General features: G+C 66.3%; 42 protein-coding genes, 3 tRNA genes and 1 pseudogene. 23 read left to right on the plus strand and 23 right to left on the minus strand.

Features of this window, described 5'->3' with window-relative positions; all coding sequences use genetic code 11:
- Both E3T40_RS05635 and E3T40_RS05640 read right to left on the minus strand, forming a co-directional pair.
- Window positions 1-886 (minus strand): NlpC/P60 family protein (locus E3T40_RS05635; RefSeq protein ID WP_134542864.1); only part of this gene is annotated, 886 nt, incomplete at its 3' end.
- The gene (locus E3T40_RS05640) at window positions 879-2,291 is read right to left on the minus strand and encodes a M23 family metallopeptidase (protein WP_134542865.1); all 1,413 of its coding nucleotides are present in this window, start codon (window positions 2,289-2,291) and stop codon (window positions 879-881) included. The genes E3T40_RS05635 and E3T40_RS05640, both read right to left, overlap by 8 nt.
- 238 nt (window positions 2,292-2,529) lie before the next feature.
- Here E3T40_RS05640 and E3T40_RS05645 point away from each other — a divergent pair.
- The 4 genes from E3T40_RS05645 (at window position 2,530) to E3T40_RS05660 (ending at window position 3,891) form a co-directional block, all read left to right on the plus strand.
- A tRNA-Glu gene (locus E3T40_RS05645) sits at window positions 2,530-2,602 on the plus strand.
- Window positions 2,603-2,688: 86 nt separating this feature from the next.
- Window positions 2,689-2,762 (plus strand) — tRNA-Asp (locus tag E3T40_RS05650).
- Window positions 2,763-2,829: 67 nt separating this feature from the next.
- A tRNA-Phe gene (locus E3T40_RS05655) sits at window positions 2,830-2,902 on the plus strand.
- A gap of 404 nt (window positions 2,903-3,306) precedes the next feature.
- Entirely contained in the window at window positions 3,307-3,891 is a 585-nt protein-coding gene (locus E3T40_RS05660; RefSeq protein WP_134542866.1) for an acyltransferase, read from the plus strand.
- Window positions 3,892-3,901: 10 nt separating this feature from the next.
- Here E3T40_RS05660 and E3T40_RS05665 read toward each other — a convergent pair whose 3' ends face one another.
- Together E3T40_RS05665 and lhgO are read right to left on the minus strand one after the other, a co-directional pair.
- Window positions 3,902-4,780 carry a neutral zinc metallopeptidase gene (locus E3T40_RS05665; protein WP_134542867.1) on the minus strand — a complete coding sequence of 293 codons (879 nt, stop codon included), beginning with the start codon at window positions 4,778-4,780 and terminating at the stop codon, window positions 3,902-3,904.
- A 74-nt stretch (window positions 4,781-4,854) separates the two neighbouring features.
- The gene (lhgO, locus tag E3T40_RS05670) at window positions 4,855-5,994 is read right to left on the minus strand and encodes an L-2-hydroxyglutarate oxidase (RefSeq protein ID WP_241981681.1); all 1,140 of its coding nucleotides are present in this window, start codon (window positions 5,992-5,994) and stop codon (window positions 4,855-4,857) included.
- 640 nt (window positions 5,995-6,634) lie between these two features.
- Between lhgO and E3T40_RS05675 the strand changes: the two genes are divergently transcribed.
- The 4 genes from E3T40_RS05675 (at window position 6,635) to E3T40_RS05685 (ending at window position 12,156) form a co-directional block, all read left to right on the plus strand.
- On the plus strand, window positions 6,635-8,071 hold the full coding sequence (locus tag E3T40_RS05675) for a sugar transferase (RefSeq protein ID WP_134542869.1): 1,437 nt from the start codon (window positions 6,635-6,637) through the stop codon (window positions 8,069-8,071).
- The gene (locus tag E3T40_RS05680) at window positions 8,071-8,736 is read left to right on the plus strand and encodes an acyltransferase (RefSeq protein WP_134542870.1); all 666 of its coding nucleotides are present in this window, start codon (window positions 8,071-8,073) and stop codon (window positions 8,734-8,736) included. The genes E3T40_RS05675 and E3T40_RS05680 overlap by 1 nt, the downstream gene beginning before the upstream one ends.
- On the plus strand, window positions 8,733-9,443 hold the full coding sequence (locus E3T40_RS16320) for a hypothetical protein (protein WP_166786587.1): 711 nt from the start codon (window positions 8,733-8,735) through the stop codon (window positions 9,441-9,443). Before E3T40_RS05680 ends, E3T40_RS16320 begins: the two co-directional genes overlap by 4 nt.
- 106 nt (window positions 9,444-9,549) lie before the next feature.
- On the plus strand, window positions 9,550-12,156 hold the full coding sequence (locus E3T40_RS05685) for a WecB/TagA/CpsF family glycosyltransferase (protein ID WP_166786588.1): 2,607 nt from the start codon (window positions 9,550-9,552) through the stop codon (window positions 12,154-12,156).
- Between the two features lie 4 nt (window positions 12,157-12,160).
- On the opposite strand, the gene E3T40_RS05690 is transcribed toward E3T40_RS05685, so the two are convergent.
- Window positions 12,161-12,832, minus strand: coding sequence for a hypothetical protein (locus E3T40_RS05690; RefSeq protein WP_104170513.1), 672 nt, complete (start codon window positions 12,830-12,832; stop codon window positions 12,161-12,163).
- Window positions 12,833-12,924: 92 nt separating this feature from the next.
- Between E3T40_RS05690 and E3T40_RS05695 the strand changes: the two genes are divergently transcribed.
- The 4 genes from E3T40_RS05695 (at window position 12,925) to E3T40_RS05710 (ending at window position 17,499) form a co-directional block, all read left to right on the plus strand.
- Window positions 12,925-14,277, plus strand: coding sequence for a hypothetical protein (locus E3T40_RS05695; RefSeq protein ID WP_166786589.1), 1,353 nt, complete (start codon window positions 12,925-12,927; stop codon window positions 14,275-14,277).
- Between the two features lie 101 nt (window positions 14,278-14,378).
- Window positions 14,379-15,257 (plus strand): glycosyltransferase, encoded by an 879-nt coding sequence (locus E3T40_RS05700; RefSeq protein ID WP_104170515.1) that lies wholly within the window; start codon window positions 14,379-14,381, stop codon window positions 15,255-15,257.
- A gap of 56 nt (window positions 15,258-15,313) precedes the next feature.
- The gene (locus tag E3T40_RS05705; protein WP_104170516.1) at window positions 15,314-16,135 is read left to right on the plus strand and encodes a hypothetical protein; all 822 of its coding nucleotides are present in this window, start codon (window positions 15,314-15,316) and stop codon (window positions 16,133-16,135) included.
- A gap of 2 nt (window positions 16,136-16,137) precedes the next feature.
- Window positions 16,138-17,499, plus strand: coding sequence for an O-antigen ligase (locus tag E3T40_RS05710; RefSeq protein WP_134542873.1), 1,362 nt, complete (start codon window positions 16,138-16,140; stop codon window positions 17,497-17,499).
- Window positions 17,500-17,536: 37 nt separating this feature from the next.
- Here E3T40_RS05710 and E3T40_RS05715 read toward each other — a convergent pair whose 3' ends face one another.
- The 9 genes from E3T40_RS05715 to E3T40_RS05755 form a co-directional block, all read right to left on the minus strand.
- The gene (locus E3T40_RS05715) at window positions 17,537-18,679 is read right to left on the minus strand and encodes a glycosyltransferase (protein WP_104170518.1); all 1,143 of its coding nucleotides are present in this window, start codon (window positions 18,677-18,679) and stop codon (window positions 17,537-17,539) included.
- Window positions 18,676-19,947, minus strand: a complete 1,272-nt coding sequence (locus E3T40_RS05720; RefSeq protein ID WP_104170519.1) for a glycosyltransferase — start codon at window positions 19,945-19,947, stop codon at window positions 18,676-18,678. The genes E3T40_RS05715 and E3T40_RS05720 overlap by 4 nt, the downstream gene beginning before the upstream one ends.
- Complete coding sequence (locus E3T40_RS05725) at window positions 19,944-21,428, minus strand: oligosaccharide flippase family protein (protein WP_104170560.1); 1,485 nt, start codon at window positions 21,426-21,428, stop codon at window positions 19,944-19,946. Before E3T40_RS05725 ends, E3T40_RS05720 begins: the two co-directional genes overlap by 4 nt.
- Window positions 21,429-21,433: 5 nt before the next feature.
- A complete protein-coding gene (locus E3T40_RS05730; RefSeq protein WP_134542874.1) occupies window positions 21,434-22,573 on the minus strand; it encodes a DegT/DnrJ/EryC1/StrS aminotransferase family protein in 1,140 nt (379 codons plus the stop codon).
- Window positions 22,570-23,322 carry a NeuD/PglB/VioB family sugar acetyltransferase gene (locus E3T40_RS05735; RefSeq protein ID WP_134542875.1) on the minus strand — a complete coding sequence of 251 codons (753 nt, stop codon included), beginning with the start codon at window positions 23,320-23,322 and terminating at the stop codon, window positions 22,570-22,572. Before E3T40_RS05735 ends, E3T40_RS05730 begins: the two co-directional genes overlap by 4 nt.
- The gene (locus tag E3T40_RS05740) at window positions 23,315-24,463 is read right to left on the minus strand and encodes a DegT/DnrJ/EryC1/StrS aminotransferase family protein (RefSeq protein ID WP_134542876.1); all 1,149 of its coding nucleotides are present in this window, start codon (window positions 24,461-24,463) and stop codon (window positions 23,315-23,317) included. Before E3T40_RS05740 ends, E3T40_RS05735 begins: the two co-directional genes overlap by 8 nt.
- Complete coding sequence (locus E3T40_RS05745) at window positions 24,460-25,458, minus strand: NAD-dependent epimerase/dehydratase family protein (protein WP_104170523.1); 999 nt, start codon at window positions 25,456-25,458, stop codon at window positions 24,460-24,462. The genes E3T40_RS05740 and E3T40_RS05745 overlap by 4 nt, the downstream gene beginning before the upstream one ends.
- The gene (locus tag E3T40_RS05750; protein WP_104170524.1) at window positions 25,455-26,552 is read right to left on the minus strand and encodes a Gfo/Idh/MocA family protein; all 1,098 of its coding nucleotides are present in this window, start codon (window positions 26,550-26,552) and stop codon (window positions 25,455-25,457) included. Before E3T40_RS05750 ends, E3T40_RS05745 begins: the two co-directional genes overlap by 4 nt.
- Before the next feature lie 66 nt (window positions 26,553-26,618).
- A complete protein-coding gene (locus tag E3T40_RS05755; protein WP_166786590.1) occupies window positions 26,619-31,100 on the minus strand; it encodes a DUF4082 domain-containing protein in 4,482 nt (1,493 codons plus the stop codon).
- A 514-nt stretch (window positions 31,101-31,614) separates the two neighbouring features.
- On the opposite strand from E3T40_RS05755, the gene E3T40_RS05760 reads away from it, so the two are divergent.
- The 3 genes from E3T40_RS05760 to E3T40_RS05770 all read left to right on the plus strand — a co-directional run bounded on the left by E3T40_RS05760 (window position 31,615) and on the right by E3T40_RS05770 (window position 35,362).
- Window positions 31,615-33,171 (plus strand): sugar transferase, encoded by a 1,557-nt coding sequence (locus tag E3T40_RS05760; RefSeq protein WP_233199263.1) that lies wholly within the window; start codon window positions 31,615-31,617, stop codon window positions 33,169-33,171.
- Between the two features lie 26 nt (window positions 33,172-33,197).
- Window positions 33,198-33,656 (plus strand): adenylyltransferase/cytidyltransferase family protein, encoded by a 459-nt coding sequence (locus E3T40_RS05765; protein WP_233199264.1) that lies wholly within the window; start codon window positions 33,198-33,200, stop codon window positions 33,654-33,656.
- 437 nt (window positions 33,657-34,093) lie between these two features.
- Window positions 34,094-35,362, plus strand: coding sequence for a family 16 glycosylhydrolase (locus E3T40_RS05770; protein ID WP_158252144.1), 1,269 nt, complete (start codon window positions 34,094-34,096; stop codon window positions 35,360-35,362).
- 48 nt (window positions 35,363-35,410) lie between these two features.
- Here the strand turns inward: E3T40_RS05770 and E3T40_RS05775 are convergent, their stop codons facing one another.
- The 3 genes from E3T40_RS05775 to E3T40_RS05785 all read right to left on the minus strand — a co-directional run bounded on the left by E3T40_RS05775 (window position 35,411) and on the right by E3T40_RS05785 (window position 38,586).
- A complete protein-coding gene (locus E3T40_RS05775; protein ID WP_198411939.1) occupies window positions 35,411-36,325 on the minus strand; it encodes a glycosyltransferase in 915 nt (304 codons plus the stop codon).
- A gap of 26 nt (window positions 36,326-36,351) precedes the next feature.
- The gene (locus tag E3T40_RS05780) at window positions 36,352-37,254 is read right to left on the minus strand and encodes a glycosyltransferase family 2 protein (RefSeq protein WP_233199265.1); all 903 of its coding nucleotides are present in this window, start codon (window positions 37,252-37,254) and stop codon (window positions 36,352-36,354) included.
- A 66-nt stretch (window positions 37,255-37,320) separates the two neighbouring features.
- A complete protein-coding gene (locus E3T40_RS05785) occupies window positions 37,321-38,586 on the minus strand; it encodes an O-antigen ligase (RefSeq protein WP_158252145.1) in 1,266 nt (421 codons plus the stop codon).
- A 207-nt stretch (window positions 38,587-38,793) separates the two neighbouring features.
- Between E3T40_RS05785 and E3T40_RS05790 the strand changes: the two genes are divergently transcribed.
- The 8 genes and pseudogenes from E3T40_RS05790 (at window position 38,794) to E3T40_RS05820 (ending at window position 50,339) form a co-directional block, all read left to right on the plus strand.
- Window positions 38,794-40,320 carry a hypothetical protein gene (locus tag E3T40_RS05790; protein ID WP_104170531.1) on the plus strand — a complete coding sequence of 509 codons (1,527 nt, stop codon included), beginning with the start codon at window positions 38,794-38,796 and terminating at the stop codon, window positions 40,318-40,320.
- Entirely contained in the window at window positions 40,317-41,084 is a 768-nt protein-coding gene (locus E3T40_RS05795; RefSeq protein WP_134542878.1) for a WecB/TagA/CpsF family glycosyltransferase, read from the plus strand. Before E3T40_RS05790 ends, E3T40_RS05795 begins: the two co-directional genes overlap by 4 nt.
- A 68-nt stretch (window positions 41,085-41,152) precedes the next feature.
- A complete protein-coding gene (locus E3T40_RS05800) occupies window positions 41,153-42,604 on the plus strand; it encodes a polysaccharide biosynthesis C-terminal domain-containing protein (RefSeq protein ID WP_166786591.1) in 1,452 nt (483 codons plus the stop codon).
- A 297-nt stretch (window positions 42,605-42,901) separates the two neighbouring features.
- Entirely contained in the window at window positions 42,902-43,531 is a 630-nt protein-coding gene (locus E3T40_RS05805) for a hypothetical protein (protein ID WP_146069079.1), read from the plus strand.
- A gap of 168 nt (window positions 43,532-43,699) precedes the next feature.
- Window positions 43,700-46,420: a fibrinogen-like YCDxxxxGGGW domain-containing protein gene (locus E3T40_RS05810; RefSeq protein WP_134542881.1), complete on the plus strand. Its 2,721-nt coding sequence runs from the start codon at window positions 43,700-43,702 to the stop codon at window positions 46,418-46,420.
- Between the two features lie 167 nt (window positions 46,421-46,587).
- A complete protein-coding gene (locus tag E3T40_RS05815; protein ID WP_233199266.1) occupies window positions 46,588-47,247 on the plus strand; it encodes a CDP-alcohol phosphatidyltransferase family protein in 660 nt (219 codons plus the stop codon).
- 278 nt (window positions 47,248-47,525) lie between these two features.
- A pseudogene (locus E3T40_RS17535) lies at window positions 47,526-47,768 on the plus strand (fibrinogen-like YCDxxxxGGGW domain-containing protein); the annotation flags it as partial.
- Window positions 47,769-47,894: 126 nt separating this feature from the next.
- A complete protein-coding gene (locus tag E3T40_RS05820; protein ID WP_166786592.1) occupies window positions 47,895-50,339 on the plus strand; it encodes a hypothetical protein in 2,445 nt (814 codons plus the stop codon).
- 66 nt (window positions 50,340-50,405) lie between these two features.
- Here E3T40_RS05820 and pip read toward each other — a convergent pair whose 3' ends face one another.
- From pip to E3T40_RS05850, 6 genes are all read right to left on the minus strand, one after another.
- A complete protein-coding gene (pip, locus tag E3T40_RS05825) occupies window positions 50,406-51,362 on the minus strand; it encodes a prolyl aminopeptidase (protein WP_104102525.1) in 957 nt (318 codons plus the stop codon).
- Between the two features lie 10 nt (window positions 51,363-51,372).
- The gene (locus E3T40_RS05830) at window positions 51,373-52,044 is read right to left on the minus strand and encodes a response regulator transcription factor (RefSeq protein ID WP_134542883.1); all 672 of its coding nucleotides are present in this window, start codon (window positions 52,042-52,044) and stop codon (window positions 51,373-51,375) included.
- On the minus strand, window positions 52,041-53,318 hold the full coding sequence (locus tag E3T40_RS05835; protein WP_233193987.1) for a sensor histidine kinase: 1,278 nt from the start codon (window positions 53,316-53,318) through the stop codon (window positions 52,041-52,043). The genes E3T40_RS05830 and E3T40_RS05835 overlap by 4 nt, the downstream gene beginning before the upstream one ends.
- Before the next feature lie 10 nt (window positions 53,319-53,328).
- A complete protein-coding gene (locus E3T40_RS05840; protein WP_134542884.1) occupies window positions 53,329-54,210 on the minus strand; it encodes an ABC transporter permease in 882 nt (293 codons plus the stop codon).
- Window positions 54,207-55,139, minus strand: a complete 933-nt coding sequence (locus tag E3T40_RS05845; RefSeq protein WP_134542885.1) for an ABC transporter ATP-binding protein — start codon at window positions 55,137-55,139, stop codon at window positions 54,207-54,209. The genes E3T40_RS05840 and E3T40_RS05845 overlap by 4 nt, the downstream gene beginning before the upstream one ends.
- 200 nt (window positions 55,140-55,339) lie before the next feature.
- Window positions 55,340-57,517 (minus strand): acyl-CoA dehydrogenase, encoded by a 2,178-nt coding sequence (locus E3T40_RS05850; RefSeq protein WP_134542886.1) that lies wholly within the window; start codon window positions 57,515-57,517, stop codon window positions 55,340-55,342.
- Window positions 57,518-57,671: the final 154 nt, after the last annotated feature.

Genomic DNA, 57,671 nt, shown 5'->3' on the forward strand with positions numbered 1-57,671 from the left:
CGGGCTGGGCCGCCGGCTGCCGGGGCGTGCTCTTGCCGCCCGCGGCCTTCTGGGCGTCGGCTGCGGTCTTTTGGGCGGCCGCCGCCTGCGCCCGGGCGAGGGCCGCCGTCGCCGCCTCGGCATCTTGACCGGCTCGGTAGGCGCGTTCGGCCTCGGCCGTGGTGTCCTTCAACAGGGCCAGCTGCGCGAACAGCTCGGTGGAGCGCCGCTGCTCGGTCTCGTAGGCCGTCTCGGCGGCCTGCGCGGCCACATTCGCCGCCTCGTACCTGGTCAGCGATTCCGCGCTGAGCCGGGTGCGTTCCTCGGCAGCGGATGCCGCCTGCTCCCCGAGCGACTCGGAGGTGTTCTTATCCTGCAGTGCTTCGCGGTAGATCGTGTCCGACTGCTCACTCAGCTTGCTCGCGGTGCCGAGCCGTCCAAGCAACTCATCGGAGTTGTCGCCGTTGAGAAACAGGCTCAGCGACAGATCCTGGGCTCCGGTCTTCGCCAGGTGGGCTGCGATCAGGCCAGCCCGCAGCTTCGAGGTCGCGGCACGGGCCTCCGCCGTCTGGGCCTGCTTCGCCAGGCTCGCTTCACGGGCCGTGGCCGCTTCGAGGTCGTCCAGCGCGACCCGGTAGGCCTCCGCCGCGATCAGCGAGGCTTTGGTGGCCGCCGCCGCCGAGATCTGCAGGCCCTGGAGCAGCTCGGTGATCGATTCGATCTCGGCCTGCTTGGTGGCCTCGCTGAGCTTGGCCTTCGCCACGTCGTCCCAGCTGGGGTAGCCGGGCACGGCGAACGCCGCCGGCGCCGCGACGCCCACGGATGCCGAGACAGCTCCGAGGGCGACCGCCGCGAACAGACGGGAGGGCTTCTTGCGCCACCCCCGCCGGTCGGTGTCCCTAGCCAAGGGACGCGCCCCGGTCCGACATGAACGGAACCGGGTTGATCTGGCTGCCGTTGGTGCGCACCTCGAAGTGGAGGTGGCAGCCGCTGGCCGCACCGGTCTCCCCAACGCTGGCGATGTTCTCCCCCGCGGAGACGCTCTCGCCGTTGGAGACGAAGATGCCGCCCGAGCGGATGTGGGCATACCCGGTGGAGATGCCGTTGGCGTGCTGGATCAAAACGAAGTTGCCGTAGGTTCCGTAGAGACCGGCGTAGACGACGGTGCCGCTGCTGGCCGCGTAGATTCCCGAGCCGCAGCCGGCGCCGAGGTCCGTGCCGCTGTGGAAGCCCTTGCTGCAGCCCTCGTTGCCGCAGATCTGCGCACGCGGGCCGTAGCCGTCCGTGATGCGCCCGCCGGATGGAACCGCCCAGCCACCGCCGCCGACTGAGCCGCCGGAGCTGCCGGAGCTGCTGGACGAGCCTCCCCCGCTGCTCGGCCTCGCGGCCGCTGCAGCTGCGGCCGCTGCGGCCGCCCGCGCGCTGGCCGCGGCGCGCTCGACGCGCACCCGTTCCGCTTCGATGGCGGCCAGTCGCGCCCGCTCGACCACGCCGGCCTCGTAGCCGGCCGACGTAGTGGCCTGCGCATCCTGCATGAACGCCAGCTGGGCGTCGAGTTCGACTCTCTTCGCCTCCGACTCGGCCAGGGCATTGGCGGCCGCCTGCGCGGCGGCCTGCGCGGCGACGAGCGCTTCCTCGGCCGCGATGCGGAGCTTCTCGCGCTCGGCTTGGGCGACCTTGGCCTGGTCGCCCAGAGACTCGGCCACGTTGGTGGCGGTCTGCGCCTGCTCGTAGACGCTGCTGCTGCGTTCGACGAGCTTACTCATGCTGCCGAGCTTGGACAGGAGCGCATCGGCGTCTTCGCCGCGCCCCTCGCCGTCGAGAAAGAGGTTCACGCTCAGGTCGGTGCCGCCGGTGCGGTAGAGCTGGGCGGCAAGTTGGCCGGCCTGGCGAGTCGCGGTCGCCGCCACCGCGGAGCTCGCGGCGGACTGCGCCTCGAGGTCGGCGGCGCGCCGGCTGGCCTCGTCGAACTTCTCTTGCGCCGCCTGCAGTTCCGCTCCGCGGGCCTCGGATTCGGCTTGGGTCTGCGCCACCTGGGTCTGCAGGTCGGCGATCAGACCCTGGATCTGGCTGACCTGCGCCGAGGCGGCGGCCGTGTTGGACTTGGCGTTCTGCACGTCCTGCCACGTTGGATAGTCGATGGCCTGGGCCGGGCCGGCCGGACCGATGAGGGAAACAAAGAGGGAGAGCGCAGCGACGAAACCGGTCGCCAGGCTGACACGGTGGCGGCGACTGCGCCTGCTGCCCGCGGATCCGTCACCCCCCTTTCCCGCTCGTGCTTCCCGGCTGAAGGGAACTGCCGTGCGCTTCATTACTCCCCGATCGGGCTCGTTACACACATCTGCTACTGCTTGAGACCGGCTCAGAGTAACAACAACAGGGCAAAAACACCCCCCTTGAATCTAGCGGCCCGTCAAGCGAAACCTGGGAAATTCACAGGCTCAATGCCTGCGACACCCCCGGAAAGAACTCTTTTTGCTCGCGATTTGAGATTCCCGGGCGGTAGACCGTATGCTTATGCGTCGGAAGCCATGAGGTTTATGGCGTCTCGGCCCCATCGTTTAGCGGCCTAGGACGGCGCCCTTTCACGGCGTTAACACGGGTTCGAATCCCGTTGGGGCTACGCATCCTGCAGGTCTGGGATGTGCAAGAATAAGGAAGTACGAAAACAGCTAGACAAAGTTCGACTCTCGTTAGTTCTTCTTACGAGGCCCTGTAGCGCAGTTGGTTAGCGCGCCGCCCTGTCACGGCGGAGGTCGCCGGTTCAAGTCCGGTCAGGGTCGCACAGGCAACAGGCCCTTTCGAAAGAGAGGGTTTTTTTCCTTGGAGCGGCTTCTCGAAGCCACTTCTGGCCCTGTAGCTCAGTTGGTAGAGCGTTCGACTGAAAATCGAAAGGTCACCGGATCGACGCCGGTCGGGGCCACTGAAGGTCATTCCCAGGCTTCTACTGGGGTGGCCTTCTTTTTTTGCCTCGCAGCCCGGTATCCGTAGGCCGCCCGGGGAAGACTCCGGCTCGCAGCGCGTTCATCTCCCGAACCAAGCCCCCCCCCCCCCCNNACCCCCCCCCCCCCCCCCCGAAGAGGTCCTAGTAGCTCGCGTCCGAACGGGGGTACATTCCGTGCTGTGACACGCTGAGAAAACGTCAGATTGTTCGCAGATGTCGTGCGAGGATTCCCGGCAGCGGCGCACGCGGCAACCACCGCGGCAGCACTTCTTCGACCTGTAACCCGAACTGCAGGGAATCACCGTGAATACGCTTCTTTATCGTCGATTCCTCCGCCCCCTCGCGGCGCACCCGACCCTTTTCCTGCCGCCCGAGGGGCCGTGATGGGAGTCGCGGCGTCGGCCGAGATCGATCCAAGCGCCATCATCGGCCCCGGTTGCACGATCCGCCCGCTGGTGCAGGTGCGCGAATACGCGCGGTTGGGCCCCGAGTGCGTTCTCGCCCGCGGCGCCTATATCGGACCCGGCGTCGTGGTTGGGCGGCACTGTACGATCCAGGACTACGCGGTCATCTACGAGCCTTCCCTATTGGAGGACGGGGTTTTCGTGGGCGCCGCGGCGGTCTTCACCAATGACACGCATCCTCGGGCCATGAATCCCGACGGAACGCTCAGGGCCACCGACGACCGCGACCTCGTGGGGGTGACCGTGCGTACCGGCGCGTCGATCGGCGCCCACGCGGTCTGCATCGCCCCGCTCACGATCGGACGGTGGGCCATGGTGGCAGCCGGTGCGGTCGTCACCGAGAATGTCCCCGACTACGCCCTGGTGGTCGGCGTGCCGGCTCGGCGCACCGGCTGGGTCGGACGCAGCGGCCTGCCCCTGCGGGCCGAGGGAGACAACCGCTTCGTGTGTCCGGTCACCGGCGAAGATTACACCGAACACGACGGCATGCTCACGCGCAACTGACCCGCCCGCTCTACAGCACCGCGTCGGCCGGCACGAACGTGTCGCAGCTACCGGCGCCGTCGTCGAAGCCGGTCTGGAACCACCGCTGGCGCTGTTCGCTGGAGCCGTGGGTCCAGGCCTCCGGGTTGACCTGGCCCTGCATGGACTCCTGGATGCGGTCGTCGCCGATCGCGGATGCCGCACTGAGCGCATCTTGAATCTGTGCCGGGGTGATGGGCTTCAGGAAGGGCACTCCGCCGGTGTCGCGGGTGTCGGAGGCGGCCCCGGCCCAGGCGCCGGCGAAACAATCGGCCATAAGTTCGACGCGCACCGCGTTGGAGCCGGCCCCGGTCTGTCCATCCTGGGAGGCCGCGAGGGTTCCATCGAGATTCTGGATGTGGTGGCCCCATTCGTGCGCCACGACGTACATTTCGGCGAGCGGGCCGCCCGACGAGCCAAAGCGGGTGCGCAGGTCGCCGAAGAACGCGGTGTCGATGTAGATGGTCGCATCCGGCGGGCAGTAGAACGGCCCGGTGGCGCTGGTGGCCCCGCCGCACCCGGTTCCGACGCTGTCGGTGAACAGCGCAACCGGCGGCCGCTCGTATTCGGCTCCGCGGGCGGGCAGTTCCTCAGCCCAGAATACGTCGAGGGACGCCGCCGCGCCCTTGATCCGGCAGTCGACGTCTTCGTTCGCCTGGGCGCCGGTCGTGCACTCGGACAGATTCGACACGCTGCCGCTGTCGACGGGCTGCGTGCCGCCGCCGGCCAGGCCGCTCAGGTCGACACCCAGGAGCTGTGAGAGCAGAAAGAGGGCGATCGCACCCACGCCGCCGCCCACTGCGATTCCCGCGGTGCGGCCCCTTTTGCTGACCCGGCCGCCGCCGATGTTCGCGTTGTCGTTGAATGTCATGAGAAAAAGCTACCCGGTCAGCAATGAGAAATTCACCTGACCCGAGAGAGCGGCTCACGCTGGACTGAGCCGAGTCAGCGGCAAAGTCCCGCGATGTCCACAATGTATCGGGCAATCTCGAGCGCGCTCGTCGCTGCGGGTGACGGTGCGTTGAGGACATGCACCTGGTTGGCTGCCCGCTGGATCACGAAATCATCTGCCAGGGTGCCATCCCGACGCACCGCCTGGGCGCGCACACCGGCGCCGGCGCGCACGATGTCGTTTCTTTCGATGGTGGGTACCAGCTTCGCCAGACTGCGAGCGAATAGTCCCTTGGAGAGCGATCGGGCGACCTCGCGTGCGCCAGTTCCCACGTTTCGGCCCGCCATTCGTAGGAACCCCGGATAGCCGATCGAGTCGAAGGCATCGCGCAGGTCGATCGTTTTCCAGTCGTACCCCTCTCTCGCCAGAGCCAGCACGGCGTTCGGGCCCGCATGTACGGAGCCATCCATCATTCGGGTCAGGTGCACGCCGAGGAAGGGCAGCGACGGGTCTGGTACGGGGTAGACGAGGCCATTCACCAGACCTCGCTTCTCCGGTACGAGTTCGTAGTATTCGCCCCGGAACGGCACGATCCGCACGGACGGAGCGACGCCGGCAAGGGCGGCGATACGGTCAGCCTGTAGACCGGCGCAGTTGATAAGAAAATCGGACGCCACGTGGCCGGTTCCGTAGTCCACGACAACGCCTGCACTCGTCGCGTCGATACGCTCGACCCGTGCGCCTCGGATGAGTTCGGCACCCCGGCCAGCGGCCAGTTGCGCGAATGCGCTGCCGACTTGGGAGTAGTCGATGATTCCGGTCGACTCGACCCGCAGTGCCCGCAGCGCACTGACATTGGGCTCGAATTCCCGGGCTTCTTCCTCCGACACGATGCGCGCCGGGACCCCATTGGCCATCGCGCGCTGGTACAGGTGCTCCAACCGGGGAATCTCCTCCTTGGTGACGGCGACAATGAGTTTCCCGCAGAGTTCATGGGGGACGCCGTGCTCCCTCGCGAACTCGACCATCGACCGGTTACCGGCGGTGCACAGGGTTGCCTTGAGCGATCCCGGCGCGTAGTAAGGGCCGGCATGGATCACCCCGGAATTGTGTCCCGTTTGGTGAGCTGACCACGTGCTCTCTTTTTCGAGCAGCGTGACATTGGTGCCGCTCCGAGAGAGCCGTTCCGCCACGGCGAGCCCCAGTATGCCGCCGCCGATGACGGTTACTGACGCTCGCGCCATGGTGGCCCTCCTGGGTGCCCGGCCGCTTCGCGAATGCGTTGTTTTTATTGACGGGCTATTTCACAAGGAGGATAGCTCAGATGCCGGAGTCGTGAACAGACCCGTCGAACGGATCCACCGGTCCCGGTCCCCGTCGGATGACGCCGGCCCGGGAGCGGTAACCGCAACCGGCATCGGAATCGAAATCGGAGTATATTCCCTTCACCGGCACCTGAGGATTCATCATGTTGCTGGATCTTCCGGTCAATGGACATACCCGCCATAGTCCGGCAGGACCGATGTTAACCCGGCGTTACCGAGAGCACCTGGCACTGCCCGCACTGACCTGTAAACCCGAACTGCAGGGAATGACTGTGAACACCAACCTGACGCGTGTCGCCTTGTGGCGACTCCGCACCACCCCGTCCCGCTCCTACCGGACCCCCCGCACCCCGCCGCACCCCGCCGTTCTGCACGCACCCGCAATCAAGGTGAGTGAAAGATGAGCAGCCCGTGGCCAGAGTCGATGGCGGCGGGCAGCCTGCCCCTAAGGCGGTCTTCGAGGCTCCGTGCTGTCCCCGCGGCGATTGGTGCTAACTCGCCGCTCACGATGGATTCGCCGTCGGCAGGCCGAATTTGGGCCCAGCGTTACCGGAGGAAACTCCAGATCACCGACATCAGCATCATCGTGTCCGTCGTCACGTTTGCGTTGCTCGCCCACCTCGGTGCGCTGGACTTTGTCCGGGCACCCCTGCCCATCGATTCCTGGACGGTGCCCCTCGTCGTCATGACCACCTGGATCGTCACCCTGGGAATCTTCCACACCAGGGATTCGCGCATCATCGGTGTCGGCGCCACCGAGTACAAACACGTCATCAGCGCCAGTGTCGTCACCTTCGGCCTGCTGGCCATCGCTTTTCTCTTGCTCGACATCGACGCGGCGCGCGCCTACTTCCTCCTCGCCCTTCCCCTCGGCCTCACCGCGCTCACGCTCGCTCGCTGGCTCTGGCGCAAATGGCTGTTGAACCAACGGCGATTCGGCCACTACCTGTCCCGAGCCATCGTCGTCGGCAACCGCGACGACATCGAGTACGTGATCGGCCAGATGGACCAGCACTCCGGGGCCGCGTACTGCATCGTCGGCGCGGCCCTGGACACCGCGGGGGTGGGCGGTACCATTTCGGCGGGCAAGCACAAAGTTCCGATCGTCGCCGACTTCGCCCGGATCGCCCAAGCCACCATTGCGATGGGGATCGACACCGTCATCGTGGCTGGCCACCCTAGCGGTGGAAGCCACTACGTGCGCAACCTCGGGTGGGAACTGGAGGGCACTTCCGCCGAGCTCGTTCTCTCTAGCCGACTGACGGATGTCGCAGGCCCTCGCATTCACTTTCGCCCCGTCGAGGGTCTCCCCCTGATCCACGTTGAAATACCCCACTTCCAAGGCGGAAAGTACGTCCTCAAGCGCAGCGTGGATGTCATCGTGTCCGCCTTCGCGCTTCTCATGTTGCTCCCCCTGCTGGCCGTGATCGTAGCGCTCATCAAGCTCGACACGTCAGGTCCCGTTCTGTTTCTGCAGGAGCGCGTCGGACGCAACGGACACACCTTCCGGATACTCAAGTTCCGCTCGATGTCGAGTGACGCAGAAGCAAGGCTCGGTCTCCTCCGCGAACGCAACGAGGGCTCCGGACTCCTGTTCAAGATGCGGAATGACCCCCGGGTCACCCGGGTCGGACGGGTCATCCGCAAGTATTCCCTCGACGAGCTACCCCAGTTGTGGAACGTCTTGGTCGGAGACATGAGCCTCGTCGGTCCTCGACCGCCGCTACCCGCCGAGGTTCGCGGATACGACACGCATGTTCACCGTCGCCTCTACATCAAACCCGGCCTCACCGGACTCTGGCAGATCAGCGGACGCTCCGACCTCAGCTGGGAGGAGAGTGTGCGGCTCGATCTGTACTACGTCGAGAACTGGTCACTCACGGGCGACCTCATCATCCTCTGGCGAACCTTCCGTGTCGTCGTCAACCCGGTTGGAGCCTACTGATGGACATCGCACAAACGGCCGACGTCGACCCGAGCGCTGTGATCGGGGAGGGAAGCCAGGTCTGGCATCTGGCCCAGGTTCGAGAGTATGCCCGGCTCGGCCCGGGCTGCATCCTCGGGCGCGGCGCTTACATCGGGCCCGGCGTCATCCTCGGCAAGAACTGCAAGGTGCAGAACTACGCGCTCGTGTACGAGCCGGCCCTGCTAGAGGACGGCGTCTTTGTCGGCCCCGCAGCGGTCTTCACGAATGACGTCTCTCCTCGGGCCACGAACATCGACGGGACGAGGAAGAAGTCGGAAGACTGGGAGATGGTTGGCGTGACCGTGCGAACAGGCGCGTCCATCGGTGCCCACTCCGTCTGCGTCGCCCCCGTCACGATTGGCCGCTGGGCGATGGTTGCCGCTGGTGCCGTCGTGACCAAAGACGTACCCGAGTTCGCGCTGGTGGCCGGGGTTCCCGCGCGCCGCATCGGCTGGGTCGGCCGCAACGGCGTTCGTCTGCACGACGAGGGAGACCATCGATTCGCCTGCCCGGCTACGGGGGACGAGTTCATGGAAGACGAGGACGGGACACGACTCCGCCTGACCACCCTGGGCAAACACGCCGAGAGCTCCCTGGCCGATATCACTCCGCAGCCTCGCGTCACAGACGGAGCTTTTCCATGACGCGAAAACATGTGATCGCCGCCTCCGCGCTTGCCATCGCTGTCGTCGCCGTTGGCGCCGCTGTCGCGTTCAACAGCCCCGGCGAAACCGCGTCCTCCGGCGCCCAGACACAGGGTCCCGTCACGCCATCAGCGTCCGGGGCAGCGACACCGGGCGACACCTCCGCTCCCTCCACGAGCGAACCGCTCACGCCGAAAGGCTCAGCGGGCCCGGACCCGAACCCAGACCCAGACCCGGCCCCCAGCCTCAGCCTCAGCCCCACTGACCGCGGGTCCGGCTGGCCGACGCAGGCTCCCATCCCAGGCACGGATGACATCAGCATTTTACCTCCCTCCGAACCGCTCAAACCCCTCCTCACCGGTTCGCCACCCGAATCCGCCACAGCGAACGGATCAATGGTCCCTGGATTCCCGAGTGCCATTCCCGTCGCCCCGAAATCGGTCCTCGGAACCACATCCGTCTCCTCCAGCGACGGTATCGTGCAGGCCGGACTGGATGCGACGACCCCGGACAGCACCCAGGACGTGGTCACGTTCTACCAGACAGCCTTCGGGAAGCTGGGCCTCGCCGGCAGCTCGTCCGCCTCGGTGGGCGGCTCGACCGCAGTGTCATTCGCTCGCGGTGCCGACGCGATCACCCTCACAGTTACGGCGACACGGCAGGGATCGGAGTACACGGTCTTCGCTGTTTTCGGCTCGGCCGGTTAGCACGTCAACCAGAAGGGTTACCCATGTTCCCTCACCGCCAGCACCGCCCAGGCCCTCTGAGCGCTCGGCCCCGGCCGACTGCCTGCCCCCGTTTCACGGTGCGCGCATGACGATAAGCGCGACCCGGATCTCACTGGGCGGCGCCCCCGTCGACCTGCGGGAGTTCAACGACGCGGTGGAGTACATCGCCTCCCGCGCGACCACCCGCAGCAGAGTAGCACTCGCCGTTGCCTCCGTGAACCTGGACCACATCCACCATTTCGGCGCCGGCTCACGGTGGATCGGCACGCTCGAACGAGCAGGCAGCAGAGGGGAGCCGCCTCAGCTCGAATGGCTGAATCTGGTCGATGGTGCGCCGTTGGCCACGCAGGCCCGGCGCCTGACCGGTCACAGCTGGCCCCGGCTGGCGGGCAGCGATCTGATCGGTCCGATCATCGCCCGCGCCGAGCGCGACGGAACTCGGATCGGCTTCTTCGGCGGCGCCGAGAGTACGCACGAGCAACTCCGCACGCAACTCGCGCGGGAACATCCTTCGCTCCTGATCTCGGGCTTCTGGACGCCGTCCCGCGACGATCTCGGCGACCCGGAGCGCTCCATAGCGCTCGCCCACGAAGTTGCGGCCGCCCGCACCGACCTGCTCGTGGTCGCACTCGGCAAACCTCGTCAGGAACTCTGGATTGCGAGGCACGGCGCCGAGACCGGAGCCCAGGTGCTACTCGCCTTCGGGGCCGTCGTCGATTTCCTCGCCAGGCGCGTCAGCCGCGCACCGGACTGGGTCGCACGCCACGGCCTCGAGTGGACCTGGCGCCTGGCCCTGGAACCGAGGAGGCTAGCCTCGCGCTACCTCGTGGAGGACCCGCCCGCATATCTGGCAGTGCGACGTACGCGTGAAGCAGACGCCATCCCCTCCGTTACCGCACCCCCGAAGGCCTTACCGTCGCCATCCGCGGCGCCGGAGGGCCGATTCAGCGCGGCCGATGAGTACGCGGATATCGCCGTCATCGTAGTCACCTACAACAGTGCCGACCACGTCGGCCGACTGCTGGCCAGTCTCCGGCGAGAATGCCTCGATCTCCGCCTTCGGGTGATCGTCGCCGACAACGACTCCACCGACGGAACGAAGGCCCTGCTGGGAGCCGAGTCCGGTGTGATAACGGTGGACACCGGCGGCAATCTCGGCTACGCCGGCGGGGTGAACGCTGCTCGAGCGCACGCGGGCGCCACCGACGCGGTCCTGGTGCTGAACGCAGACTTGACCGTGGAGCGCGGGGCGCTGCACACCATGCTGAACCGGATGAGCCTCACGGGAGCGGGCGCGATCGTACCCCGCCTTCTCAATGCGGATCGCACCACCTACCATTCGATCCGGCGTGAGCCCACTGTGACCAGGGCTCTCGGCGATGCCCTCTTCGGGCGGCGCGACAATCACCGTCCGGGCTGGCTGTCCGAGTTCGATACTGACCCGGAAAGCTACCAGCACGCGCATCGTGTCGACTGGGCAACCGGAGCCGCCCTGCTTTTCCGCCGGGATATCGCGGAGATGATCGGTGCGTGGGACGAGCGGTTCTTCCTCTACTCCGAGGAGACGGACTACCTGCGGAGGATCCGGGACGCGGGCGCCACGATCTGGTACGAACCCGAAGCCACCATGATCCACGCCCAGGGCGGCTCGGGGGCTTCTCCCGTGTTGGATGCGCTTCTCACCGTCAACCGGGTGCGTTACATCCGAAAGCACCGTTCGGCCCTTTATGCCGCGGCCTTCCATTCCACGGTGATCCTGCACGAATTGCTGCGCAGTAGGGTGGCCGTCAACCGCGCCACACTGGGCATCCTGACCCATCCGGACCAATGGCGGCGGCTCCCGCATTCAACCCGCACGGCCCCCACCTCCGTTCCGTCAGGGCACCCAGCCGGCTCGATCATCATCCCGGCTCACAACGAGGCCGCGGTGATCGGACGTACCCTGCGCGCCCTCGCCCCGTTGGCTGAAAGGAACGAAGCGGAGATCATCGTGAGCTGTAACGGCTGCACCGACGCAACCGCCTCGATCGCCCGCACTTTCCCGGACGTTCGAGTCGTGGAGATCACGGAGTCCTCCAAGACTGCCGCGCTCAACGCGGGTGATGGCGAAGCCAGCGCGTGGCCGCGGATCTATCTGGACGCCGATATCGAGATCACGACCGATGCCGTGCACGCCGTGTTCTCCACCCTGTCGTCGGGAAACCTTCTCGCCGCTCGCCCGGCCTTCCGGTATGACACGACCGGGGCCTCGCCACTGGTACGAGCCTACTATCGCGCTCGCGGTCGTATGCCGTCGATGCACTCCGCGCTCTGGGGTGCCGGAGTGTATGCCGTGAATGCCGCCGGACATGACCGGTTCGGCGCCTTCCCCGCACTCACCGCGGATGACCTTTTCGTCGACACGATCTTCACCTCGGATGAAAAGACCACCCTGGACACGGTACCGGTACGAGTCCGGACGCCGCGCAGCATCCGTGGACTGATCGCCGTCCTGACCCGGCAGCACCGAGGCACGATCGAGTCGAGTTCCAGTTCGACCACCGTGCGCAGCATGCGTGAACTGGCATGGTCCGTTCGCGGCCCGGCAAGCGCGTGGGATGCACTGACTTATGCAGCGCTCACGGGCACGGGCCGTGTGGCAGCGGCGAGGAGCCGCCGGAAGAAATGGGAGAGAGACGATTCAAGTCGATGAGCGATCAGACCGGAGCCGGCTCGGCGACCCGTGCGGGCGCCCGATGACGGCGGCGCCGAAGATTGAGAGCGCCATCGACCAGCCGGCTCGCGGCAATGGCGATTCCCGCGCCCATGATGCCGACTGCAGCACTGGCCCGCCTCTGGTTGCCCTCGGCGTAACGGATGACCGGTTGCGCCGGGGATTCGAGAACCGTGATCAAATCCCGCGGTGCAGCACCGAGGCTCTGCTGTTTGTTCCGAATCAGATCGTTGATACGGGCCAGGACCTCGACACGCATTTGGTCGACGCGCTCCGGACTCGAGCCGACCACTTCAACGGCCAGGACTGCTCGATTGAAGTTGGAGCTCCACTGTCCCCCCGAATTCGGCAGAGTGATTTTGTACCCGTTGCGCACACCGGTGCCATACAGCGGCGCTCTCGACGCGGACTTCTTTGCCGTGTCGGATCCGCCGTTCAGTTCTCTTTCGATGATCGCCGCGAAATGAACGAGGCTGGCGTTCTGGTACTCGATGGAATTCGTGCTGTTGGGCGGCAGCAGCACGGCGTCGACCTGTGTCCAATAGACGCCGTTCACGCTGGTGGCCAGGTTGAGGGCTCCCACGGTCAGCAGCATGCACGCGAGCACCACGTACCAGCGCCGAATGAGCACACGGATCAGCTGCCTGGCGGTCATCTTGCCTCTCCTGCGGAGTGGGCCGGGGCTGGTTATAGTACTGGGCAATTGCGGATCGGGGCAAGGCCACCCCGATCAGGAAGGGCGGGACGATGAAGGCGCGTACGGCTCGGTCGGCAGCCATTATTGCGGTCGTGGCAGGAGCGGGCCTCGTCTCTGCCCTCGTCTTGATGCTCGCGAACCCCTCCCAGCCGAGCAACACCTCATCGGAGAGGTCCGCGCCCTCCGCACCGCCGCCGCCTGCCGTGACCTCGGCACCCAGGCCGACAACACTCGACCTGCCGCGCATCCCCTGGGAAGGCGGACCCGAGTATTGGAACCAATTCAGCGCCGCGGCTGCGGCCGGCTGGGACAACCCCGACTTCTTCCCGATTGTGGTCTGGTACAACGGTGTCTCCAACGATGCCGAAGCCCAGTACGACAAGGACCTGGGCATCAACACTTATATAGGCATGTGGGAGGGAACCGACTACAAGCTGTTCGAGGACAACGAAATTTTCTGGATCGGCACCAAGCTGAACGGAACGTTCACGGAAGCGAGCACCAACTGGGTTGGGAACTTCCTCGATGACGAGGTCGACGGCCGGTTCACACCGGAGGATGGCCGCGCCCACCTGCAGGAGCGCAGCGAAGAGGTTGCCGGCAACGGACGCTTCAATTACGCCAACTTCACCCAGACGGTCATCAGCACGGATGGGACCACGGCCGATCACCAGGCTTACGTCAACGATTACACCGACGCGGTGTCGGTTGACATGTACTGGTATACGATTCCGTTCTGTGATTGGTCGATCTACCGCGGCGAGGCCTACCTGAACCCGATTAGTAAGGACAATTGCCGCACGGCGTCGTCCTACGGCCAAACGATGGACATGCTGCGCCAACGGGATGCCTCGGACGGTGTGCTGCAACCGCTGTGGCAGTTCGTGGAGAATCTGAACGGGGGCCCCGGAGAGGGTCCGTTCGTGGCCAGCATCACGGCGGGCCAGCTCGAGGGCGCGGTCATGAGCTCAGTCATCAACGAGGCGCGTGGCATCGTGTATTTCAACCAGAGCTTCACCGGCCCCTGCCAGGGAGGAAGCCTCTTCCGCCAGTCGCAGATGGAGGAAGACTTCTGCGGGGCTCCCCAGGTGGCAGCGGCGCAGGCCGTGAACCACAGGATCCACTCTCTGGCGCGGGCGCTCAACACCCAGTCGTACGCACACAGCTTCGGGGCCGGACTCGACACGATGTTGAAGGCCGACAGCGGGTCTGCCTATATCTTCGCGATGGTGGACGGGACGTCCAACCCCGGCGAGCGCACCTTCACCCTGCCGACCGGCCTCGTCGGGACATCCGTCGAGGTCATCGGGGAAGGTCGCACCCTCCCGGTCGCCGCTGACGGAACTTTCAGCGACACCTTCGAGCACGAGTACTCGTACCACATCTACCGCCTCGCCATCTAGGAGGACACCCGTTCGGGGGCAACTCGACCCCTTGGCGGCCCGTCCAGGATCGCGTACAACTGACCTCAAGCAGTGCGCAAACGTGAACCGAAAGGATACGCATGCCCAGCACCATCGACCATGTCCTCCTGACCCGGTTCAACCTACCCAGCGTGGGCGTCGAAAGCGTCGTGCGCGCCCAAGAGGGCTGGCTGCGCACGCGAATGGAACTTTTCGAGCGTTACTGTGTTCCATCCGTGCGGGCTCAGACGAACGAAAACTTCACCTGGGTGATCTATTTCGACCCGGAGAGTCCGTCATGGCTGCTGGAGCGGATCGAGGAATACCGGGCCGCGGGAACGTTCGTACCTCTGTTCCGGCCATCATTCAACCACTCCGAGCTGATCTCGGACCTCCGCAGTGTGGTGGGCACGCCCCGGTCCGAACTCATCACCACTAACCTCGACAACGATGACGGACTCGCTATCGATTTCGTCAACCGCCTGCAGTCCGGGCAGGCGCCTTCCGCGCCGACGGCGCTCTACCTCACCCGGGGGCTGATCATGAGCCCGGCGGGGCTGTTCCTCCGCTTCGACCGGCACAACGCATTCTGTTCGGTCCGTGAGAGCTGGACGGCCGAGCCCCGCACGTGTTGGCTCGACTGGCACGATCTGCTCCCCCGGCATCTCCCTGTCAGGGAGCTCGCCGGCCGCCCGGGGTGGCTCCAGGTCGTGCATGGAACCAATGTGAGCAACAAGGTCCACGGGCGCCTCAGCGCTCCGGGCCCCTACCGGGAACTGTTCCTCGGGCTGCTCGACGATATCCCGAACCCACAACCTGCCGCCGTGCTCCGTGACCGGCTGGTCGCCCAGCCGCTCCGCGGCATCCGGGACTGGTTCCGAGCTGCGGTCAAGCGCATGGGACGGGCAATCCTCGGGAAGGACGGCTGGGACAGGGCGAAACATCGGGTCGCCACCTGGAGACCGCCGGCTGCCCACTGACATCACGTCCATCCGACCTCAGTGTTATCCCTGGTCAACAAAGTGAAAGGTCATCAATGTACTTGCGCGACCTGATACGTAGCCTGCTCCGCAGGTGGTATCTCGTGCTGTTTGGGCTTCTTCTCACCGCAGGCCTGGCCGGGGTCGCCTTCCAGACCATCCCGGTTACGTACGAGTCCCGAGCGAGCATGGTCCTCCTTCCGCCGAAAATCTCTACGGAGCCCGACGGCAATCCCTACCTCTATCTCGGAGGTCTGGGCCAGGCCCTCGACGTGCTGACCCGCTCACTCGATGCGGATGCCGAGCGTGAGCGGCTCGAGGACGCCCACCCCGAGGCTACGTACGAGGCCATCGCGGACACGACCACAAGCGGGCCGATCATGCTCATCACCTCGACCGCGTCGACCCAGGCCGGCGCGCGTAACCTGACCGCGGCAGTACTTGAGGCCGTTCCGACGGCCCTGTCCGACCTGCAGACCGATCTTGGTGTGCCAGTCGATTCCCGGATCACGGTCATGACTTTGTCCGTGGACACAGCGGCCACCGTGGATGCGAAACTCCGAACGCAGGCCCTGGGGGTCCTCACCGCGGCCGGGGTCACCCTCACGATCCTGCTGACGGGCCTCATCGACGGTCTTCTGCGATCGCGCCGCTCGCGTCCCGGTCGCGGTCGCGGCACACACGCCGGCGACCAAACCGCACCGAAACCGGCCGAAACACCGGCCGCTCCCCCGGATCAATCACCGGCCGCATCGTCGAGCGCCTCTTCCCTTGCCACGACGCCGCCGGCCAAGACCAAGCCGGCCAGGACTGCTAAATCTGCCATTGCGGCCCGAACCCCACGCACCCCTGCCACGGTGCGTCGCGCCCGGGGTTGACCATGCCGGATCCCACCTCGAAGGTCCCGCCGTCGATCGTCGTCCGGATGGCGCGGCTTCCCCGCCAGGACGCGGTGACCGTTCTCACCGCGTTTCTGGCGCTGCTCTATGTCATCCCCTCCGATCGGACGATCGGGGGACTCGGTGGCGCAGGATCCCCCTCCGCTCTCTTCGCGCTGGCCGCGGGCCTCTGGTGGTGCTGGTACCAGTTGGCGCGGCGGGAACCGGTGGTGGACCTCGCGACGCAACCCGTGCGGTTAGCGCTGACCCTGTTTGTGGGCGCGGTCTTGGCGAGTTACATAGTCGCGATGCTCCGCCCGCTGTCGAGCTCAGAAGTCAGCGGCGCCGATCTCGGCCTGATCCGCCTGTTCGCCCTCGCCAGCATCCTGCTCGTTGCCACCGATCTCATTCCGAACATGGCGCGGCTCCGCATCCTGCTCCATCGACTCGTCGTGGCTGGCGCCTTGCTCGCGGCCCTGGGCCTCGTCCAGTTCGCAACGGGCCAGTCCTTCGTCTCGTCAATCAGCATTCCCGGGCTGAGCGTTTCCCAGGACTTCTCCGCCGTACAGGACAGGAACGGATTCGCCCGCGCCGCTGCCACGGCGATGAGCCCGCTCGAGTACGCCGCGGTTCTGTCGATGATCCTGCCGATCGCGCTGACGTTCGCCCTGACGGACACCACCCGTTCACGCTGGCATCGCTGGCTGCCCGCTCTCGTCATCATCGCGGCGCTGGCGGTCTCCGGGTCCCGTTCGGGCTGGCTGGGCCTGGCGCTGGGCATCGTCTCGCTCCTACCGTTCTGGTCGCGGCAAGTCCGGATCCGGGTGGCCGTCGCCTCCGCAGCGGGGCTGGCCCTGCTCTACCTGACCGTCCCCGGTATGCTCGGCACCTTACGGGGCCTGTTCCTCAATACCGGAAGCGACCCGAGCATCACCTCCCGTTCAAGCGGCTATGAGGACGTGAATAAAATATTCAGCCGCAGTCCAATCCTGGGGCGGGGCTTCGGCACCTACACCCGGGAGTACCGGATCCTCGACAACCAGTATCTTCTGACCGTTGTCGAACTCGGCACCCTGGGTCTGCTCGCCCTGGTCAGTCTGCTCGTCACCGGGATTGTCGTCGCCATCACTGCCCGTCGCTGGCCGCCAGATGCCCTCACGCGCCAGCTCGGCCCTGCCCTGGCGGCTTCGGTGCTCGCCGGGGCCGTCCTCACGGCGTTGTTCGACGCGTTCTCATTCCGCATGGCCGGAGGCACGCTCTTCCTCATGCTGGGGCTGTGTGGGGCGTACTGGCGTCTGGCCATCCGCAATCGGGCCAGTGGCCTTCCCCCGACCGAAGCGGACGCATTGTCGCAGCCAGGCTAGGGGCGGCGCGACAGTCCAGCGTCGGCAACGGTCGGATTCAGAGGAGGATATCGGACGCTGCCGATAAGTTGGTGACGAGGGCCAGCAGCTGGTCGGCACGGGCGCGCCAGGTGTGCCCCACCGCGAAGGCAATCCTCCGGTCGCGTTCAGCAGGGTCGATAGGGCGCCCGAGAAGCTCCCGGACCTGGCGCGCGAACTCCTCCGGGTCGCGGCCGATGGTGATCAGGTCGGTATCGAGCCAACGCACCGCGGGAAGATCTGTGGAGACGACAGGAAGTCCGGCGGCCAGATACTCGAGAATTTTGAGCGGGAAGCTGGCGCGGTTGAAGGCGGTGTCGGCGTAGGGCGTCAGCCCCACACCCATCCGCGCCATTCGGGCGGGCAGCTCCTCGAACGAAACCGCTCCGTGCCAGGTCACACCGTCCGCGGCGAGGAGACGATCCAGTTCACGCCGGGTAACGGTATCCCGGTCCATGCGCGGGCCGACGATGTCCAGTGGCGTGCCACCGGCCCTCACGGCCTCCAGGATCCCGACATCCAAGCGCTCGTTGAGCTGGCCCACGAGTCCCGCCCGTGCCGTGTCGGGTTCCGGCGCGAGCGCCCGATTCGGTTCACAGCCATTGGGCAGCACATGCACTGAGACCCCGTAGTCCCGTTCCAATGTCGCGGCCAGATCGGGAGAGACGGCCGCGACGACGTCCGCGTCACGCACGTTGCGGGCCAGGACCGACCACACCCGCGCGGCCGGCAGGCCCATCATGGCTGCTCCAGCCGGCCAGTCATCGGTGACGTATAACATCCGCAACCCAGCGACGCCGCGGGGGAACCGGGCCAGCGGAGACGCAAGGACGATTACCGCTGCCAACGCGCCGCTCGCGGCGAGGGCCGACTGAATGCCCCGGGCGACCACCCGCGCGGTCACGTGCCTGATTCCCGGACGGGACGCCCCGGGCGGCGCGAGGACCTGCAGCCGAGTGACCCCGGGCGCCACCGACGACCGTCCGGCCCGGTTCAATTCCACTCCGCCGCCGCGCGTACGCGTCAGCACAGAGAAAGGAGGGTCAACCCAGAGCGCCGGGACGCGGGTACCCAAGGCAGTCACCAGCCGGCAGTCGGTGCCCGCCACGCCCTCCCAGCGGCTGCCGGCGATGTAGACGACGGCACCAGGCTCGCCCGTCATGACACCCCCGTCCGGCTGCGGCGCAGGACCTGGGTGGACCCGGAGACGGGTCGGGCATTGAAATCGTCGGCCTGCTCCCGGCCCAGCGCGCGCCGGACGCGTTTTCCCGCGTAGTACCGGGCATAGCGGGCGAATGCGGCCGCGTCGCCGACGAGGGTGGACAGGGAACCCGGGGCCTCGGCCAGCGCGGCGCTGTAGTGCTCCACCTGCAACCCGGCGGCCCGAGTCACGGAGAATCGATCCTCGACGACGTCGCGGCCGAACGAGCCGAGGGACCGACGCAGGCGTCCATCACTGAGGACCTCGCGGAGGATGCCGGCAAGGGTGTCCGCTCCGTCCTCGGAGGAGCGACCTACCCCGTACCAGCCTGTCCAAAGGAAGCCCTGGACCGAATCGGGGGCCAGGAGGCGCCAGAACCCCTGTTCGCCCTGCACGACCAGTGGTTTCGCGAAGGCCAGGGCCCGGAGGGCCGATCCTCCCATACCGAGTGAGACATCCGCTGCTGCGTAGGCCGGCCGGGGATCTGAGATCTGGCCGGTCAGCACGATTGTGCCCTCCCCTGCCTGGGCGTTGATGAACCGGGCCTTCGCCTCCACCTCGCCCCGGGCCGGACCGTCACCGACCAGCACGAGCCGCGTCGGGATGTCCCGATTGACGCGCGCGACGGCGTCCATGGCCGCGAGGGTTCCCTCGAGTTTGAGCTCGTGGGCGAACCTGGTCACCGACACGACCGTCATCTTCCCTCCGTCGAGATGCCAGCGGCGACGGAAGTCGGCAAGTCCCACGTCCAGGTCAGCACGGTTGAAGGACACATCGACCGGAGGTTCGAGCACGCTCACCCTGCGGCGCCCGTTCGACCGTTCCGCAGCCGCGATCTCGGCCGTGCCGACCACTAGAGGAACGGTGCGCGGGATGAACGGCGGCACGGACATCGACATCACGGTGACAAAGGACCGGGCTGCCGGGCGTCGACGTGACGCCAGTACCGTCTCGAGTGCCGGCGGCCATTCGTACCCGTGCAGAATGTCGATTTCCCGCTCATCGATCAGGTTCGTCAGCGCCGCCACGACGCCGAGTGAAGGTCGCTTCCCCGGTCGCGGGGACTCGACGAATTCGAGTCCTAGATCCTCGATCCGGTCAATCAGGGCACCGGGCCGACCGAAGATGACGACGCTGTGGCCGAGCGCCTGAACGGCGGCCGCAATCTCGATCGCGTTGAGCTGGCTGCCGCCGAGCCCCAGGTCGTGCGGGTAGACGAGGATTCTCACTGGGCCCCACCGCCGACCCCGGCATCGGCCGGCACTGTGCCCAGGCCCCGGAGCGAACGGAGGGTATCCCGTTCCCGATGGAGGAGCAGCCCCATCACTGCCAGCGCGAGCAGCCCGGAGGGCAGCGCGGCCAGGAACGGGTTCTCAATGGCTGTTCCGGCCAGGAGCCCCGCAACCAGGACCAGGAGTCCGCCCGCGAGGGGAAGTCCGATCGGCTGGGCCACGTGTCGGATCAGTATCCCGGTCTTCTTCAGGCGCCAGAGGTAGAGCGGCAGGACGATTGACGCGGCCACCACCACCTGGGCGAGGCCGATGCCGCCCAGCCCGCCCCAGAGGGCTCCGCCGATGAGCGCCGGCACGAGCGCGGCCAGCCACCAGATCTGGATTTGGAACAGCGACCCGGATTTCCTCAACACGACGAGGAAGTCGTAGGCCAGTTCGAAGATGATCCGGAAAGCCGCCAACAGTGCCAGCCAGGTGAGAGCGGTCGCCGCGGGCGCCCAGACGTCGCCGTACACGAAGCGGATCACGGGGTCTGAGGCGCCTGCGAGGAAGAAGCAGACGGGTAGCGCGGCGGCGGCGAGGACGCGCAGGGTAGACCGGAACGCGGTATTCATCTGCGCCGTGTCATGTTGAAGCCTGGAGAAGGCAGCGGGCGCCACACTGCGCAGCGGCTGGGAGAACATGCTGACCGGCCAGCTGGCCAGGTTGAACGCCAGCACGTAGAAACCGAGCATGGTGGCCCCGAGGTATCGGCCGGCGACCAGTTGATCGGCGTAACTGACGAAGAAGACGATCAGGCTGGCACCGGCGAGGGGCAGCCCGAACGACAGCAGCGCATTGACGTGACGGCGGTCGAAACCGAGGCGGTACGGCAGCGGCGAGAACACGAGGAACAGCACGCCGGAGAGAACGGTTCCCGCGATGCGGCCGACGGCCAGGCTCATCGCACCCCAGCCCAGCAGAGCCAGGGTGACCGATAGCACCGCGCCGACCCAGACATTCACCTGGTCGATGATCATTCTGGTCCCCTGCCGGAACTCCCGCTGGAGCAGAGCGGCCGGGGTCGCGACCACTCCGTTCACCAGCACGCTCAGGACGAGCAGCCGCACGACATCGGTGGCGTCCGGGTCGCCCATCACGGCGGAGAACCAGGGCGCAAGAGCGTAGCCCCCGATGCAGACGACTGCGCTGCTGACGATGGAGATCGTGGTGACCGTCGGCGCAATTTCGCGCGGGTCGCCAGGCCACCGCACGATCGCCAGGCTCACGCCGAGCTCGTTAAAGCTCAGGATCGCCATCAGGGCGACGAAGGCCACGGCATACGTGCCGAACTCCTCCGGGCCGAGGACGCGCGCCAGGACGATGCCGATTCCGAGGGTACCCAGGCGCGACACGGCAGTGTTCGAGAAGCTCCAGAACAGCGCCCGCGAGGCTCCCGGAGCCTCGCGCACCGTCCTGACGCCCTGTCCTCCCGTCACAATCTTCACCCGGCTGCGCGGATGCCGGTCACCACGGCCGGCGTGCGCCCGATCGAGAGGGCGAGCTGCTCGGCGACGTAGTACTGCTGCTCGGGCTCCAGCCCCGGATAGATCGGCAGGGAAAGGATTTCGGTCGCCAAACGCTCGGCGACGGGGAAACGCCCCCTCGCCGGAACGGGGCCGGCGAACGCGGGAAGCAGCGGCACCGGCAGCGGGTAGTGGATGCCGGCGGCGATTCCGTGCGCGTTCAGCTCGGCCAGAACACGGTCCCGCTCGGGCACCCGCACCACATACTGGTGGAAGACGTGTTCGTTGCCGGGGACCGTGCGGGGGCAGGTCACCAGCGGCAGCCCGGAAAGCAGACGGTCGTAGCGCTCGGCCAGCTTCCTTCGCTCCGCGTTCCAGGATTCGAGGCGGGCCAGCTTGGCCGAGAGAACGACGGCCTGCAGGGAATCCAGGCGCGAGTTCGTGCCGACCTCAAGGTGTTCGTACTTCTGCAGGCCGCCGTGGTTGCGCAGCATGCGCACGCGCTCGGCGATAGCGTGCGATGAGGTCATCACGGCGCCGGCATCGCCGTACGCGCCGAGGTTCTTACCGGGGTAGAAACTCGTACCGGCAACGTCGCCGAGGGAACCTGCGCGGCGGCCGCGATGGCGGGCCCCTTGAGCCTGCGCGGCGTCCTCGATCAGCACGATGGACGGTCCCACGACCGCCCGGATCTCGTCGACCGCGGCGGTCTGTCCGTAGAGGTGCACCGCGATGACCGCCCGTGTGCGGGAAGTCAACCGGGTGCGGAGGTCCTCCGGGTCGAGCAGGAAATTCTCGTCGCAGTCCGCGAAGACCACGGTGGCGCCGGCCCGGAGAACCGCCTCGGCCGTTGCCACGAACGTGTTCGCCGGAACGATGACATCGTCGCCGGGGCCGATCCCGGTCCCGCGCAGGGCCAGCTCGATCGCATCCGTACCCGTGCCGACGCCGATGGCGTGAGCGACGCCACAATAGTCGGCGAAGGCGGCCTCGAACTCGTCGACGGCAGGGCCGAGGATGTAGCTCGAGCTGGCGATCACCCGATCGAAGCCGGCGCGGATCTCGTCGGCCACCTGCGTGTGCTGCAGCGACAGGTCGAGCATGGGGACGGTCGTCATTCGATTCCTCCAGTGAGTGCGGGCGTTCCGCGGACAGGTGTTGCCAGTGCCGGAGCAAGTGGCGCTTCTGGTGCGGGCACGGAAGTGGGGGGCAGGGGAACGAGCGGGCCGTCCGCGGCCGCGCGGAGGCGGCGGGCAGGCACGCCCACCCAGGTTTCCCGGTCGGGCAGGTTCTCCAGCACGGCGGATCCCATGCCCAGCACCGCCCCCCGGCCGATGCGGACACCTTCCCGCACGGCCGCGTTCATGCCCAAGTAGGCACCGGCACCGACCGAGACGTTGCCGCCGAGGGAGACACCGGCGCAGAGCGTGGCAAAGTCGTCCACCCGGTCGCCGTGTGTCAGCGTCACCGTCGGCATCACCACGGTATGGCGGCCGAGAACGACATCGGCGGTCAGCACGACGCCGGCGAGGACGATACTCCCCACGCCGATCCGGCAGGTGTCGGGGACCTCGACGCTGTGGTGAACGAGCCGGGCATAGCGGGAATCGGTCACCCCGAGCCCGGCCAGCCGGTCGGAGATCCGGGCCCGCGCCTCGCCGCGACCGACGCAGATCAGGATACGCGCGGCCGGGTAACGCGTGATCTGGTCGAGTCCTCCGAGAACAGGCACGCCGTCGACGGACGAGCCCTGCAGCCCGGGGAGGTCGTCGAGGATACCGACGAGGACGTACTCCGGACGGTTCCGGAGCAGGTTGAGGACTTCCCGGGCGAGCCCGCTCGCGCCCACCAGCAGGAGCTCAGTCATGACGTAGAGCGCCTTCCAGCTGCAGGGTGTCGATAATGCGCGCCTGGTCGTTCGCCTCGAGCTGGTGGTACAGCGGCAGGATGAGAGTGGTGTCGGCCAGGCGCTCCGTCACGGCGAGGGAGGCCCGCCCGGTGTCCCGACCGCGGTAGGCCGGTTGCCGGTGCGCAGCCATGATTCCCCGGCGGGCGGAGATGTCGGCCTCAGCCAGGCGCTCGAGCAACCCGTCGCGGTCGAGTGGGTATTCCGGCCCGACCTCCATCCAGAAGGACTGGAAGTTACTCTCCCCCCATGTGGGGTCCGCGACCGCACGCAGGCCCGGAACCTCCGCCACCGCTTCAGCGTAGGCGCACGCGAGTTCCCGCCGCCGCCGCACCGCCTCGGGCAGGCGTCCCAACTGCACGATCCCGATCGCGGCCTGCACGTCGGTCATGCGGTAGTTGAAGCCGATTTCGAGGTATTCCTCGGCCGGTGCGAGCACGGATGCGTGCCGGGCCTCGGCCGAGACGCTCATACCGTGTTCGCGCAGCCGCCGGGCCCGATCAGCCCAGACCGCCCGCCCGGTGGTCAGCATTCCGCCCTCGCCGGTGGTGAGAATCTTGCGCGGATGGAAGGACCAGGCGGTGAGGTCAGCGCCGGTTCCGACCGGGCGGCCCTTGTAGCGGGAGCCGGCCGCGCAGGCGGCATCCTCGATCACAACGATCCCGAGCGGGTCGCAGAGCGCGCGGATCGGGTCGAGGTCAACCGGGACTCCACCCTGGTCCACCACGATCACGGCGCTCGTGCCGGGGGTCAGGGCCGCGCTGATGGTCTCCGCCGTGACATTGCCGGTGAGCCGGCCGACGTCGGCGAACACGGCGCGTGCTCCTAGATAGGACGACGCGTTGGCCGTGGCGATGAAGGAGAACGAGGGCACCACGACATCGTCACCGGGGCCGACGCCCGCGACGACCAGGGCCAGGTGCAGGGCTGTCGTGCAGTTCGAGGTGGCGACCGCGTAGGGTGCTTCCACGGCCCGGGCGAACTGCTCTTCGAAGGCGGCCACGCGGGGCCCCTGGGCAACCCAACCGGATTCGATCACGGCGGTGACCGCGGCAACCTCCTCCGCGCCGAGCCAGGGCTTCATGACGTTGATTCGGTTCATGCCCGCACCGCCGACAGCGCCTCGGACCGGACCTCGTCCCGTAACGGCAGCCACCAATCAACGAGTTGCCTCAGCCCGTCCTCCAGGCCGACCTCGGCCTTGAAGCCGAGTTCCCGGCTGGCGGCGCCCGTGTCAGCGAGGCGCCGGGCCACGCCGTTGACGGCGCGTTCAGGGCCGTGCTCGACCGCGAGATCGGATCCCATGACGCGCAGCAGGGCCTCGGCCAGGCCGAGCAGGCTCGTCTCGGTTCCGCTGGCGACGTTGAATACGCCCTTCCGGCTGTCGCTGGTCGCGGCCAGCAGGTTCGCGCGGGCGATGTCGGTCGTGAAGACGAAGTCCATGGTCTGGCTGCCGTCGCCGAAGATCAGGGGTGGCTTGCCGTCCATGATGCGCTCCATCCACCGCACCAGAACCTCGGTGTAGAGGCCGTGCACATCCATCCGCGGTCCGTACACGTTGAAATAGCGGAGCAGCACGTAGTCGGTGCCGTACATGGCCCGGAAGCTGCGCAACATCCCCTCGTTGAAGGACTTCGCCGCACCGTAAAAGGTGTCGTTGTTGTGATGGTGGTGGCGTTCCCCGGTCGGGAACTGTTCGGCCATGCCGTACACCGACGCGCTGGAGGCCGCGATGATTTTGCCGACCGAGTGCGCCTGCACTGCCTCGAGCACGTTGAACGTGCCATCGACCAGCACTTCGAGCGCGAGTCGAGGCTCTTCCGCGCACTGGGTGATGCGGATCGCAGCCTGGTGGAACACCAGGTCCTTGCCGCGGGTCACGTCGTGCACGAGGTCCCGGTCGCGGATGTCCCCCTCCACCACGGTGACCCGGCCCGATTCCAGTGCGGCGGTCAGGTTGCTTCGGCGACCGCGCACGAAGTTGTCCAGTACGTCCACCTGGGTCGCGCCCGCATCGAGCAACTGGTCGACCAGGGTCGATCCGATCGTGCCGGCGCCACCGGTGACGAGCACACTTGCTCCCTGGAGCACGCTCATCGCCGTACCTCCACGAGGGGCTCGCTCGGCACGGGCCGGGGGGCAGGCTCCTGGTCATGGTCGATCGACGCCATCCTTCCTTCGTTCGCCAGGCTGCGGCTCGTTGCCTCCAGCACGGACAGCACCCGCAGTCCTGCTTCACCGTCTGTGCGCGCGGGGCGCCCCTGACGAATGCTGGCCGCGAATTCGCCGGCCACGACCCCGAGAGCCTCCCGCTCGGGCAGCGCAGGCGACCAGGTGTCGCCGAGGCGGTAGGACACCGCCGACGAGGCGCGATCGATGCCGTCGACGGACTGCTGGGTCAGGTCGACACCGCGATCGTAGACGCTGAGCCGCTGCTGGGGGTTGAGGTCGTCCCAGACGAGCGTGCGGTCGGTCCCACCAATGACCATCCGGCGGATTTTGGTGGGACTCAGCCAGTTGACGTGCACGTGGGCGATAGCCCCGTTCGCGAGCGGGATGGTCAGGTAGCCGATGCAGGCCTTTCCGGCGCCGAGGGGGTCAGCCCCCTGCGCCGCCACGGCCGTCGGGCGGAGCCCTCCCGGCAGCAGGAAATCGATGATCGACAGGTCGTGCGGAGCGAGGTCCCAGAACACGTCGACATCCGGCTGGACCAGGCCCAGGTTGATCCGCACCGAGTCGATGAAGAGCAGGTCGCCGAGGGCGCCGTCCTGAATGAGTTCGCGAATCTTCAGGACGGCGGGCGTGTAGCAGTACGTGTGATCCGTCATCAGCGTGAGTCCGTTCAGGGCCGCTTCGGCAACCATCTCCGCGGCCCGTTCGCGGCTGTCGGCCAGTGGCTTCTCGACCAGGACGTGCTTGCCCGCCCGAAGCGCCGCGAGCACGACGCGATGGTGTGTTGCGGCCGGGGTCGCGACTGCGACGGCGTCGAGGTCGTCCCGGGCGAGTAATTCGTCGAGGTCGGTGTACACGGAGGGAGTGCCACTCACCCCGTCGGCGACCGCCTGGGCACGGGCCCGATCGAGATCACACACGGCCACCAGATCCCACTCGGCACTGGCAGCGAAGTTGCGTGCCAGGTTCGGACCCCAGTAGCCGGCTCCGATGACCGCGATTCTCAATCGTGACGTCACAAGTGTCCTCGTCTTTCATCAGCCGGCCGTCAGGCCGGACAGTCGGGTAGTCGTCGTTCGGTGTTGCTAGGGAGCCGGGACGAAATACACATCGACCCAGAAGTTATGGTTCGATGTTTGGTTCGGTTGACCGGTCCCGTAGACGTAGACCGCTCCGCCGGCCGGTGTCGAGAGAGGTCCGGACGTGATGGGCGCGGACACCCCGCCTAGATCGACGGCGTAATGACCGGTCGTTGTGAAGTACGTGGCACGGTACTCGGCCCCGGCTGTTACGGCCACGGCCCGGTCGAAGGCCACGCTCTGCCAACCGCTCTCGGTCTCGTTCACGAACATCGCCGTGGCGAGGAGCTCCCCGGTACTCGACCAGAGGTTGGCCGTGTGCGCTCCGGTGTTCCCTGCTCCCTTGTAGAAACGGATGCCCGTGATCGTTCCGTCCTGGGCGGAGGTGAACCGAGTACCCACCTGGATGGGCCCCGCATCATCCCACGACGTATTGACCGGGCCGCTATCCGTCGCGAAGATCGACACGCCGGTCGGTGTCGCCGTCGACGGCGCCGCCGCTTCGGTGCGATACACGATGTCGACGAAGTAGTTCGCCGCGCCGTACGAGTAGGTCGGCAGGCCACCGGCCGCTCCATACAGATAGAGCCCGTTCGATGTAGCCCGTGCGGTGAGGGGACCGCTTGTCTTGGCGGACGTGAAGTAACCCGGCGTGTAGGAATAGTGCCCTTGCGGGGTCAGGTAGGAAACCACGTAGCCCTGACCGACGGCCAGCGGGACCGGGGTCGCGAGTTGGGCGGTCTGCCATCCAGTGTCGCTCTCGTTGTTGAAGGTGACGGTGGCGAGCAGCTGCCCGTCCGCGGTCCTGAGGTTGCCGGTGTGGGTGCCGACGTTGCCTGCTCCTTTGAAGAAACGGATCGAGGTGACGGAACCGGCCTGAGAGGGAGTGAAGGCGACGCCGACTTCAACCGGTGACGCGTCATCCGCCGACGTCACGGCCGGGGACTCGGTGCCGAACAAGGTGGAAACGATTGACCCGCCGGACGTGTCCGCCGTCGTGAAGGTCCACGTCTTGGCCGGCAACGTCGCACCGGAATTGGCGATGACGCCGGTCAGGCCCACGAGCACGTCCGCGTCTATCGGCAGAGCACCGGTGGGCTGGAAGGTGATCGTTGTTCGGTCTGCCGACAGGCTGGTGGTACCGGCGATCGCCGATCCGCTGCTGGTCGCGGTGAGCGCGTAGCCGTCTGCGATCGCGGCGGACAGCGACACGCTGATACCGGCATCCGGGCCGACGCCCAATGCTCCCGAGGCCGGAGACCTATCCACGATCGAGATCGGGTCCGGGCTGCGCTCGAAGGTAACGTCGACGAGATAACTGGTCGACGACTGGGTGCCGGGGTAGCCGGAGGAATAGGTGTACGTGCCTGCCCCGGCCTCAACCGTCAGCGGGCCCCAGGTAAAGCCGCCCGCGGCGAACGCTCCGAGGGTGGCCGAGTACTGGCCCACGGTCGTGTTGTACGCGGCGACGTAGACAGTCCCCGGAGTCACGGCGATCGGCTCGGCGAAAGTGAGCGTCTGCCATCCGGCGCTGGTTTCACTCGTGAAGGTCCCCTGGGCCAGCGAAGTGCCGTTGCTGTTCCACAGCGATCCAACATGGGTACCGGTGTTGCCGGGACCCTTGTAGAACTTCACACCGGTGATGACGCCCGGCGCCGAAACCGAGAACCGGGTCCCGAGCGTCACCGCATTGGGGTCATTGACCTGCAGGATTCCGGGCACGGTGCCGTCGTCGTAAAGGCTGCACGGGCAGACGCCTTCTTCAGCGGGAGGCCGCACTGTGGTGAAGGTCCAGGACCCGCCACTGGACAACGGCTGGCCGCCGGTGCCGGAGGCTGAGAGGGTCACCGAGTAGGTGACGAAGCCGTTGAGCGGCTCACTCGGCTGGAAGGTCGCCGTACGGGTGCTGGAGTCGTAGCCCGTCGTGCCGGGGACGGTCGCGCCCAGCGAATCGACCACGTTGAACGACACCGTGGCCGGGTCGGCCGGGCGGGAGAACTGAGCGCTGATGTTCGTGGTCAACGGAACGCTGGACGAGTCGGGCAACGGCCACTGGCTGATCGCCGTGAGCGGCGAGGAGTCCGTGGTGGTGAATACGGCATCCACAAAGTAGTTGCCGCCCTGGTAACTGTCGGTCGGGAAGGACCCGTTGGTGTTGTAGACGCCCGCCGGAGCAGCGCCAAACCCTCCAGCGACGGTGAGCGGCCCCGCGTTGTCGCCGCGGTAGGCCCAGTAGCGGCTGGCGGCCGAGTAGCGGCCCTGGGGCGCATTGTACGAAACAACATAGGTCTGGCCTGCCTGCACCGAGACCGTGGGCGAGATGTTTGCGGTCTGCCAACCCGACGCAGTCTCATCGGTGAAGGTGGCGGTTGCGAGCCGGACGCCCGAGGAGCTCCAGACGGAACCCGTGTGCACACCCGTGTTCGCCGCGCTCTTGTGGAACCGGACCCCGGAGATGAACCCGTCAAGGGTGGGCGTGAAGCGGAGGCCGAGTTCGACGGAATTCGGATCCCCCGCGTCGGCCACGGCTGGGACGACGTTTCCGAGGAGGGAGTAGGGCCCTGTGCTCGAATAGCCAACAGTGAGGGGCGTGGCAGCGTAGTTGGCGCTGTCGTCCACAGCCCGTATCTGCACGGCCTGGCTGCCGGCGCCGGTCTGCATGTAGGTGTACGACCAGGTGGTGGTTCCGCTGGCCAGGTGCCAGGTGGATCCGTTGTCGGTGGAGACCTGGATCGCGGCGACGACTCCGCCGGAGTCCGCAGCAGTCCCGGTGAGCGTCACGCTCGAACCATGCTGGATCGCCGTTCCGGGGGCCGGCGACGTGACGGCGGCGGTCGGCGGGGTGACGTCCGTGGACTTTGCCGCGGCTACCAGGGCCGACTCCAGCGTGCTCGGCTGCGCCCCCATGTCGGCCAGGAGGTTGACCTGGGCCTGCTTCATCCGAGCGTCGGCCGGGGCGCCAAGGCCGTCATGCTCCTGATCGAGGCCCCAGGTCCACTGTACGCTGCCAGCCGAGAAGACGAGGGCGCCGCTGGACGCCCGATAGAGCGTGAGGTTGTGCGTGGTTGTCCTCGGAGCGACGGTGTTGCCGAAGTCGGTGAGGTACTCGGGAACGGCGCCCGTCGTCGTGGACAGCCGAATCAGGCCGGACTGCCGGAATCCGTTGTCGACGTCTTCATTGGACTCGTACCCGACCGTGTGCGGGGCCAGCGCCCTCGTCGTACCGGCGGCGAGCTGGTTGAGGCCGGTGTTGCGCCACAGCCGGAGCTTGCCCTCCTGAGCCGAGACGGTCACCGGCAGGTCGGAGAAGTTGGACATATACATCGTGCCGGTCAGGCCGTTCTCGGGCAGGCCGGCGCCCGCCGCCGTCGAGGCGAATCGGGGGTCGCGCCAGGTGCCCGTCCATTCCGGGCTCGGGTCGATCTTCGCGTTCGCCTTGGTTTCCTTGTACGACACCAGGGTGCGGTACGGCGTGCTGGGACCGGCGACCGATGGCTCGTAACGGGTACGCCAGTAGGCCTCGTTTCCGGAGAGGAATTGCAGGTTGACTCCCGCCGCGCGCGCTGCCTCAACATTCGTCCGTTGCGCTCCCGACCAGTACTCGTCGTGGCCGACCGAGAGGAACACCTTGTGCTTGAGCAGGTCGGATCCGAAACGATCGGTGTCGATCCCGCTCGTGTACGTGACGCTGTACCCGTTCTTCTCCATGAACCTGACCAGCGGGTACTCGTTGGAGAAATAGAAGTCGCGACCCTCGCTGTCCCCCCGGGTGGCGAAGGGACGGTTGTAGCTCACTTTGTAGGCACGACCGTTGGGGCCCTCGTACATGCTGGTGCCGCCGTAAGTGTTGTAGGCCTGCCAGGTGGTGTCGGACGTCTGGAAGAGGACGTCCGCCTCGCTGGCCCGGTCCCGTACGACGAAGGTGATGTGGCTCTGGCCACCCGTGTCCGTGCGCGTCAGCAGGGCGAAGTACACCCCGGAGACCGCCGTGGCGGGAACATTCCATGACGCGGACACTCCCCAGTTGCCACAGTCGACAAGCCCCGTGGCAACATCTGACAGGCACTGAGGTTGCCGCTGCGGCAGGCTCGCCGACGGGTTGACCGTTGCGATGGCGCGCGCTCCGAGGCCCTGGTACCAGCCCGTGCGATAGATGGTGACAGTGTAATTCGACGCCGAGGTGTCGACCTTGAAATCGACCCGGGTTCCGACATTCACGCTCATGTCGGTCGCGAAGCCCTGGATGCTCGGGTCACCGGAGCCGTCGATGTCCCAGACGCTGGAACTGGTACCCGGTAGCGCGTTCTCGCAGACAATCGGATTGGCGTCAACACATACGGTTGCCGCACCGGCCGACGGACCTGCCAGCAGAATAGTGCTGGACACCAGGGCGATCACCATCGCATACGCGCTCAGTGCGAAGAAAGTCAGCCGGTTGCGCGGCGCGCGATTCGCCAGACGTGGGCTGGAGGTCTCTTTTGCGGTCATGAATGAACTCCATGGCATCCCGGGTGGCGTGGGTCGTTCGGGTAACGACCGCCGTTGCTGGTCTTCGTCAGGGTAGGTAACGAAGTGGACGCCGTTCCAGCTGTGCGTGAGAGCCTGCGCGAGAGCCAATGGGCTGAAACCCACTGATAAATAGCTGAGGTTTGCTCACAGGAGAGAGAATGCCACAGGGCTCCGACCTTCGCGCCCCCCCGAATGAGTTGGATTTCCACCCCCCGTTTGGGGCCCCAGCGGTCTCGGGCGTTCGGGGTATGTTCAGCGGAAGCAAGTGAGCTTCAGTCACTATTTGAATCATCCGGGTGGTCTCGTTCCCTAGACAGACTCCCCAGGTGAAACCCATCCCGCTCTGTAAACCCGAAATGCAGGGGATTTTCGTGAACACGTCCGCGACGTGTCGGCGTATTTGTCGGCCCATTTTTGCCGGCCCTACCCAGGCCCAGCCCCGAACACTCCAACGCGCTCTGCCGCAAAGTTCCTTTGGCGGGGTGAGCACACGATGACGGACCCACGCCCGCGCCTGCCCTTCGCCGGGACTCCGCCCATCGCCCAGCCGAGACTGGCATTGGTGCCGGCCGCGGCGCCCCAGAACCCTGATGTCAGCACGCCTGTTATCCGCGTTGACGCGCAGACATCCGGCCTGGTCTGGGCCAGGCGGTTTCGCGCGAAACTCCTGATGAGCGACGCGGGCGTCGTCATGGTTGCGGTCACGACAGCCCTGATCGTCAGATTCGGCGGGGAAGGTGCCCAGGCATCCGTCGGTGGATATCAGGCCGACTACTGGCTGGTCGCTCTGCTCATCGCGCTCAGCTGGATCGCGACCCTGGGAGCTTTCCACACCCGGGATTCGCGCGTCATCGGCATCGGGGCCACCGAATACAAGCAGGTGATCAACGCGAGTGCGCTCACCTTCGGGCTCCTTGCCATCGGTTTCCTGGCGTTCCAGGTCGACGTCGCACGCGGCTTCTTTGTGCTCGCCCTCCCCCTCGGCATGTGCGGCCTGGTTCTGGAACGCTGGCTGTGGCGGCGATGGCTGCTGCGCCAGAGGGTCTTCGGCCATTACCTCGCGCGAGTCATCGTCGTCGGCAATCGCGCCGATGTCGAATACGTGGTAGGACAAATCGAGAATGCCGGTGCCACCTACTACGTCGTGGGGGTCGCTCTCGTGAACGGCTCGAAATCCCCGGTCAAGACGGGCAACCGGTCAATCCCGGTGGTTTCCGACCTGGGCCATGTCGCGGCCGCGGCGGCGGAGCTTGCCGTCGACACGGTGATCGTCGCGGGCCGGCCCACGGGAGGGAGCGAGTACATTCGCAGCCTCGGCTGGGAGCTGGAGGGAACATCCGCCGAGCTGGTGCTGTCCAACCAGCTCACGGATGTCGCCGGTCCCCGGATCCATTTCCGGCCGGTCGAGGGGTTACCTCTAATCCACGTGGAGATCCCGCAGTTCGAGGGCGCAAAGCACGTGCTCAAACGCGTCCTCGACATCGGCGTGTCCGGGATGGCACTCCTCATTTTCTGGCCGCTCCTGGTGGCCATCGCGATTGCGGTCAAGCTCGATTCACCTGGTCCCGTGCTCTTCCATCAGGAGCGGTGCGGGCGCAATGAGCGCACTTTTCAGATGATCAAGTTCCGGTCCATGGTACAGACGGCGGAAGACGACCTCGCGGGCTTGCTTGACCAGAACGAGGCCTCCGGGGCACTCTTCAAGATTCGCAATGACCCACGCATCACTCGGGTGGGTCGCGTGCTCCGCAAGTACTCGCTGGACGAACTGCCTCAGCTGTGGAACATCCTGGTCGGGAACATGAGCCTCGTCGGCCCGCGCCCGCCGCTTCCGGTCGAGGTCGAAGCCTACGAAAGCCACGTGCATCGTCGGCTGTATATCAAGCCGGGCCTGACCGGGATGTGGCAGGTCAACGGCCGGTCGAACCTGAGCTGGGAGGACAGCGTGCGGCTGGACCTTTACTACGTCGAGAACTGGTCGCTGGCCGGTGACCTGATCATCATCTGGCGCACCTTCAAGACCGTCATGCGACCGGTGGGTGCGTACTGATGGCTGGCACCAACGGAGGACAGCACGTGGGACCTCAACGAGTCGGCTATGCCGGTGGCGCGTACGACCTGTTCCACATCGGGCACCTGAACATCCTCAAGCACGCCAAGAGCCAGTGCGATTTCCTGATCGCAGGGGTCGTCACGGACGAGATTCTGGAGCTCACCAAGGGCAAGTCGCCGATCATCCCCTGCGCCGAGCGGATCGAGATCGTCCGCCACATCTCCTTCGTCGACCAGGTGGTAGAGGAAGACGTAGTCGACAAGCTGGCCGCGTGGCGTGCAACGCCGTTCGACGTCTACTTCAAGGGCGATGACTGGAAGGGCACCGAGCGCGCTCAGCACCTGGAGATCGAGTTCGCCAAAGTGGGCGTGGATGTCGAATATTTTCCCTACACCATGGCAACCTCCAGCACCCTCCTCCGGCGCGCGCTGGAGCAGCTTACGGAACCGAGCGTGCGCACGCGAACCGGCGGATCCAGCTGAGGCGTGTTTCCTCATTTGTGCAGCGACCGGAGTTGCACAGGACAGCTTTTTCGACTTCCCAAAACACGCGGAACTCGCAATTTTTCAACTGGGCGAACCTGTGAGTACCCCGGTAATAATCACCAGGATTAGGGCGCGCTGAGCAGAGCTGAAAATCTTTCACGAGAGCATAAAGCACCCGGCGACGAGTGCACTGTTCACGCAGGCCCTGCACAGTACGCCACTCGACGATAAGTACACATGTCCGCACGGCGTCATGCCGATCCGCGGCCGGGAGATCCATGTCACTAGATAGACCAGCACGCTCGAAAAAATTGAGCGCGCGCCATGGACTCGGTAACCGGAGAGTCTTCTTCGCTGTAGCGACGGCGGCGATGGTCAGCCTCGGAGGAGTGAGTCTCACGGCAACAGCCGCCCAAGCGGGAACGATTTCTGTCGTGAACGGTAATTTCTCGTCGGGCACCACCGGCTGGGAAGGCGGGAAGAATACCAGCCTCACACCGACCGCGGCCGGCCGAAACGGGACTGCCGGCACCCGGATGTCGAACGCGTCCAGTACCGCCGCAACAGTGACACTCAACGACAGGGTGAACTCGGCATCCGGCCTGATTGTGGGTCATACCTACCAGGCCACTGCGTGGGTTCGGACAGAAGATGCCGGCCAGGCAGTCATTCTGCGGCTACTCGAGGAGGACTCCTCGTTAACGGTCGTCAACAGCGAGCAGTCGTACCAGTGGCGCTCAGACACCGCGTGGAAACAGATCACCACCTCTTACACGGCTACGCGGACATCCACCTCGCTGGACGTGAACGTCGTCGGCTCCCGACTGGCCCCCGGAGGCGCCGTCGTCGTCGACGACGTGACTCTGGTCGATACCACCGCTACTCCGCCTACCCCTGCTCCGGCTCCTGCTCCAGCCCCGACGCCGGTGGCCGCGCCTGCCGGCTGGAGCCTGGCCTGGGCAGACGAGTTCAACGGCACTGCGATCAATCGTGATGCCTGGAATGTCGACAACAACTCGACCTATGGCGACGGAAACAACGAACTCGCTTGTCTGATGGACCGACCGGAGAACGTGAAGGTTTCCGGCGGCCTGCTGACGGTCACCGCCCGCAAGGAAGCCACTCCCATCAAGTGCAAGGACAACGACACGCGGTTCCCCAACGGTCGTTCTTATACCTCCGGCATGCTGACCACCAAGAACAAGGTGGACTTCGAATACGGCCGATTCGAGATCAGCGCCAAGACGCCACTCGCCCAGGGCACCTCCAAGGGACTATGGCCGGCATTCTGGCTGCGCCCGACGACCGGCGGCATCGGCGAACTCGACATCCTCGAGGCCATCGGCACAGGCAAGGGTGACGCCTTCAGCGCCAACCATGTCGTCCAGACCATCCACTACGACTATGTGGGAACGCATTCCAAACAGGGCACCGGCTACGACCTTCCGGTCGGCACCACCGCCGACGGGTTCCACAACTACGCCGTCGAGTGGGCGCCCGGATCCATCACGTGGTTCGTGGACGGCGTGAAGACGTATGAGCGAAGCCTGTCCACAACCTCGTGGATCGACCAAGCTTTCGTCAACGAGTTCTACATCCGGCTCAACCTGGCCGTCGGTGGAAATTGGCCCGGATCACCGACCGCAGAGACCGTGTTCCCTGCGGCTTTCGAGGTCGACTACGTGCGGGTCTACCAGCGCTGACCACAGCAGCCTGAGTATCGTGCCTCAGCCCTCACCGGACAACGTCCGTTAGGGCTGAGGCACGGTAGCACCCGATTCGTCGGTTCTTCTCATCGCCCGCACCGCCTTGCACCGCCCGGCGAGCCGACGCATCAGGATGCGCCGGTCCCACGGCGGCAGGTCGGCGATCGCAACCTCAAAGCGCGCCGCGAAGTCGGCCAGCGTCCGTTCGACCTCCTGATGTCCGACAGTGGCGTCGAAGCCGAGGGTCACGAGCCGGCTGAACGGGCGGCCAAGCAACGTCGAGCTTAATTGCCCGAATGCCTCGGCGACGCTCTGATCGGTCCAGGACGCGTGCCTCCATTCCAGAGACGAGGTCACCTGATGCGGATGCATCCGGTAGAGCAGGGTGGGCCTCGCGAGTCGCCGGATTCCGATTCCTTCGATGGCCAGACGGAGCCAGAGGTCGTAGTCCTCGGCAGGTACCTGCCGGTAACCGCCCACTCGAACGAGAGCAGCCCGTTTTGCGAAGAGGGTCGGATGCGACACCGGATTCGTCATCAGCAAGTGGTAGGGAAACGCACGAGCGCTGATGGGCAAGGGAGCTGCCGGACTCACTCGTCGACTGTCCGGACGCCATTCGAGGACGGTCGTGAAGTTCACCGCCGCACCCGGGCTGATCGCTCGGCGCTGGTAGCCGAACCGGCCGGTCAGTGTGACGTCATCGGCATCCATTCGGGCGATGAATTCACTGTCCGTACGATCGATAAGCGCATTGAGCGCGGTGGCGACACCCACGGGGTCGGGCGAGGTGATCACGCGAACGGACGGGGATTCGAATGACCGCAGCAGCGTCGGCGTGGAGTCTGTACTTCCGTCATCGAAGATGACCAGTTCAGCATCTGCGGGCAACGCCCGGCGCGTCGACGTCACCGCCCGGGCTATCGTGCGCTCGCCATTCCGTACCGGAAGGATGACGCTCAAGCGTGGCATCGTCGCTCACTCGCCGTTCACAGTCCTCGGCCACGCCGGTTCACGGCGCTGACGAGCGCGCTCGCGGGCACCAGACGCGCGGCAATTGCCATAGCGGCGTACGCACGCAACTGGGAGCGGTCGTGCCGGATCGTGCTTCGTGCCCATCGAAAGGCCTCGGCACGCCTGCCGAGAGCCGCCAGCGCGAACGCGATCTGGCCCTCGATCCGAGCGGATCCGACAGCGCTTCCAGAAAACTCCGGATGCTTCTGCAAAAGATACGTGAGTCCGTCCGCGATGCCCCGCCACTTGCCGTCGAAGAACGATGTTCGATTCCAGTGCACGATGACCAGCGGCTCTGGCACCCCGAGGATGTGCCCGACCCGGGCGGCACGAAGGAGGAAATCGTAGTCTTCGCCGTAGGATGCCGGCAGCTCTTCATCGATCAACCCGATCCGCTCCACGACGTCAGACCGGCGCATCAGGAACGAGGAGGGGTGGATCTCCGTCGTGCGAGAACGAAGGAGATCCGCGAACTCCGTGCGTTGTGGCGGCAACCGGTCCAGCATCCGACCGGAAGTGGCGATCCGGATGCCGGTCGCGACGAGGACCGCAGCGGGGTCGCGCCTCCAGGCCTCGATCTGAGTGCGAAGCTTCGCGGGCAGCCATTCGTCATCATCGTCGCAGAAGGCGATGAGATCGCCCGTTGCTGATTGGATCCCGGTGTTCCGGCCGCCGGCGAGTCCGGGGGTCCGCGAGTTCGGGACGGTCCGAACCTGCCGACGTGTTGCGGGGACGTCGATGTCGTCCATCGGGTCGAGCGCCGTTTGGTCGAAGACGACCGTCAGGTCGATCTGGCCGAGGTAATCCTGGTCGAGGATTGAGCGCACGGCCAACCGCAGAAGTTCCGGCCGGCCCCGCGTCGCTATGATGACGCTCACGCTCGGAGCTTCCGCACTTTCCGCCATCGGGTTCCATCTCTATTTTCTGTGAACACCGCGCCGGACCTACTTCTCCTGTGACAGGGCCTCAGGTAGCCGTCCGGTCGGCTCGGCATCTTCTTCAGGACGCAAGGCCACCGCTGCCGCCAGCATCGCCACCATGAGTCCTGCGGTCATAATGCCGTAATACAGCGATTCCACAAGGGTGAGGAGCAGCACGGTGTTGCACGCCAGGCCGACGGGATCCCGCTCCCTGACCGACCGGAAGTATGCCCACGCCAGCCATCCCATGAAAAGCGCGGCTCCCGGGAAGCCGTGGGAGAACATCACCATCCAGAACTGGCCCTGAGTGCCGACGGATGGCGCACCGGTTGTTTCGGAGGGCCGAGGCGACCCGTAGCCGAAGACAGGCTGCTCCAGTGTCCTCTCGAACGCCTCGATGTACAGGCTCGCGCGGTCCTCGGTCGACGAGCTGCTTTCAACCCGCTCGGTGAGTCTCTCCGCGATCGGAAGCGTCACCAGGGCAACCGACGCGAGCACTGCGATCCCGACAACTGTGAGAATCGCGCGGACGTTTCCCTGCAGGACCGAACGGATGAGAATGTACGCGAGCGCCACACCCAGCCCAATGAACATCCCGCGGTTCAGAGTGAGGAAGGCGGGCACGAAGGAAAGCGGAACCACCGGCAGTAGCCACCAGAATCGGCGCTCCCGCCGAACCAAGGCCAGGTACGCTATCACCATCGGGGTGAGCACCGAGTACGCGTTTCCCCAGCCGTTGGTATAGAGGAACGGGGCGCTGGGGCGAGGATCGAGCTGTAACCACGAGTTCGGGTTGTACTGGGTCGCTCGGCGCACGACCATCTCTTGAATGAGGTCGTTCGTAGTGAGCCACTGCGGCAGCACGGCCAAGAGCGGCGTGTTGATGGAGAACAGTGGCCAGAGCACCCCGAGGTAACCGCCCGCCACGACGACGAGCCAAAAGATCGTCAGGACGCCCAGCACGTATCGCGGTGTGAGCGTGACACGGGCGTTGTACACGTATAGGAATGCCACGGTAACGGTGAGGTAGAGCAGCGCGCGGTAAATGAACCCGATCATCCGGCCTTCGGTGTCAATGCCGATGACGGAGCAAACCATCCACAGCAGGAAGAGCAGCCAGATACCGAAACCCCGGGGTATCCGGATCCGCCCATGCCTGTTGAGCAGCAGCAGCATGACCCCCGCGAGGAGGATCCACACTGCCTCGCCCGGCCCGAGCACCCACCAGAGCGGGAACAGGACGAACATCACCGTGAGCGGCCACCTCGGCAACTCGCGAGGCGTGCTCATCCGCTTCTCTGGATGCGCGACAGCAGAGTCCCAACTGGGCGCCCGGCCGCGATCGCCCACAGCTGCCAACCATGAGCGCATCGGTCCACCCTCTTTTTGGGGGATGGGCCCAAAAATGAATACCCATCACTTTTTCGGAGATCACATTACTATGCGTGCAACCGAGCCAATCGGCTTGCGTATCGGCCGAAGTTGGGTGTGCACAGTATGTCGCAAAAGTCGGATGCCGCTACCCTGGGGTTGGACTACTACGGCTTCGTCCTTCGACGCCAATGGCTGGTAGTCCTCGCCGCAACCGTGCTCGGTGGCCTGGCCGCCCTCGGGTTCTACACAGTGTCTCCATCGCCTGTGAAGGCGACGGCCGTGATCAACCTCAGCGTCATCTCAACGGACCCGTTCGACACCTCCAAGCAAGCATCCAGTCTCCTTGACGGCACGACCGAGACCCAGATCGCGACCTCTTACGCCGTGGCACAGGTTGCTGCGAAGGAGTTGGGGGCCGGCACTGTGCCGGATGAGGTACGTCGCCGTCTGAGCGTGGACTCCGAAACCGGCGCGTCGATCGTGCATATCATCTACGCCGCGCCGAGGAGCGAGGACGCACGAGCGGGAGCGGATGCCGTTGCCGCGTCCTACCTGGCCTATCGGACCTCCCGGGCACAAGCGAAGCTGGACTCCATCCTGGAGGGTGTGGAGAAGCGCCGCACCGTCCTGGGCGCCCAACTCGCCGATGCGAACGCACGCATCAGTGAAGCCGCTGCCGGCACCCTGGCCGCCAACCAGGCGGCCAGCGACCGCGACCTGGTCACCATCGAGCTCAACGCCCTTCTGACTCAGAAGGGGGCTCTGGAGCAGGTCGATACCAAGGGCGGCGATGTAATTACCGAAGCCGCTCGCAACGACGTCGTTGTCCAGCCGACCCTGCTTCAATTGCTGCTCATCGGTCTCCTCGCCGGCGGCATACTCGGCGTCGTAGTGGCATTCGTGGCCAATCGTTTCGACCACCGGTTGCGAAACGCCAACGAGGTCCGCAGGGTCACGGAGGCCCCTGTCCTTGCCGACATCCACTCCGTTGAGGCGTCGATCCCACACGACGAGGCCACCCTCGAGTTGCTTCGTGCGGCGCGCGAGCGCATCTTCGCAGACCTTCAGGAGGACGCCCAGGTCATTGCCATCGTCGATGACACGCCCGCCGACCTGTGCGCCGATATTCCGGTGAACCTTGCCCTCGTCACGGCCTCTGGAGGGGTGGCCACCACGCTCATCCTGCCCAACGCATCGCCTTACCTCAAGCGCGTGCTGGGCGCGAGCCTTGAGCTGACTGATCCCCTCCCCGATGATTCCGGCGAGGTCTGCAGGTCCAAACGTGTCCCCGACCTCACGGTTTCTTTCCCCTCACGCCTTGGACGGGCCGTCGGACCACTCCATGCCGGAGAACTCTGCTTCGTCGTGATCGGAAAAGCCGCATCTCCATCCAGTGCCCTCGCCGCTCTGCGGCTCTCCGACGCTCTCATCCTCGTCGCGGTCAAGCACCGAACCCGTGCCAACGACGCCGAGCAGATCCTTGACGAAGCTTCGCGGCTCGGCATCGACTTCTTGGGCACGATCGCCGTACCGCCCAACCGGATCTCGTGCACGACGGTTGGCCCCCCGGGGGCACCGAGGCCCGCTGCGGCGAGGTCAGCTGCCTCCCGCTTCAACTTGAAAACGCTGTATGCGCGGTCGTTGCCATGACCACCGTCCAGTTCGACCACGTACGGGTACTCGATGTGCCGGTGCATCGACTGACCAGCGACCAGGTCGTCGAGACGATCATGGAGTGGACTTCCCTCCCCGGCTCCCGGGTCGCGGTCGGCGTCAACGCTGCCGTATGCAACCTTGCGGCCGAGGACAGGACCTTCAGGACCGTGCTGATACGGGCTGACCTGCTCTACCCGGACGGCCAATCAATCGTGTGGGCGGCCAGGCTTCTGGGTGTTGGGCTTCCCGAGCGCATCGCCACCACCGACCTGGTCAACCCGCTCGCGGCGGTCTCGGCGCAGCGGGGCAAGAGAATATTCCTCTACGGGAGCGCGCCGGGCGTGGCGGAACGCGCCGCTGCCCGCCTCCGCGCATCAGCTCCCGGGCTTCTCATCGATGGCCACGACGGGTACACGGCCCCAGACCAGATGCGGCACGTCATCGACCAGATCAGGGCGTTCTCGCCGGATATCCTCTTCGTCGGCTTGGGTGACCCGCTACAGCAACACTGGATCGACGCGCATCGGCACCAGCTGAATGTTCCCGTGATCCTGACGTGCGGCGGTCTCTTCGACTGGACAAGCGGCGACAACCGGCGTGCCCCGCGCTGGATGCTCTCATCAGGCTTCGAATGGCTGTGGCGCCTGATGCTCGAACCGGGACGGCTCGCATCCCGTTACCTTATCGGCAATCCGGTATTCCTCTTCCGGCTAGCAAGACAGATTGTGCGCAGGCAGGCGCAGGCCACACGCTCGTGAGCGGTGCGAAGACAGTGGTAGCCGACAACAGCTCGCGGAAGTTGGCGAGGGAAGGCGCTGCCGGCTTTTTGGGCGCAGCAACGAGCGCCATCATGGGCTTCTTCCTGATCGTGGTCCTGGCTCGCGTGCTGGGGGATGCCGGGTCGGGGGTTGTCCTGCAGGCCATGGCGGTCTTCACGATCGTGCTGAGTCTGGCCCGCGCGGGCATGGATTCTGTTGCCGTGTGGATCATGCCCCGCCTCAGCGCCTCCGATCCGTCGCGGATTCGTGGCAGCCTTGCCCTGATGTTTCTGGTCACCGCCGTGTCCGGCACCATTTTCGCGACCGCCACGATCGTCCTCGCCCCTGCGTTTGCCTTGTCGGGAGACCGCCACGCCACCGATGTCGCTCGGGCTGTCGCCGCGGCAGGTTGGTTCCTGCCCGCAGGAGCGTTGTTGCTTCTGGCCCTAGCCGCGACCAGGGGGCTGGGAGGCATCCTTCCCTACGTCAGCGTAGGAAACATCGCTTTGCCCACGGTGCGCCCCCTCACCGTCTGGCTCGTGGCGACCGCTGGCGGATCCCTGGTTGCGGTGACCGTGGCCTGGGCAGCGCCGGTGGTCATCGCGCTCGTCGCGGCTCTTGTCGTGCTGCGCGTTCAAGTGCGCCGTCACGAAAGCGTCCTGGACGTGCGCGGCGCGTGGCGCGTGGACCCGGTCCTCCGCACGAGCATCCTGACCTACGCACTGCCCCGGGCACTGTCCGCAGGACTTGAACAGTCGATCATCTGGCTGGGCATCATCATTGTCGGGTTCCTGGCCGGGTCGGCGTCCGCAGGCATCTACGGCGGTGCCAGCCGCTTCATCGCGGCGGGACTCATTGTCGACACGGCGCTTCGGATGGTGGTGTCGACAAGATTCAGCGCGCTATTGTTCGCCAAGAAGATCACCGAAGTCGAAGATCTGTATCGAACCGCCGCCATCTGGCTCGTGCTATTCAGCACGCCGGTCTACTTGGTCCTCGCCATGTTCGCACCGGTTGTGCTCCGTTGGCTGGGGCCGGGGTTCGAGGAGGGTTCCGGCGCGCTAGTCATCCTGAGCATCGGTGCCGTGTTGACGTTCACCGCGGGCAACATCCACTCGGTGCTTCTCATGAGCGGCCGCAGCGGCTGGGCGCTCTTCAACAAAGTGGTCGTCCTCGTCGTCAACGTCGTGGGCAACCTGATACTCGTGCCGCTCATCGGCATCAATGGCGCCGCGATCTCGTGGGCGCTGAGCATGTTGGCAGACGCTTTGCTGGCAGCCGTCGAGGTACGCCGCTTCCTCGGTATCCGGATCTGGGCGCCGACTATCGCCTATGCTCTCGTCGTTCCCATCGTCGCCTTCGGGACTCCCGCCGTGGCACTGCGCCTGACGCTGGGCGACACGATGCCAGCCCTGATACTCACCGTGGTGATCGGTGCCGTGTGCTTCACCGTCTGGTGCGCGCTTGATCGCAAGCGACTGCGCCTCGATGATCTGGCTCGATTGACCCGGCGCGCGTGACGTGATCGAAAGAATCACCCGCACGGGGCCCAACGATTGTGGGCATCGGGGTATCCTATCCAGCAAAAGTGACGAAGTATCAAGTCTTTGCACGCTGACCTCCGCACCTGTGAACCCGATACCGGAGATGACCTGTGAAGCAGTGACGTCACCCGATGACGGGCGCCGAACCTCGGCGCCACTAACAATACACATCGAAGGCGGGGGCCTGCGGGAATGATAAAGCAGCCGGATGAACGCACTGCGGCACGCACGCGACGGCGCTTCCTGAGCAAGCGGATGCTCGGATTCGCCGTAGTGGCCGCCGTTGCGCTCAGTGCGACCACCTATTTCGCCGCGCTCGCATCCCCTGAAAAAGACAGCGAAGGAGCCCAACCGCGAACATCGAGCAAATCCGTCGCGGCGGGCACTACGCGCGCACGAAGCGCGCCCGTGGTGCCGGCCGCCCCAGACTCGGGTCCCACCGTGCCCGAAGCCCCGGGTCAGAGCAACAAGCCCGACGTGCCCACCCCCCTCTCACCTGCACAGGCCAACGCCGCAGCCAAGAAGTTCCTCGACTCCTCGATTGCGGTAGATCCGGCCGCTCCCGACTCGAACGTGGGGCTGGGCGACGCGGCATCCGGAGCCATCCTCTTGGAGGTCGAGAACGACACGCAGGAACTGGAAGCCAACGGCTGGACGCGTCAGGGGGTGGCAACCATAGAAGCGCTGACAATTGTCAGCTCAGATTCATCGACCGACCCCGCAACGGTGGTTGCGCAGGCCTGCGTCGACTCCAGCAAAGTCATGACGCTGGACCACAGCGGCAAACGCGTCGGTGATTCCGGCAGCGTCATCCAGCGCGCCCTGAACATCTACACGCTGCAATACATCGCCGGCGCCTGGAAAGTCGTCGCCCGAACGTTCCCGGACAATCCAACCTGCTGAGTGAATGGCCCCGCAGCCCTAGAGGAGTATCCCGTGGCATCCAAACGGAACAGGTTTCGTCTTTCGCTCATAAGTCTGTGCGCGGCCCTGTCGGCCGTCGTGCTCTCTATCGGCGGCTTAGCACCAGCGGCTTCCGCCGCCGAGACGCCCATCCCCGCGCCGGACGGCATGTCTGCAGTCACCGCTGCAGCATCGTGCTGGGAAGTCAAACAGCAGAACCCCACCACGCCGAGCGGCAAGTACTGGCTCGTCACTCCGGAGCTCGGTGCCCCTGAACAGTTCTACTGCGACCAGACGACCGCGGGAGGCGGCTGGGTTCTAATCGGACGTGGTCGCGAAGACTGGTCCGATTCCACGGAGGGCCGCGGGACGCCTGCGGATGTTTCCGGCACAGTGAGCGGAACCGCTGCGTTCTCCCCCCGCCAGCTATCGACGAAGGTCATCACAGGCCTCGCGAATGGCCGGTCCATCAGCTCACTGGGCAAGAACATCATGCTGCGACGTGCGACGAACACGTCAGGAACGTCGTGGCAGGACTCGACCTTCAGCTTCTCATCGCCCCGCAACGAATGGGCGTGGGCCTTCAACAACGAGCAGCGCGTGGCCTCCTGGACCATCGGATCCATCAGCGGCACCGGTGGACACACCAGCTCGTTCGGCTCCGGAACCGGCCTCAACCGGATCGAAACCTTTGCGGACGCCTCTCATGGAAACTGGTTGAACGGTTTCGGCTTCGGCTCATCAACAGGTGGTTCGACGGCTTCATCCAGTTACCTGTGGGCACCCAGCTCAACCGCGGGATATGCGCGGCCCTTCACCCAGGTGTTCCTTCGCCCCCAGTTCCGAAGTTCCGACATCTTCGCCGCCATCTCTGATTCGGGCACACCGAAACGGGAGATCGCCCCCGTTGCCGAGAGCTTCGCCCTTCCGACCGTCTGGGGCGTCGCCGGCCTCGGCGCCGGCCCCTCCACGAAAGAGGGAAGCAACGAGGTCTCGGCATTCGCCGAGGGCAATGGCCTGGTCTACGTCGGCGGAAACTTCACCAGAGTGCAGCGTACCTCCAGCGGGACCGGTCAAGTCGCCCAGGCCTACCTGGCTGCCTTCAATGCTCAAACCGGAGAGTGGGTCTCCACCTTCCGGCCCACGTTCGACAACCAGGTGAAGTCACTCGCGGTGCTCCCCGACGGAAGAGTCGCCGCCGGGGGCTATTTCGCCACAGTCAACGGCAGATCCTCCCCGGGTTTCGTCGTGCTCAATCCCGCTACAGGTGCCACCGACACGAGCTTCACGACGGGCGTTGTCAACACCCTGTCCGGCGGCGTCCCCGCGGTCCGGAGTCTGGACGTCCAAGGCAGCTGGCTCTACCTCGGCGGCGAGTTCACGCACCTGGCGAGCGGGTCCACGCAGCTGTACGCCAGGTCGGCAGGTCGGGTGTCCGTGTCGACCGGAGCCCCCGCCAGCTGGAATCCAGAGTTCAACGGAACCGTCGTGTCGCTGGACGCATCCAGCCGGGGCGACCGGGTTTACTACGCCGGATACTTCACCTCTTCTCGCGGGACCAGCGCCGCCAAGGGAGCCGCGATCACCACAGACACCGCATCGGTGGTTCCGTGGACGATCAACTTCGCAAACGCCACGGCCAACTACCAACAGGCTGTCAAGGAGGTGGGCAACCGGGTGTGGATCGGCGGAGCCCAGCACATGCTCTTCAGCTACGATCGCGCGAACATGGCCGAACTGAGCACCAACATCACCAAGTCCGGCGGCGACTTCCAGGCGATCTCCTCCGACGGCACCACCGTGTACGGAGGATGCCACTGCTTCCACACGGTCTACGTGGGTGCGCGGACCTGGTCGAACGTCGGGACGGCGTGGACGCAGGCTGCGAAGATCAACTCGCTGGGCGGGTGGGACAGCACCACCGGCGCATACACGGCCCAATTCAGCCCCACTCTGAGCCAGCGGAACGGCGCCGGCGCCTGGGCGCTGTTCAACGACTCGACCGGTGTCACCTGGGCCGGCGGCGACTTCACCGCTTCCGTCAGGTCGGGTTGGGTCAGGCAGTGGGCCGGAGGGTTCGTGCGCTTCGCCCGCAACGACACCACGGCGCCCACGGCGCCGTTCTCGCTCACCGCATCCGCGGGGAGCACCGGGGTGACCCTGAACTGGGCCGGTTCTTCGGACAACCGGGGGAGTGTCACCTACGAGGTCCTGCGGAACGACCGCGTCGTCGCGGCCACAATGAACCGATCGGTGACCCTGCCGTCCGCCCTGTCCACCACGAAGTATTTCGTGCGCGCTACGGACTTGAGTGGCAACCGGTCCGCGAGCACTGCCGCCGTGACCGCCGGGTCAGGGACCGCAGAGCCCCCACCGCCCGCCGTAGGCAGCACGCTGGTCGCAACCGCATCGACGTGGTCGTATCACTTCAACGCCACAGCACCGCCCAGCACCTGGAACACGACCGGGTTCGACTCGTCGGGCTGGTCGACCGGGGCAGCACCGCTGGGCTGGGGACAGTCCCAGCTGGGAACGACGCTGACCGCGGCCGACCCAAAGCCACTCACGTCCTACCACCGCAAGTCGTTCACGATCGCCGACGTCTCGACGCTGGGGTCGGTTGCCCTGACCACGCGCGCCGATGACGGCATCATCGTCTACGTCAACGGCGTTGAGGTGCTGCGCAGGAACCTCGACCCCGGACCGGTGACAGCTGGGACGTACGCCAACACCGCCGTATCTGCTTCGGCAGCAGTCACCAACCCCGTCACCGTCACCGTTCCCGGTTCATCCTTCGTATCCGGAATGAACGTCATCGCCGCCGAAGTCCACTCCAATTACCGTGCGACATCAAGCCACAGCTTCGAATTGTCAGCAGTGACTCAATGAACAAGCCGGGCTATACAGGTGGAATGAAAGCAACAGTTACAGCGCAGGAGCGCGACGCAGGCTGGTCTCGGCCCGGCCGCAACCGACTACGCCGTTATCACGAAGCATTCACCGGCCTGGACCGCGCCCAGAAACCCGGGAACGGTGTGCCTGCATACACTCGCTGGGTGAATCGGCGCCTCGGGCGCTACGCGGCAGCAACAGCCTATGCGTATCACTGGACGCCGAACGCCGTCACAGCGCTCAGCGCCACCTTCTCCCTCGCGGCGATCATGCTCCTGATGCTGGTTGACCCCCAGCCGTGGCTGGGCGTTGCCGTTGCGGCCCTGCTCGCAACCGGGTACCTCCTTGATTCCGCGGATGGCCAAGTGGCCCGCCTGCAGCGAGCGGGCAGTCCGGCCGGAGAGTGGCTGGACCACGTGGTGGACGCCCTGCGAACCCCCGCAATCCACCTGGCGGTGCTGGTCGGGTTGTGGAATCAGGACCAGCCATCCTGGGTGCTCGCGGTAGCACTGGGCTATTGCCTTGTCAGCGTGGTTGAGTTCATGAGCCAGATCCTTGCCGAGCAACTGGTCAAGCAGCACCCTGTGCCCACGCCCACGGCGGGAACGGCCCGGTCGTTCCTCCTGCTGCCCACCGATACTGGAACCTTTTGCTGGACCTTCCTCGGGTGGGGCTTCCCTCCTCTGTTCATCATCGTTTACACCGCAATGTTCGCCACAAACCTGGTGCACACCTTGATTTCGATGCGGCGCAAGTACGTGAAGCTGAGGCAGCTGGGACAAGCCCCCCGCACCGCCGGCAACAATTCGTCCCGAACTCCCTGACGCTCGAGCATCCGGCGCTGAGCAGACCCCCTGGGGGGCTTATCAAGGTTCGACAACCGGGCTAGCCTGCGCGTATTGCTGATTCTTGCTCATGTTGTGCGTCTCGCAACCGGGTGCTGTCGGCGTCCGAATTTGTCCCTGTCACCCGAATTGCAGGAGATCACCCGGTGAATTCGCCACAATCGCCGCGCCGCGGCTTGCCCACGCATTCCAGCCCACGCGTTGACCCATCGAACGGGCAGCGTTCCTCCTCCCGGCTGGTCGGCGCTCGCCGCTCGATGGCCCGACGGCTGGGCATTCTCGCCGCAGCAGGGCTGGTTGCGGCTTCGCTTCTGACGCCGGTGAGCGCCGGCGCTGCGGTGGCCTCCCCCGACGGGCTCTCGCAGGCCACAGCGGCTGCGTCGTGCTGGGAGATCAAGCAATTGACGCCGGCAGCCCCCAGCGGCGTGTACTGGCTGAACACCCCCAAGCTGGGATCAGCCGCGCAGTTCCACTGCGACCAGGACACCGATGGTGGCGGTTGGGTGCTGGTCGGCCGGGGCAGGGATGGTTGGTCCGAGGCCAATGAGGGACAGGGAACGACGGCTGAGGTTCGCGGCTCGGTGACCGGCCAGGCGGCGTTCGCACCCCGGCAGCTCTCGACCGGAGTGATCGGAGCGCTCCTCAATGGACAGCCGGTGAAATCGCTGCCAGACGGCATTCGACTGCGTCGCGCCGCCAACCTCGACGGCACGGCGTGGCAGGAAAGCAGATTCACGTTCTCCTCACCGCGCGATGAGTGGTCGTGGATGTTCAACAATGAGCAACGGGTTGCCGTCTGGCGGATCGGCTCCTCCTCGGGCTCCGGCGGGCAGACCAGCGCCTTCGGCGCGGGGAACCAGCTGGACCGCATCGAAACGGTGACCGGAGCCAATCAGGGGTGGAAGGCCGGGTTCGGGTATGGGACCGGCGCGCGCGGGTCGGCCGATCCGGCCAGTTACATGTGGGCGCCCAGCAGCACCGCGGGGAACCCTCGGCCCTTTACGCAGGTCTACCTTCGCCCGCAGATGATGAGTTCCACGATCTACAGCGCCATTCCCGACACCGGGACGGCCAAGTCCGAAAAGCCGGGCTCCGCTGAGAGCTTCGCTTTGCCGACGGGGTGGGGAGTCAGCGGACTCGGCGCAGGACCCAACACGGTGGAGGGCAGCGTCGAGGTGTCGGCGTTCGCTGAAGGGAACGGGGTCGTCTATGTCGGCGGCAACTTCCTTACTGTGCAGAAGACGGCCGCGGGCGGCAGCCAGGTCGCACAGTCCTACCTGGCGGCTTTCGACGTGCGGACCGGAGAATTCATTACGTCGTTCCGACCGACCTTCGACAAGCAAATCAAGGCGCTGGCAGTGCTTCCCGACGGTCGGGTCGCGGCCGGTGGTTTCTTCACTCAGGTCAACGGAGCGCCCCGGGCCGGGTTGGTCGTCCTCAACCCCACGACCGGCGCCACTGACACGACCTTTACGACGACGATCACCAACAGCCTGAGCGGAGGGGTGCCGATCGTCCGCGCCCTGGACGTGCAGGACTCGTGGCTCTACGTCGGCGGCACGTTCACCCACATGACCGGCGGGTCTGTCACGAGTCCGGTCTACGTTCGAGCTGGAGGCCGCGTTTCGGTCACGAATGGTACTCCCGACCGCACCTGGAATCCTGAATTTAACGGCTCGGTGATCGCACTGGATGCATCGCCGAAAAAAGACCGAGTCTATTTCGCGGGCTACTTCACTGCTTCGAAGACGACGCCAGCCGACAAGGGAGCGGCGCTGAGCGCAGTCGACACGTCAGTCATCCCCTGGACGATCGACCACTCCAGCACCGCCAACTACCAGCAGGCGGTCAAGGAAGTCGGCGAGAAAGTGTGGATCGGCGGATCCGAGCACAATCTGTACAGCTACGACCGGGCGGGAATGACCGAAACAAGCACCAACATCGGCAAGTCGGGCGGTGACTTCCAGGCGATCTCCAGTGACGGGACGACGGTTTACGCCGGCTGCCACTGCTTCTACACGAACTATTCCGGTGCCCGGCGGTGGCCATCGATCGGCACGGACTGGACCCAGGCCACGAAGATCAGCAGCGCTGGAGCATGGGACAATGCCACCGGCAAGCCCGCGACGCAGTTCAGCCCGATCGTCAGCCAGCGCGCCGGCGCCGGCGCCTGGGCGCTGTTCAACGATTCGACCGGTGTCACCTGGTTCGGTGGTGACTATTCCGCATCGGTCAGGTCAACCTTGGCCAAGCAGTGGTCGGGCGGTTTTGTGCGCTTCGCTCACAACGACACGCAGGCTCCGAGTACTCCCTCCGGTTTGTCGGTGACGCCCTCCAGCACGGGCGACGTGCTGAAATGGACTGGCTCCACGGATAACCGAGGTGCGGTGTCCTACCAGGTGCTGCGTCACGACCGAGTGGTCGCGACGACGGGAGCCGGCACGGTGACCTTGCCCGCAGCGGATGCGGGAACGAAGTACTTCGTGCGGGCAGCCGACGGCACCGGGAACTGGTCGGCCAGCACGCCTGCCGCCGTGGTCGCTGCCCCGGCCGAGCCGCAGCCGGAGCAGGTGACATTCGTCAACACCGGTGCGACCTGGGCCTACTCGTTCAGCCAAACGGCTCCTCCGGCCGGTTGGCAAGCGCCGGGGTACGACGCATCCACGTGGTCGACCGGTGCAGCACCGCTCGGTTGGGGCCATGCTCAATTGGGCACGACCCTTACTTCCCCCGAACCCAGGCCGCTCACGTCGTTTTACCGCAAATCCTTCAACGTTGCCGACGTGACGAAAGTGGCGATGATGACGCTGACCACGCGTGCTGACGACGGCATCGTCGTCTACGTCAACGGCGTGGAAGTGCTGCGTAGGAACATCAACGCCGGCGCGGTGACATCGACGACCTACGCCAATATGGCGGTATCTGCGACCAGCGCGGTCGCCAATCCGGTTACAGTCAGCGTTCCCGGGTCGGCTTTCACAACCGGAGCCAACGTCATCGCGGTGGAGGTGCACTCCAACTACCGGTCGACTCCCAGCCACAGCTTCGAATTGTCGGCAGTGAGTCAGTAAGTCAGTGTGCCCAACACAAAGTAGCCCAGATTCGCAGGGTGTTGGACCTCGTTCGTCGCGCCGGCCTCAGGCCGCGAAGCGGTCCGTCGCCTCGATGATCGCGTCCAGGTTGCCCGGCTCGTCGAAGGAGTGACCGGCATCCGGGATCAGCCTGAAATCGGCCTCTGGCCAGTTCTGGTGCAGCTCCCAGGCGGTGAACGCGGGGGTGCACATGTCATAGCGGCCCTGCACGATGACGCCGGGAATGTCTTTCAGCCGGTCCGCGTCGCGGATCAGCTGGTTCGGCTCGAACCAGCCCGAGTTGGTGAAGTAGTGGTTCTCGATCCGGGCGAAGGCCACCGCGAAGGCCGGCTCGGTGAAACGCGCGATCGTGTCGGGCTGCTGCAGCAGCGTGATGGTCGAGGACTCCCAGGTGGACCAGGCCACGCCGGCCCGCTCGCGCACGTACTGGTCGGGGTCGTGCAGCAGGCGCTTGTAGGCCTTGATCAGGTGGCCGCGCTCCTCCACCGGAACCGGGGCGATGAAGCTCTCCCAGAGGTCCGGGTAGATCGCCGACGCGCCGCCCTCGTAGAACCAGTCGAGTTCCATCGGGCGCAGCGTGAAAATGCCCCGCAACACGAGTTCGGTGACCCGGTCCGGGTGTGTCTCGGCGTATGCGAGGCTGAGGGTGCTGCCCCAGGACCCGCCGCAGACCAGCCAACGCTCGATCCCGAGGTGCTCGCGCAGTTTCTCGAGGTCGGACACGAGGTGCCAGGTGGTGTTGGTGGTGAGGTCGGCGTCCGCCGCGCTCGCGTGCGGCGTGCTCTGACCGCAGCCACGCTGGTCGAAAAGGATGATGCGGTACTTCTTCGGGTCGAAGACGCGGCGTTGCTTCGGGCTCGATCCGCCGCCCGGCCCCCCGTGCAGGTAGACGGCCGGCTTGCCGTCGGGGTTGCCGGATGCCTCCCAGTAGATGGTCTGCCCGTCACCGACCTCGAGGAGTCCGGTTTCGTAGGGTTCGATCTCGGGGTAGAAGGTGCGCATACCCCCGAGCCTATTCGAGCCGGTGGGCCAGAATGACGACCTGGATGCGGTCACGCAACTCAAGCTTGGCCAGGATGCGTCCGACGTGGCTCTTGACGGTGGACTCGGACAGGAAGAAACGTTCGGCGAGCTCCGGGTTCGACAGACCCTCCGCGACCGCGAGGAAGACCTCGTGCTCCCGCTCGGTGAGCAGGCCGAGTCGGCCGGCGTCGGCATCCGCTTCGGTACCGTCGGTCTCCCATTCTGCCCCCGGAAGCTTCGCTCCGAACAGGTCCAGCATGCGCCGGGTCACCCGCGCCGAAACGGAGGCGTCGCCCGAGGCCACGGCCCGGATGGCCGCGGTGAGTTCAGCGGGCTGGGCGTCTTTCAGCAGGAACCCGCGCGCGCCCGCGCGGAGGCCACCGAAGGCGTACTCGTCGAGGTCGAAAGTGGTGAGAATGATGATCCGGCTGTCGGGGCACGCGGCGGTGATCCGCCGTGTGGCCTCGATGCCGTCGATTCCGGGCATCCGCACATCCATCAGGATGACGTCGGGATGCAGGTCGGCGGCGAGTGCGATCGCCGCGGCGCCGTCGCCGGCCTCGGCCACCACGGTAAAATCGTCCTCGGCCTCGAGCACCATCCGGAAGCCCGTGCGCAGCAGCGCCTGGTCGTCGACGAGCAAAATCCGGATCGGCGTCATGCCCGTTCCCCCGTCTCGTCGATCGTCATCGTCGCGCGCACCTGCCAGCCGCCGCCGGGACGGCACCCGGCCACGAGGGTGCCGTCGTAGAGCGCGACGCGCTCACGCAGCCCGATGATGCCCCGCCCGGCAGCCGACGACGGCAATGTGGCCGACGCGTTCCGGCCGTCGTCGGCGATGACCACCTCGAGCCGCCCCGGCACCCGGGTCAATCGCACGGTCACCGCGGTCGGATGCGCCGAATACCGCAGCGCGTTGGTCAGCGATTCCTGCACGATCCGGTAGACCGTCAACTGCAGACCCTGGCTCCCGGGAATGCGCCCGGTGAGTTCCAGCCGGGCGGGCAGTCCGGCGGCGCGGAACGATTCGACCAGGTCGACGAGCTGGTCGGCGCCGGGTTGGGGCCGGAGGGGGACATCCGTCCCCTCGGGGTCGCCCTGCTCCTGAGGACCCTCACTCAGCACGCCGAGCAGCCGGCGCATCTCGGACATCGAGCCGCGGCCGGTCCGGGCCACCTCGCGCAGCGCAGCGCGCGAACGTTCCGGGTCTTTGACGAGCAGCGCGTCGGCGCCGTCGGCGAGCGCGACCATGACCGAGAGGCTGTGCGCGATGATGTCGTGCATTTCCCGGGCGATGCGCCCGCGTTCGGTGATGCGGGCGAGCTGGGCCTGCTGGTCGCGCTCTCGGGCCAGCTGTGCGGCCAGTTCGACCAGCGCGGCCACATAACGCTTGCGATCGCCGACCGTGACGCCGATCAGGGTGGCCGCGAGCATGAGGACCGCGGATTGGGAGGCGACCGCAAGCCAGGATGCGTAGCTGCTCGCGCCCAGAAAAGCACCCAGGGCGCCGATGCCGATCGCCACGGCGAGGCCGAACCAGGCGCTTCGCACGCCACGGTAGACCGCGGCGGTGTAGAGCGCGATCAGCACGGGCAGGGTGTCGCCCTGGCCGGGGAAAGCGACGACCAGTCCTGCGCAGGTCACCCCGAGCACGAGAAGCGGGGCATGCCGCCGGACCAGCAGTGCGGCCGTGATGACCATCACCACCGCGGCGGTGATGATGGCCTGCGGCGGCAGTCCGGGTCCGGCCTGCCGTGTCAGGTCGATCAGGAAGACGACGGCCATCGGCACGAAATAGGCGCTCGCGACCAGCGCATCGCTGAGCCACGGATGCCGCGCCCAGAACCGCCCGGCCACCCCCGGCGGTGTCGGCAGACGCAGTTCGCCCTCGGTCGGCACAAGCGGCCGACCGAGGGCGAGGAGTGATTCGGTCATTCAGAGGACTCTACGCGTCCCTCCGCTTCAACACCACAGCGGCACCGACCAAGCTGACCGCGAGCCAGCCGAGCACCACCAGCAGGTTGACCCACCATTCGATCGGCACCGGGCTGAACGACATCAACCCGAACATGTTGATGCCCGCGTTCGACACCAGATACGGCAGCACCGCGGCGGCCCACGGGGCAGCGATCACCTGGAACACCATCGGGAGCAACAGCACGATACCGAGCACGACCGCGATGCCGCCGGCCCCGCTGCGCACGATGGTGCCGATGCCGAGGGCGAAGACCGCGATCAGGGCCAGGTAGAGCGCACCGCCGAGCACCGGCAGGAACACGGCTGGATCCGCGATGCTGACGCCCAAGCCCTGCCGGGAAAGCACCAGCGACGCCACCAGATAGGAACCGAGGTTGGCGGCCAGACCAATCACGAAGGTCGTGACGAACAGCACGGCGGCCTTCGCCGCGAGGGCGGGCAGCCGGCGCGGCACCGCTGTCAACGTGGACCGAATCATGCCGGTGGAGTATTCGCCGCTGATGGTCAGCGCGCCGAGGACGGCCACGATGAGTTGGCCGAAGAACACCCCGAATGTCGCGGTCTGGGCGATAAAAGTCGCCTGGTCGGCCGCGGGGATCATCGAGGCGTCCGCACCCTGCAGGTCGAGCGTCGAGGACATGACCGCCGCGAGGGCGAGCGAGACCAATACGAGCAGGGCGTACGACCAGGCGGTCGAGCGCACGCTGCGCAGCTTGATCCACTCCGACCGCAGCAAGCCCGCCGCGCTCAGGCCGTGCACAGCGGATGCGGCGCCGGGCACGGTGCCGTCCGCGGCCGGGGAGGAGGAAGCAGCGGGCGCGGGCGTCTTGGTCGCGGTTGTCTCGGTCATCGTCCTGCCTCCTGCAGTTGCGCGGAGCCGCTGGCGCGGTACTCCACCTCGTCTTGGGTCAGGGCCAGGTAAGCCTCTTCGAGTGACGCGCTCACGCCGGTCAGCTCGTGCAGCACGATGCCCGCGGCGGCGGCCTGTTCGCCGATGTCACCGGCCGAAATACCGGTTACCTCGAGCAGGTCCGGCTCTCCGGTGGTGACGGTGACGTCGGGCTGGGCGAGCAGGGCCGCGAGCTGGGCGGACTGAGGGGTGCGCACGCGCACCCGGTGCGTGCCGGCCATGCCGATAATCTCGGAGACCGGGGCATTCACGATCACCTTTCCCCGGCCCAGCATGATCAGGTGGTCGGCCGTGAGAGCCATTTCGCTCATCATGTGCGAGGACAGCAGCACGGTGCGGCCCTCCGCGGCGAGGTGCCGCATCAGCTGGCGCACCCACTGCACACCCTCGGGGTCGAGCCCGTTGACGGGCTCGTCGAGAATCAGCACCGCAGGGTCGCCGAGCAGCGCCGCTGCGATGCCGAGGCGCTGGCCCATGCCGAGGGAGAAGCCGCCGACGCGCGTGCGGGCGACGGCTCCAATCCCGGTGAGCTCGATCACCTCGTCGACCCGGGCGGCCGGGATGTCGTGGGTGGCCGCCAGGGCCAGCAGGTGGTTGCGGGCCGAGCGGCCGGTGTGCACGGCCCTCGCGTCGAGCAGCACGCCCACCTCGCACAGCGGCGCCCGGTGCTCGCTGTAATGCTTGCCGTTGACCGTGACCGAGCCGGCGGTCGGCCGGTCCAGTCCGACGATCATGCGCATGATGGTGCTCTTGCCGGCGCCGTTCGGACCCAGCAGGCCGGTCACCTTGCCGGGCTGCACGGTGAAGTCGATCGCGTCGACCGCGGTCTTGCCGCCGTGCCGTTTGGTCAGGGACTGTGCCTGAATCATCCGTCTCCTCGTTGTACATCGGTGGGGCCGGTCTCACCGTGTGAAATCGGCCCGTCATCGACGCTACGGGGGACGGATGCTGCACGCATCGGCCCAGCGGACGCTTGTGCGCCCGCCGGCCTCGTACCTGGGTACGACACGAGGGTGCCCGTTCCGGTAGAGAGCGGCCGGCGGAACGGGCACTCTCCACCGGATCGGGGCTACCTCTTGGCGGGAGCCTTCTCGGCGCGGGGAGCGGTGCCGTTGGAACGCTGGGTTTGGTAGTAGTCCCTGGCCTCGTTCTGGCGCTCCTGCTCGGCACCGCTGGCGATTGCCGACCGGAGGTGGTCCTGGCTGTAACCGAAGGCGTCGACCAGGTCGACGGCGTGGGGGCGGAGCCGGGCGATGATGCGGTCGATGTAGGCCGTGACCGACTGTGCCCGCTTGGCCGACAGGCGCCCGTGGATCAGGTACCAGGCCAGGTGCTTCTCCACCAGCCCGAGGCCGAACAGGTCGCGCAGCCAGGTCAGGACCTGCTTCGTGCCGGCGTCTTCGGCGGTCTCGACCGCCCGGGTGAACGCCTCCCACTGCAGCAGCTCGCCGTGCGAACGGGCCGCCTCGATCAGCTGGTCCTGGTTGGCGTTGAAGAGGGCCGCGGCATCCTTCGGTGCCAGCTTGCCGGCCGAGCGGAGCTTGCCCGCGATCTCGGCGATCATGGTTTCGACCCGGTCGGTGAGCAGCTCCCGCTGCACCGCGGTGTCGCGGAGGTGGCCCACGGAGCGAGCGGTGGAGCCGAAGTCGGAGACCGCCTGGCCCAGGGTGCGGAGCCCGCTACCGTGGTAGGCGCGGCCGGCAGCTTGCTGCACGACGTAGCGGGCGAGCACGCCCGGGCCGGCTGAGGCGAACTTGCGGCTGTAGTCGGTGAGCAGACGCTTCGCGACGAGCTGCAGGAGCACGTTGTTGTCGCCCTCGAAGGTGGCGAAGACGTCCAGGTCGGCGCGCAGGCCGACCAGCCGGTTCTCGGCCAGGAATCCGGCGCCGCCGCAGGCTTCGCGGGCCTCCTGCAGGGTGTCGAGAGCGTGCCAGGTCGAGAGCGGCTTGAGGGCGGCGGCGAGGGTTTCGAGGTCTTGCCGGTCGGCATCCGTGTCGGCCTGGCCGCTGAAGACCTGATCGAACTTGACCAGGAACTCGTCGTGGGCGAACGTGTGCGCGTAGGTCGTGGCCAGGCGCGGCAGCAGACGGCGCTGGTGGCGCTGGTAGTCGAGGATGACCTCCTCGTCGGTGTCGCTACCGGCGTTGAACTGGCGGCGCTGGCTGCCGTAGGTGATGGCGATCGTGAGGGCCATCGCCGAAGCCTGGGTGGCGGCGCCGTCGAGCGAGACGCGGCCCTGCACGAGGGTGCCGAGCATGGTGAAAAAGCGGCGGCCGGGGCTGGAGATCGGGCTGGTGTAGGTCCCGTCCTCGGCGACGTCGCCATAGCGATTGAGCAGGTTTTCGCGGGGGATGCGCACCCCGTCGAAGTGGAGCCGCCCGTTGTCGATGCCGTTGAGGCCGCCCTTGAGGCCGTCGTCCTCGCCACCGATGCCGGGGAGGAAATCCCCGGACTCGTCGCGGATCGGCACCCAGAATGCGTGCACTCCATGGTTGACGCCCGCGGTGATCAGCTGGGCGAAGAGAACGGCGGCGATGCCGTCTTTCGCGGCGTTTCCGAGGTAGTCCTTCCACGCCGCGCGGAACGGGGTGTCGATAACGAATTCCTGCGTGGCAGGGTCGTAGGTCGAAGTCGTGCCGATGGCCGCGACATCCGAGCCGTGTCCGGTCTCGGTCATCGCGAAGACGCCCGGGACCTGCATGGTCATGATGCCCGGCAGGTAGGCGTCGTGGTGCTTCTTGGTGCCGAGGTGCAGCACGGCCGCGCCGAACAGACCCCACTGCACGCCCGCCTTGATCTGCAGGCTGGGGTCGGCGGTGACGAGTTCCTCGAACCCGGCGATGTTTCCGCCGTGGTCGTCGGCGCCGCCCAGGTGCGTCGGGAACGCGCGGTGCACGTGCCCGTTCTCGGCCAGGATCAGGAGCTGGCCCAGCACGCGTTCGCGGTGCTCGGCCATGGATTGACCCTCGATGCGCTGCAGTTCGGGCTTGGCCGTGAGCTCGCGCGCCCGCAGGCGCACGTCGGCCCAGGTGCCGAGCAGCTGCCGGTGCAGCGACTCGATGTTGACCGTGGGGGCACCGGCCTGGCCGGCGATCATGACGGGGCCGGTGTCGACGCCGGGCGCCACGGGGGGCGTGACGGCGACGGTCGTGGCCAGGGTCGCGTCCGTCTTCTTGTCCGTCTTGGCGCGGGTCTTCTCCGTCTTGGCGGGGGTAGTGCTGTTGGAGCGCTGAGCAGTGTCAACCATCATTGGTCCTTCGTCTTCGCGCGAACTCGAAATTTTCTTACACGCTAGGCGGCTCTCACGAAGCGGGGAAATAGTGCGTGACGGGCCTACAACGAAGGAGGCTCCGCCCGGCATTCGTCTTGTAGGTTTCCACAGCGGTAAAGGGTCTGACGGC

The organism is Cryobacterium sp. TMT1-19, from assembly GCF_004403055.1.
In the GTDB taxonomy this organism is placed as follows: domain Bacteria; phylum Actinomycetota; class Actinomycetes; order Actinomycetales; family Microbacteriaceae; genus Cryobacterium; species Cryobacterium sandaracinum.

Coding starts and splice junctions, on each gene's coding strand:
- E3T40_RS05640 (WP_134542865.1), bottom strand. CDS start 2,291: ATGAAGCGCACGGCAGTTCCCTTCAGCCGGGAAGCACGAGCGGGAAAG.
- E3T40_RS05845 (WP_134542885.1), bottom strand. CDS start 55,139: ATGATTCAGGCACAGTCCCTGACCAAACGGCACGGCGGCAAGACCGCG.
- E3T40_RS05715 (WP_104170518.1), bottom strand. CDS start 18,679: ATGACGGGCGAGCCTGGTGCCGTCGTCTACATCGCCGGCAGCCGCTGG.
- E3T40_RS05810 (WP_134542881.1), top strand. CDS start 43,700: ATGTCTGCAGTCACCGCTGCAGCATCGTGCTGGGAAGTCAAACAGCAG.
- E3T40_RS05695 (WP_166786589.1), top strand. CDS start 12,925: ATGAAGGCGCGTACGGCTCGGTCGGCAGCCATTATTGCGGTCGTGGCA.
- E3T40_RS05735 (WP_134542875.1), bottom strand. CDS start 23,322: ATGACTGAGCTCCTGCTGGTGGGCGCGAGCGGGCTCGCCCGGGAAGTC.
- E3T40_RS05790 (WP_104170531.1), top strand. CDS start 38,794: ATGTCGCAAAAGTCGGATGCCGCTACCCTGGGGTTGGACTACTACGGC.
- E3T40_RS05850 (WP_134542886.1), bottom strand. CDS start 57,517: ATGGTTGACACTGCTCAGCGCTCCAACAGCACTACCCCCGCCAAGACG.
- E3T40_RS05740 (WP_134542876.1), bottom strand. CDS start 24,463: ATGAACCGAATCAACGTCATGAAGCCCTGGCTCGGCGCGGAGGAGGTT.
- E3T40_RS05755 (WP_166786590.1), bottom strand. CDS start 31,100: ATGACCGCAAAAGAGACCTCCAGCCCACGTCTGGCGAATCGCGCGCCG.
- E3T40_RS05660 (WP_134542866.1), top strand. CDS start 3,307: ATGGGAGTCGCGGCGTCGGCCGAGATCGATCCAAGCGCCATCATCGGC.
- E3T40_RS05785 (WP_158252145.1), bottom strand. CDS start 38,586: ATGAGCACGCCTCGCGAGTTGCCGAGGTGGCCGCTCACGGTGATGTTC.
- E3T40_RS16320 (WP_166786587.1), top strand. CDS start 8,733: ATGACGCGAAAACATGTGATCGCCGCCTCCGCGCTTGCCATCGCTGTC.
- E3T40_RS05840 (WP_134542884.1), bottom strand. CDS start 54,210: ATGACCGAGACAACCGCGACCAAGACGCCCGCGCCCGCTGCTTCCTCC.
- E3T40_RS05760 (WP_233199263.1), top strand. CDS start 31,615: ATGACGGACCCACGCCCGCGCCTGCCCTTCGCCGGGACTCCGCCCATC.
- E3T40_RS05690 (WP_104170513.1), bottom strand. CDS start 12,832: ATGACCGCCAGGCAGCTGATCCGTGTGCTCATTCGGCGCTGGTACGTG.
- E3T40_RS05700 (WP_104170515.1), top strand. CDS start 14,379: ATGCCCAGCACCATCGACCATGTCCTCCTGACCCGGTTCAACCTACCC.
- E3T40_RS05705 (WP_104170516.1), top strand. CDS start 15,314: ATGTACTTGCGCGACCTGATACGTAGCCTGCTCCGCAGGTGGTATCTC.
- E3T40_RS05795 (WP_134542878.1), top strand. CDS start 40,317: ATGACCACCGTCCAGTTCGACCACGTACGGGTACTCGATGTGCCGGTG.
- E3T40_RS05730 (WP_134542874.1), bottom strand. CDS start 22,573: ATGACGACCGTCCCCATGCTCGACCTGTCGCTGCAGCACACGCAGGTG.
- E3T40_RS05835 (WP_233193987.1), bottom strand. CDS start 53,318: ATGACCGAATCACTCCTCGCCCTCGGTCGGCCGCTTGTGCCGACCGAG.
- pip (WP_104102525.1), bottom strand. CDS start 51,362: ATGCGCACCTTCTACCCCGAGATCGAACCCTACGAAACCGGACTCCTC.
- E3T40_RS05680 (WP_134542870.1), top strand. CDS start 8,071: ATGGACATCGCACAAACGGCCGACGTCGACCCGAGCGCTGTGATCGGG.
- E3T40_RS05685 (WP_166786588.1), top strand. CDS start 9,550: ATGACGATAAGCGCGACCCGGATCTCACTGGGCGGCGCCCCCGTCGAC.
- E3T40_RS05830 (WP_134542883.1), bottom strand. CDS start 52,044: ATGACGCCGATCCGGATTTTGCTCGTCGACGACCAGGCGCTGCTGCGC.
- E3T40_RS05745 (WP_104170523.1), bottom strand. CDS start 25,458: ATGAGCGTGCTCCAGGGAGCAAGTGTGCTCGTCACCGGTGGCGCCGGC.
- E3T40_RS05710 (WP_134542873.1), top strand. CDS start 16,138: ATGCCGGATCCCACCTCGAAGGTCCCGCCGTCGATCGTCGTCCGGATG.
- E3T40_RS05665 (WP_134542867.1), bottom strand. CDS start 4,780: ATGACATTCAACGACAACGCGAACATCGGCGGCGGCCGGGTCAGCAAA.
- E3T40_RS05675 (WP_134542869.1), top strand. CDS start 6,635: ATGGATTCGCCGTCGGCAGGCCGAATTTGGGCCCAGCGTTACCGGAGG.